The sequence below is a fragment of the Winogradskyella poriferorum genome, assembly GCF_036553625.1.
Lineage (GTDB): Bacteria > Bacteroidota > Bacteroidia > Flavobacteriales > Flavobacteriaceae > Winogradskyella > Winogradskyella poriferorum.
In genome coordinates, this window is record NZ_JAZHOU010000007.1 from 1 (window position 1) to 57,671 (window position 57,671).

Below are 57,671 nucleotides of genomic sequence, written 5' to 3' on the forward strand. Positions count from 1 at the left end.
ATGCCTAAACTGTTAATGAACGTCCCGATATCTCTGCCTGTTTGGCCGTTTCGGGGGTGCAAATATATAACGGTTTTCGTTATTACCAAATACTTTTTGAAATTTTATTGAAGAAATATTCTACAAACCTAAATTACAACAGATTACAGTATATTTAATTTTATTAAAAACTTCACTTTGTCCTTTATATATATAGGTATATCTTTGTGGGCTAAAATTATATAGACAATTAAATGATAAAAATTACTCTACCTGATGGTTCGGTTCGATCTTTTAATAAAGAAGTAACTCCTTATGAAGTGGCTGTAGATATTAGCGAAGGTTTTGCGCGTAATGTTATTTCAGCTAAATTCAATAATACCATTATTGAAACTACCACTCCATTAACAACTGATGGTAGCCTTACCTTATATACATGGAAAGATGATGAAGGAAAGAAAGCTTTTTGGCATTCTTCGGCTCATGTTTTAGCGCAAGCGTTAGAGGAACTCTATCCGAACGTAAAACTTTGGGTTGGTCCTGCAATTGAAAACGGTTTTTATTATGATGTTGATTTAGGTGAAGATTCTATTTCAGAAAAAGACTTCAAAACCATTGAAAACAAAATGATAGAAATAGCTCGTGGTAAACATGATTTTAAAATGCGAGATGTTTCTAAAGCAGATGCTATTTCATATTATAAAGGTAAGAATGAATATAAAGTAGATTTAATCGAAAACCTTGAGGATGGTACTATAAGTTTCTGTGATCATTCTTCATTTACAGATTTATGCCGTGGAGGCCATATACCAAATACTGGTATCATTAAAGCTGTAAAAATACTTAGTGTAGCTGGTGCCTATTATAAAGGTGATGAAAATGAAAAACAATTAACAAGAGTTTATGGAATTTCCTTCCCTAAACAAAAAGAATTAACCGAATATCTACACTTACTGGAAGAGGCTAAAAAAAGAGACCATAGAAAACTCGGTAAAGAATTAGAGCTATTTACTTTCTCACAAAAAGTAGGTCAAGGACTACCTCTATGGTTACCGAAAGGAGCTGCATTAAGAGAACGATTAGAAAATTTCCTAAAAGCTGCTCAGAAGAAAGCTGGTTATGAAATGGTTGTTACCCCACATATTGGCAATAAGGATTTATATGTAACTTCTGGTCACTTCGCTAAATATGGTGAAGATAGTTTTCAACCAATAAACACTCCTGCAGAAGGTGAAGAGTTTCTCTTAAAGCCAATGAACTGTCCACATCACTGTGAGATATATAATAACAGACCATACTCTTACAAGGAGCTACCAAAACGATTCGCTGAGTTTGGTACTGTCTATAGATATGAGCAAAGCGGAGAGTTACATGGTTTAACTCGTGTTAGAGGATTCACTCAAGATGATGCTCATATCTTTTGTACTCCAGATCAATTAGACACTGAATTTAAGGAAGTAATAGATTTGGTATTATATGTGTTCGGCTCTTTAGGATTTGAAAATTTTACAGCCCAAGTCTCTCTAAGAGATCCCCAAAATCCAGAAAAATATATTGGTAGTGATGAAAATTGGGAAAAAGCTGAACAAGCGATTTTAAATGCAGCAAAAGACAAAGGTCTAAATTATGTAGTGGAAACTGGTGAAGCTGCTTTTTACGGACCTAAACTAGATTTTATGGTTAAGGATGCTTTAGGGCGTCAATGGCAATTAGGAACTATCCAGGTGGATTACAACCTTCCAGAGCGTTTTGACTTAACATATAAAGGTAGTGATAATGAGCTTCACAGACCTGTAATGATACACAGAGCGCCATTTGGAAGTATGGAACGATTTGTTGCAATTTTGTTAGAACACACAGGTGGAAACTTCCCACTTTGGCTTATGCCAGAACAGGTTATGATATTATCTGTAAGTGAGAAATATGAAAAATACGCCGAAAAAGTTTTAAATTTGTTAGAAAATAACGAAATTCGCGCCCTCGTAGATAACAGAAACGAAACTGTAGGGAAAAAAATTAGAGAAGCAGAAATACAAAAATTTCCTTATATTATAGTTGTCGGCGAGCAAGAAGAAAATGACAACACAATAACCGTAAGAGAACACGGTGGTGGAGATCTTGGCACAATAAGTGTTGTAGAATTTTCTGAAATGATCAATAATAAAATAAAAGAAAGCCTAAAAAGCTTTTAATAAATAAAGTTTAATTAAAAAATATAAGCCATAGCAATACGTAGAAACAGAAGGAGTTACAACAGACGAGAAGCCCAAGAGGATAAGCATCGTATAAATTCCAAAATTAGAACTGAAGAAGTTAGAGTTGTTGGAGAAAATGTCGAAGTAGGCATTTACCCTATCAAAAAAGCATTATCCATGGCTGACGAACAAGGATTAGATCTTGTTGAGATTTCGCCTAATGCGAAGCCTCCTGTTTGTAAGATTATGGATTATAAAAAGTTTCTTTACGAACAAAAGAAACGTGAAAAAGCTTTAAAAGCAAAAGCTTCTAAAGTTGTTGTAAAAGAAATTCGTTTTGGTCCTCAAACAGATGATCATGATTATGAATTTAAAAAGAAACACGCTGAGAAGTTTTTAAAAGATGGAGCAAAACTTAAAGCTTTTGTATTCTTTAAAGGCCGATCAATAGTGTTTAAAGAACAGGGACAAATCTTATTATTAAGATTGGCGCAAGATCTTGAAGAGTATGGTAAAGTTGAACAAATGCCAAAACTTGAAGGTAAACGTATGATTATGTTTATTGCTCCCAAAAAAGTAAAATAAAAAATATTCTGTTGCTTTTTCAATAGAATATAAAAGATAAGCGAAACGTAAATTAAAACTAGGACAAAATGCCTAAAATGAAAACAAAATCGAGTGCTAAGAAACGTTTCAAACTAACTGGCACTGGTAAAATTAAAAGAAAGCACGCTTTTAAGAGTCACATCTTAACAAAGAAGTCTAAAAAGCGTAAGCTTGCGTTAACCCATGATACATTAGTACATAAGGCTGACGAAGATAATATTAAAACAATGTTACGTTTAAAGTAACAACGTTTTAATATCGGTTAAAACAATTTATAAACCCTGGAGTTAGGCAAAATTATTTAGCAAGTACCATATTTTTGGTCGCCTACTACAAAAAACAATTAAAAGAAATGCCAAGATCAGTAAATTCAGTTGCTAAAAGAGCTAGAAGAAAAAAGGTTCTTAAGCAAGCAAAAGGTTACTTCGGAAGACGTAAAAACGTTTGGACAGTAGCAAAAAATGCGGTTGACAAAGCGATGCAATACTCGTACAGAGACCGCAGAAACAAAAAAAGAACATTCCGCGCGTTATGGATTATGCGTATTAATGCAGGTGCTAGACAACACGGAATGAGCTATTCTAAGTTTATGGGTAAATTAAAAGCTAACAATATCGAATTGAACCGTAAAGTTCTTGCAGATTTAGCAATGAATCACCCAGAAGCTTTTGAAGCAATAGTAAACAAAGTAAAGTAAGGCTTTTAGCCAAATTAATAACAACATTTCGCTTAAAAAAATCCGATTCTTACGAGTCGGATTTTTTATTTACTAAAATTCTAATTTCCAAAAGCGGTTATAATCAACTGTCTTCCTGAAGCATAATCTCTGTGCTCACAAAGGTAAATACCTTGCCAAATGCCCATATTTAGTTTACCATTGGTAATTGGTATTTGTACTGAAGCTCCCATTAAAGATGCTTTTATGTGTGCTGGCATATCGTCTGGCCCTTCAAAGGTGTGTTTATAATACGGCTGATTTTCGGGTACCATTTTATTAATATGGCTTTCAAAATCTAATCTTACTGTTTGGTCTGCATTTTCATTAATGGTTAAACTTGCAGAAGTATGCTTAATAAAAACTTGTAATTGACCTATTCTTATCTCTTCTATTTCAGGAATTACATTTATTACTTTCGAAGTAATGAGATGAAAACCTCTTGGGTAAGCCTCTAGTTTGATTTCTTTTTGAAAGAATTTCATTCGATTTTATTTTGAACCATCAGAAATTTCATCAATAGCAAACTTAAATTCTTTCCAATCTATCAATTCATCGCCATCCTTATCATAACCCTCAATGAGCATTGATGACACAATCCCTCTTAGAAAACCACTGATCTCTGCTTGTTTCAACAATTTTTTAATTTCATTTTTTGACAATTTTCTATCTCCGTCTTCATCAAAAAAAGCAAATGCTTCTTCTGGCGTTTTAAAGTGATTTGTAATTAGAATTTGAATCTTATTAAGTATTTGTTCTTTTGTAGACATTTTAAATCTTTTTGAAAGTCAATTATAGTTAAACTGCACTAGTAAATAATTAGAATCACGTCTTCTGCTTCTTCTTCTTAGCAGCTGGAAAAAGAACATTATTTAATATTAACCTATAACCAGGCGATGTTGGGTGTAAATCGAGTTCCGTTTTAGGATCTCCTACTCTATGTGTATAATCTTCTGGGTCGTGGCCACCATAGAATGTAAAAAAACCTTTACCCTTAATTCCGTGAATGTATTTTGCCTCGCCATTAGTTCTATTTTCTCCCATCACTAATACATTAGATTTAATTTCATCTCTTGTAAATGATGTGGTTTGTCCCATAAATCCTTTAACCAAAGATGTATGATTTTGTGTTAGCATGGTAGGAATTGGATCCCATTTTGCTGAATATTCCATCAACGAGAAATAATCTGTTTTAAATGGAATTTGACGTTTAGATGTCATATCTATTGAAGAAAATTCATAAACATTAGGATTACGCTCTAAAATAAAATCCTTAAACGCAAAAGTTTTAGAATAATCTATTTTATTTTGATATCCTGGATCACTTCCATCACCATCAAACATAGGCTCGCAAATATCAACATCTTCTGCTGATAAAGCAATATCAAAACTATCGGTTGCAGAACACATTGCAAACATAAATCCTCCTCCTACTACGTAATCTCTAATTTTTAAGGCTACGGCTAATTTTGCATCCGAAACTTTATCATAGCCTAGCTTATTTGCTAGTTCTTCTGCCTCTTTCTTTTCTTCTATATACCAAGCTGCAGAACGATATGTTCTGTAAAATTTTCCATACTGACCTGTAAAATCTTCGTGATGCAGATGTAACCAATCGTAAAGTAACAATTCGTCATTTAGCACTTCTTCATCATAAATAGTTTCATACGGAATTTCAGCATAGGTCAAAACCATAGTTACTGCATCGTCCCAAGGTTGTTTTCCATAAGGTGTATAAACAGCAATCTTAGGTGCTTTTTCTAATACAACAGCTTCTTGATTTACTGCAGGACTAGCAATTTCATCTAATATTTTCTTTGCTTTACTGTCCGAAATCACTTCAAAAGATACACCTCTTATCTGGCATTCACGCTGAATGATTTCTGCATCAGGCAACAAAAACGAACCGCCTCTATAATTTAATAGCCAATTTACTTTCAGTTCTCGTTCTAGAGTCCAGTAGGTGACTCCATAGGCTTTTAAATGATTTTCTTGTGACTCTGCGTCCATAGGAATTAGAATGTAGGATGCATAGGCATTAACACCAAAAAATAATGCAAATAATATGAAGGTTAATTTTTTCAAGTTCATAGATTTAGAACGAAATATAACCAAATTTTATTCTGAGAAGAAAAAAATTATAATAGTTTTATGAAGTAATGCTCTTATTTTAAAGTGGTTTCCTTACCTGAAAGCAAACTCGCAATGACTTTAGTGCTTGGAAATTGTTCTAAAATAATCTTGATAAAAACAGTTATAGGAATAGCCATTATTAGTCCTGGAATTCCCCAAAGAAATCCCCAAAACATCAACATAACCAATACTGCAATGATATTTATTGAAAAGGATTTTCCCATAAAAATTGGCTCTAAGATTGCACCAAAAACAACTTGAACCATAGAAATTGAAACTATAAAGAAAAGTAATGTACTTGTTGGATCTAACTCTACAAAGGCAAAAATTGAAAGCAAAATCACCGAAATAAAAGAACCTACCATTTGCACAAAGTTAATGGCGAAGGCAAATAGTCCCCAAAATATTGGAAAACTCACCTCAAACATTACACACATTAAACCTGTAAATAACCCTGTTAACGCACTTACCAAAAACTTTACTTTAATGAATTTGATCAGATCTTTTTCAATCTTCATAAAAGCCTTTATAGAAGTATGCTTTTGTTTTAATATGGTATTGTTAAGTAAATTATGGACATTTATAGACTCGCCTAACCATAATACAACAAAAAAGGCTGTCATTAAAAGTGTTGTAAAAAACGTTCTTAAAAAACCAAATGTAGTACCCAAGTTTTCCTTTTCAAAAAACTGAGCTAAAAAACCTTTATCTTGTTCAAAATCAATACCAAAACTGTTGGATAAATATACTTTTAAGTCTGCCATTTTTTCCTCTGCCTTTGGAATAAATTCTGATTTGGTAGCCAAGATTTCTCTACTAGATAACTGAATTAATTCAACACCTAGATACACTACAACAGTTACTAAAAGCAATACGACTATTATACTCAGAAATTTAGGTACTTTTCTCCTCCCAAGTTGTCGCATTATAGGCAAAAACAACAATGCAATAAACATTGAAAAAATCAGAGGTATAAATATAAAAGACAGTACTTTAAGTAAATAAAACACTAATGGAATAACTATGATTAACAACAAGATATTGGTTGTACGTCTTTGATCTAACATGAGGCAATTTTCTTCTTAAATAGCGAAGCGTAAATATAGGTTAAAAAAGAGGCTTAATACTTATAAAATGATGTTAAAAAGGTACACCATCATCATCAGGACCACCAAAAGCATCACTTGCTGAAGGAAAACTATCTGGCGTAAAAGTATCGTCGTTAGCACCTGTGTTCATTTTTGAATGAAATTCACCAAAAGGGGTATCAAAATCATCCAAATTATCAAACTTACCTAAGTGACCAATAAACTTCAATCTAATATTCTCTAAACCACCATTTCTGTGTTTTGCTACGATAAATTCACCTTGACCTTCAGTTGGCGAACGCTCTTCGTCATCCCACTCATCAATTTTATAATATTCTGGTCTGTAGATAAATGATACAATATCGGCATCTTGCTCAATCGCACCAGATTCACGTAAATCTGAAAGTAATGGTCTTTTACTACCACCACGTGTCTCCACAGCACGCGATAACTGAGATAATGCAATAACAGGTACATTTAATTCTTTTGCCAAAGCTTTAAGGTTACGTGAAATCATAGAAATTTCCTGCTCACGATTACCACCTTTTTGACTTCCACCTGCTGTCATTAACTGCAAATAGTCAATCATAATCATCTTAATACCATATTGCGATGCCAAACGACGCGCCTTCGCTCTCAAATCGAAAATGGATAATGATGGTGTATCATCAATATATAACGGTGCCTTTTCTAAGGTTTTAACTTTAACATTAAGCTGTTCCCATTCGTGTTTTTCAAGTTTTCCTGTTCTTAACTTTTCTGAGGACAAACCTGTTTCACTCGAAATTAAACGTGTAATTAGCTGCACAGATGACATCTCTAAAGAAAAGAATGCCACAGGATGATTAAAATCTACAGCTATATTACGAGCCATGGTAAGCGTTAAAGCTGTTTTACCCATACCAGGACGCGCTGCAACAATAATTAAATCTGATGGTTGCCAACCAGACGTTAACTTATCTAACTTATCAAAACCAGTTGGTATACCACTTAGACCTTCTTTATTTGAAATCTCTTCAATCTTCTTTTTTGCTTGTATTACCAAACTTTGTGCTGTCTCAGTAGACTTCTTAACATTTCCCTGAGTTACTTCATAAAGTTTAGCTTCTGCATTATCTAAAAGGTCAAAAACATCTTTAGTTTCGTCATAAGCTTCTTCAATAATTTCGTTTGAAATTTTTATTAAACTTCGCTGAATATACTTTTGAAGAATTATACGTGCATGAAACTCAATATGTGCTGAAGAAGATACACGCTGAGTTAACGAAATAAGGTAAAAATCACCACCAACCAATTCTAATTTTTCATCCTTCTTTAATTGAGATGAAACAGTTAATAAGTCAATAGGTTCACTATTTTCAAATAATTTGAAAATAGCTTCAAAGATGTACTTATGGGCATCTTTATAAAAAGCTTCTGGGCTTAAAATATCAATAACCTCATCAACACCTTTTTTATCTATCATCATTGCACCAAGCACAACTTCCTCTAAATCAATAGCTTGAGGAGGTATTTTTCCTTTCTCTAAACTAATAATAGTGCTTTTATCGACTTTATAACCTGGTATTGGATTGGGTTGTTTCATAAATAACAAAAGTAGTTAAATAGTATCGATGAGATGTGTTTTATTTTGTTTGCAATCTCAACAGGTCTTCAACAATCTAACTGTTAATAACTTAAATATATTGTTAATAGTGCCAAAAAAAACTGAAGACTCAACTTCAGTTTTTTTTAGTTGCTTATGTCTAGTGGATTTAGTCTTTATAGACTCCCATTTCATCGTATTTACTCATACGATTTTTCACTAATTCTTTTGGTGATAAGTTTTTTAACTCTTCATAAGTCTTTACTATAGCATCTCTGACCGCTAAAAATGTTTTTTCTCTGTCTGTATGCGCACCACCAAGTGGTTCTTTTATGATTTGGTCTACAAGCTTCATACGTTTCATGTCCTTTGCAGTAAGTTTTAACGCTTCGGCTGCCTGCTCTTTATATTCCCAACTTCTCCATAAAATAGACGAGCAAGACTCTGGTGAAATTACAGAATACCAAGTGTTTTCTAACATCATAACCTTGTCTCCCACTCCAATTCCTAAAGCTCCTCCAGAAGCTCCTTCACCAATAATAATCGTTATAATTGGCACTTTTAAACGAGACATTTCTAAAATATTCCTTGCAATAGCTTCGCCTTGTCCTCTTTCTTCTGCTTCTAATCCTGGATAAGCACCAGGAGTATCTATCAAAGTTACAACAGGTATTCCGAATTTTTCAGCAGACTTCATAAGACGTAATGCCTTACGATAACCTTCTGGGTTAGACATTCCGAAGTTTCTATATTGTCTTGTTTTGGTATTGTATCCTTTTTGTTGACCAATAAACATGTATGTTTGGTCACCGATTTTACCCAAACCGCCAATCATAGCCTTATCATCCTTAACATTTCTGTCTCCATGTAATTCTAAGAAAGAATCTCCACAAAGTGCTTTGATATGATCTAGTGTATATGGTCTGTTAGGGTGACGAGACAACTGAACACGTTGCCAAGCCGTAAGATTTTTGTATATCTCTTTTTTAGTTTCAGCTAGCTTTTTCTCGATCTGTTTACAGGTTTCTGTAACATCTACATCACTCTCTTTTCCAATAATTTGGCATTTATCAAGCTGCTCTTCTAATTCTTTTATGGGTAATTCAAACTCTAAATATTCCATACAATTTGAAGTTAGTTTTTAGTTAATTAAGTCTACAAATATACAAACTTCAATTGTTAACAGGCATCTTTTTTCGTTTTCGAGCTTTATTGTTTTTCAACAAAGCATCAAACAGGACTATTACTATTATTAAAGTTGCTCCAAAATAAAACTGAGAAGACATCTGCTCGGTTTCAGGAAAAAGAAATAACGCTAATATTATACCATAAATTGGCTCTAAGTTGTAGGTTAAAATCACCGTAAAAGGACTTATGTATCGCATTACCTCAACTGCACCAATAAAAGCATAAGCTGTACATACCGAAGCTAAAATAAAAATGTAAACCCAATCTATTTGCGTAAGTGTGAAGAAACTTTCATTAAAATGTATTCCGGAAAAATGTATGAATAAACTTAAAAATAAAACTCCACTTATAAACTCATAAAATGAAATGACTGTTGAATTATACTTTTCGATAAATCGTCCATTTATAACAGCAAATAAGGTTGAAAAAAGCGCAGATAGTAATCCCAATATGATACCATTGATATATTTTAACTCACTACTTGTAATTAGAAATACTCCAAGTATTACTATTAATCCAAAACCTATTTCATAAACCAAAACACGTCTTTTAAAAAATATTGGCTCTATAAATGACGCAAAAAAAGCTCCTGAAGAAAACATAGCTAACGCAATAGAAACGTTAGATTGTTTTATAGATTCAAAAAAGGTAATCCAATGTAAAGCAATTATAACGCCAGCAACAGAGAACTTTATAACTGCCTCTTTACTCACCTTAATATTGAGCTTTATAATTTTTATATAGATAAACATTAAAACAGCTGCTATTGCCATTCTATACCATACAATTGCTGTAGCACCTGCTGAAATTTCCTTACCTAGAATTGCTGTAAAACCAGCTATAAAAACCAGAAAATGTAAATGAAGATAATCCTTTAATCTAGCGTTTGGCATTTTGTAGGAGGTATACAGCTAAAATACCAAATATTATATTAGGAAACCATACTGCTATAACAGGCGAAAAATTGGACTGCTCTGCCATAACCCCAAATATTTTATCAAAAAAGACATAAATCATAGCTATAGCAATACCAAACGCTAAGTTAACTCCCATGCCACCTCTACGTTTAACTGACGACACTGCGACGGCAATAATAGTTAATATAAATATTGAAACTGGTAAACTCCATTTTTTAAGTTTTACCACTTCATATCTTCCTATATTTTTTGATCCTTTCTTTTTTTCTGACTCAATAAACCTTAAAAGTTCACTATAAGATTTGGTCTCTGCTGCATATTCAACTGGTGTTAAATCTTCTAATTCAAAAGGAAATATGGTGTCCTTTCTACGAAGTTTTTCCACAGTTTCTACTCCGTTTTCAAATGAACGTTTTACATATGAGATAAGTCTATAACTACTATCTCTTTCAACATATCTAATATTGTCAGCAAAAATTTTATACTTTAGTTCGTTGCCTTCGAAATGCTCATAAGTGAAGTTTTGACCTATCTTACTTGCTGGTACAAAACTGCTCACATATATATAATCATTATCATTTATTTGCTGGTAAACGTGCCTTGTTTCTTGTATTTTTTTGTGCTTCTTAAGGTATTTGTATTTAAACTCATTAAACCCTTGACTAGCTATAGGCGCCAAATACATTCCCAAAACCAAAGCAATGGCAGCTACAATTGTTGCCCCTATTAAATAGGGTCTTAAAAATCTAGTAAAAGATACTCCTGAGCTTAAAAAAGCTACTATCTCTGTATTGTTGGCTAGCTTAGATGTAAACCAGATTACAGATAAAAATAAGAACAAAGGAAATAACAGATTGGCAAAGTAGACCGTAAAGTCTATGTAATAGGCTGTAACCTCACTAAAAGGTGCTTCATTTTCTATTATTTTCCCTACTTTTTCGGCTAAATCTACTGTAATTCCTATAGGAATAAACAGCAATAACATCATTAAAAATGTTAACAAATAGCGCTTAAGTATGTACCAATCTAAGATTTTCACTTACTACAATCTTTTATCCATTTGTTTAACCATCTTTTCTTTCCAAATTTTAAAATCACCTTCAATAATGTGTTTTCTAGCTTCTCTTACCAGCCATAAATAAAATCCTAAATTATGAATTGTAGCTATTTGCTTTCCTAACAACTCATTTACTGAGAATAGATGCTTTAAATATGCTTTACTGTACTCTGTATCTACAAAGGTAATTCCCATTTCATCTATAGGCGAAAAATCATCAGCCCATTTTTTATTTTTAATATTTATGGTGCCATGTGCTGTAAACAGCATACCATTTCTGGCATTTCTGGTAGGCATAACACAATCAAACATATCTACACCTAACGCAATATTCTCTAAAATATTGATAGGCGTGCCAACTCCCATTAAATAACGAGGCTTTTCCTCTGGTAAAATATCACAAACCACTTCTGTCATAGCATACATCTCTTCTGCTGGTTCTCCAACTGACAAGCCTCCGATAGCATTTCCTTGCGCTCCGGCATTTGCTATATATTCAGCAGATTGTATTCTTAAATCCTTATAGGTACTACCTTGTACTATTGGAAAAAATGTTTGTTCGTAACCATACTTAAACGGTACTTTTTCTAAATGCGTCATACATCGCTCTAGCCAACGATGCGTCATATGCATTGATCGTTTTGCATAGTTATAATCGCATGGATAAGGCGTACATTCATCAAAAGCCATAATGATATCCGCACCAATTGACCGTTGAATTTCCATAACATTTTCTGGTGTAAACACATGATAACTACCATCTATGTGAGATTTAAATTTTACACCTTCCTCTTTTATTTTTCTATTTGCGGATAAAGAATAAACCTGATAACCACCAGAATCCGTCAAAATATTGCGGTCCCAATTCATAAACTTATGAAGTCCTCCTGCTTGTTCTAAAATAGGAGTCTGAGGTCTAAGGTATAAGTGGTATGTATTCCCTAGTATAATATCGGGATTAATGTCATTCTTTAGTTCGCGCTGATGCACACCTTTTACTGTTGCTACTGTACCAACAGGCATAAAAATTGGTGTTTCTATATGACCATGATCAGTGGATATAACACCTGCTCTTGCCTTCGTTTCCTTATCTTCTGCTACGCGATTAAATTTCATATATATAAGTCTGGTGGCAAATATAAATAACTCAAATACATTCGAGTCTTAATTAAATTCAAAAATTGTTAGCAATTCTTCAAAATCGTTAATAAGTGAGAGTTTAGGGTTTTTGAATAGGACTATTAAAAAGCTACTTTTGCAGCATTAATTTAAGCTAAAAAACATGTCTAATATTCAACAATTAGAAGATTTAACCACTCAAGTTCGTAGAGATATCCTACGCATGGTACACAAAGTAAATTCTGGTCATCCTGGAGGATCATTAGGTTGTGCAGAATTTTTCGTATGCCTTTACAATGAAATAATGGAAACCAAAGACGGTTTTGATATGGATGGTATAGACGAAGATTTATTTTTCTTATCTAACGGTCATATCTCACCTGTATTTTACAGTGTACTTGCACGAACTGGTTATTTTCCAGTTGAAGAGTTAAACACATTCAGATTAATAGATTCTAGACTACAAGGTCACCCAACAACGCACGAAGGCTTACCAGGTATAAGAATAGCGTCTGGTTCTTTAGGTCAGGGAATGTCTGTAGCTATTGGTGCTGCTGAGTCTAAAAAATTAAACAACGATAACCATCTTATATATAGTTTACATGGAGATGGTGAACTACAAGAAGGTCAAAACTGGGAGGCCATTATGTATGCTGCCGGAAATAAAATAGATAATCTTATTTCTACTATCGACCTGAACGGACAACAGATAGATGGGTCAACCGATACTGTTTTACCTATGGGCAACATAAAGGCAAAATTTGAGGCTTTCGGTTGGACTGTTGTAGAAATAGAAGATGGTAATAACATTGAAGCTATTTTAGAAGGTATGCAAAACGCAAAATCCTTAACAGGAAATGGCAAGCCTGTATGTGTATTACTAAAAACTGTAATGGGTAATGGTGTAGATTTTATGATGCACACACACGCATGGCATGGTAAAGCACCAAACGATGAGCAATTAGCAACAGGTTTAGTACAGAACGAAGAAACTCTTGGAGACTATTAAGATGAAAAAATTACTATTTATATTTCTTTTAGCAACTTTAGTTTCCTTTTCGCAAGAAACTGTAATCGATATAGATTATACTGTTGACTACGCTATTCCTAATGAGCGAAAAAAAACAATTGACACAATTTCTATAGGTTTTGACAAAGATGGAAAGTACCTATGGACTAATGATGATTTACTAACAAATGAGTTTGGAAAATCTGTTTTTCTAGGTGGTGCTAATAAAATAGAAGGATCACAATTTAATTTAATCTACAGTGCTGAAAATGATAAACTAATTATTTTTTTCAAATTCGCTGAAAGCATAATATATGCCAATTTAGATATTGAAAACATACTACCAGTAGATGAAAAGGATGCAATAAATGAAAATATTAATCTTATTACTGAAGATATAAAAGAAGAAGATAGTGTTGTAGATTTTAAAACTAGTACCTACAAACTATATCCAGACTTCGAACCTTCTGAAGCAATTACTATTTCAGTAGCAGATAATCTAAACTGTAAGAATAACGTGTTTTTTTCAAAGTTTGTAGGTTTAATGCTAAGAATGACCTCTAGCAAAGGGCAAATAACAGTTGATTTACCTGATGGTCTAATTTTAAAAGCATTAGACGAGAAAGGGTCTGTTTTAATCGAAGCCATCAACGTAGATAACACTAAAAAAACACTTACTATTAATCATAGTTTCAAAATCACAGAATGAAAACATATACAAACACAGGAAATAAGGATACACGCTCTGGTTTTGGAGCTGGTTTAACAGAGTTAGGACAAACAAATGAAAATGTTGTAGCGCTTTGTGCTGATTTAACTGGATCTCTTAAAATGGATGATTTTAAAGCCAATCATCCAGAACGATTCTTTCAAGTAGGTATTGCAGAAGCTAATATGATTGGTATGGCTGCAGGTATGACAATAGGAGGTAAAATTCCGTTTACAGGCACATTTGCTAACTTTTCTACTGGTAGAGTTTACGACCAAATTCGTCAAAGTGTTGCTTACTCTCATAAAAATGTAAAAATCTGTGCTTCGCATGCTGGTGTTACATTGGGTGAAGATGGTGCAACTCATCAAATCTTAGAAGATATAGGCTTAATGAAGATGCTACCAGGAATGACTGTAATTAACACTTGTGATTATAACCAAACTAAAGCTGCAACTTTAGCTATAGCAAAACACGATGGTCCTGTATATTTGAGATTCGGTCGTCCTAAAGTACCTAATTTCACACCAGAAAATGGCAAATTTGAAATTGGAAAAGCTGTAAAACTTACTGACGGAAACGATGTTACTATAGTAGCAACAGGCCATTTGGTTTGGGAAGCTTTAGAGGCTGCAAAAGTTTTAAATGATAATGGAATTAGTGCTGAAGTGATAAACATTCACACTATAAAACCATTAGATGATAAAGCAATTTTAGATTCAGTTTCTAAAACAGGATGTGTCGTAACCGCAGAAGAACACAATTATTTAGGTGGTCTTGGAGAAAGTGTTGCAAGAGTATTAGCGCAGCACAACCCAACACCTCAAGAATTTGTTGCTACAAAAGACACATTTGGAGAATCTGGCACACCTGCACAGCTTATGGACAAGTACGGTTTAAACAGCTCTGCCATACAAGAAGCTGCAAAAAAAGTACTGAAAAGAAAATAACTTCATTTTGGCAACGTTTTTGATATTAGATACCTAATCTTAAAAACGAACAATATGAAAAATTTGAAAAAAGCAGCTCTACTAGCTGTAGTTCTGGCATTTGTTGGATTAAGTGCGCATGCACAAAAAGGTAGTGCCTTTGGCTTTAAAGGTGGTTTAAATTACAGCGCTAATGGTGATTATTTTGAATCCATTGGTGATAACGCCAAAAATCCAGACCGAAACATTGGCTATCATGTAGGACTATTTGGCAAAATTGGAAACCAGTTTTACTTTAGGCCAGAGCTTGTTTATACAGCAACAAAAAGTGATTACGATGACAACGCATTTAATATTAAGAAATTAGATGCACCTCTTTTAGTTGGAATTAAAGTTTTAGGACCTGTAAGTGTATTTGGTGGTCCTTCACTACAATATATTCTAGACACAGAGTTTGAAGGTATTGATATTGACAATGTTGAAGACGATTTCTCTGTTGGGTTAAATTTTGGTATAGGTCTTAATTTTAATAAAGTAGGGATTGACCTGAGATACGAAAGAGGTTTTAATGATAACGAAGCTACGTTTATAAATAATAATTTAGGCACCAGTGTTTCTAGTAGAATTGATACAAGACCAGATCAGTTAATACTAAGTTTATCTATTGCTTTATAAATTAGCAAACCATATAAATAGAAAAAGCCGCTAAAAGCGGCTTTTTTTATTTCTTAATGAAGCATATTTCTATTCCTCCTCTTCATTATAATTTATAGCAATGTCTTCTTGTAAATAGTCTGGTGTACCATTATTATCAGAGTCTACAGCTGTAACAGTATTTATTGTAATAATACCGTTGGAAGTAGATCTATTTAATTCATACTCATTACTTGCTAACGTTGGCTCTGTTTCTCCCATATTTGTGTCAACAGTGTAAGTAGTAGGCACTAACTCATTAATAGTTAATACACCATCATTATCATCATCTTGATCTATATAATTAGGAGCTAAATCCTCATCTGTATCATCTTCAAATACATCTAAATTAGCATCTAAATCCTCCACATAAGAAGGGATACCATCTGCATCATGGTCTACTTCTTCGTATTGTAACAGTTCAAACTTAAATACAAGATTAGAATAAGATGCTATACTACCAGAGCCAGTTCCTGAAAAATATCCAATGCCAGAAGGTACAAACATTACACCTAAACCAAAATTGTTATAGTTTGTTATACCACCTGAGTTCATAAAACTGTCCGCACAATTAAACATTGGTACAACTAATTGCCAAGCTCTGATAAGACCTGGAGTAAATCCAGCTCCTGTTAAAAATAAATCTTCAGGTGTAGCAAGGGAATCAAAAACAGTTCCATCTACTAGTGTAAAACCTTCGTATCGCATTCTTACTTGATCTGTAAATCTTGGAGAGTCACCAGCACCTTGATTTAATCTTAAAACATAGTAATCATAATCTGTATCTTCATAAGTAGTACTATGGGTTTCTACGGCATCTAAAAGTAAAGTATGTCCTGCTGGCACATCTTCGCCTTCTGCGAGCTCAGTAATAACTATATCTGAATATTTATGATTCGTTCCTGTAAGAAAGAAATCTGAATTGTAATAGTGCGTAGAAAGATAAGCTACAAGCGAGTCGCTATCTGCTAATTGCTGCTCTCCTCTATCTCTTACCACTACATCAGGAACAGTAACATCATCATCTTTGCAAGAAATTACAAAAACTGTTACTAATAATAAACAAACTATAAATTTTATTGATTTCATATTCTAATTACTATTTTTTGATAGGATTAACCACAAATCATATCAAATATTCATTATTGCTTTAATTATGTGGCGCAAGATACATTAAATTAATATTTTTATGCCAAAAGGTTAACGTAGATTTTAGTTAAAAATATATGCGAATTGATAAATATTTATGGTGTATACGCTATTACAAAACTAGAAGTTTGGCAACGCAAGCCTGCAAAAAAGGACAAATTAAGATAAACGATAGTGTAGCAAAGCCGTCGAGGGAAGTCTACCCAACTGATAAAATTGAATTAAGAAAAGATCAAATCACTTATCAATTAACAGTTAATGACATACCTCCCAATCGGGTTGGCGCTAAGTTAGTAGATATCTACAGAATAGACACTACTCCTAAAGAAGCTTTTGCTGCCAAAGAACTTTTAAAGTACAGTAAAGACTACTACCGTAAAAAAGGAACCGGAAGACCAACTAAAAAAGATAGACGAGATATAAATAGTTTTTATAACGATGATGAAGAATAAATTTGACAAAGCTTATTGGGAACACAGATATGAAGAAAATAAAACTGGATGGAATATTGGATATGCATCACCACCAATAAAAAAATATATAGAACAATTAGATAATAAGTCTATTTCAATTTTAATTCCTGGCGCTGGTAATAGTTTTGAAGCCGAATTGTTATGGGGTAAAGGGTTTACAAATACTTTTGTCCTAGATATTGCCAAACAACCGCTAGAAAATTTAAGAAACAGGGTGAAAGATTTTCCTGACGAACAATTACTACATCATGATTTCTTTGAGCTTAATAGTAAATTTGATCTTATCATAGAACAAACTTTTTTCTGCGCATTAAACCCTGATTTAAGGAAGCAATACGTAGAAAAAATGTATCAACTATTAAAGCCTAACGGTAAGCTAGTTGGATTACTGTTCGATTTTCCATTAACAGAGTCTGGTCCACCTTTTGGAGGTAACAAAGACGAATACGAAGCAATCTTCAGTAAATATTTTAAAATTAAAATACTAGAACGCGCAACAAATTCTATAAAAGAAAGACAAGGTAAAGAACTGTTTTTTATCTTTGAACGACTGTAATTTTATTTACTTACTAAAAAACAACATACCTACCATGGCACTTACAAAGAATACTATTTTAAGCCATAAAGAAATTGAGCACAAAATAAGACGCATATCTTACCAGATATACGAGAGCAACGTAAATGAAACTGAAATTGTAATTGCAGGTATTGAAAGTAATGGTTACATCCTTGCTAAAAAAATAAAATCACAGCTCGATAAAATTTCTGATATCAATTCTACACTTTGTAAAGTTACTGTTGATAAAAACGAACCAATCAACCCAATTAAAACATCCATAAAAAGTGAAGACTACGCTAATAAGTCTATAGTTTTAATTGATGATGTTCTAAACTCAGGCAGCACATTAATTTATGGAATAAAGCACTTTTTAGATGTCCCTTTAAAACAATTTAAAACTGCTGTTTTAGTAAACCGTAATCACAAAAAATTTCCTGTAAAGGCAGATTTCAAAGGTATTTCTTTATCTACTTCTCTTTTTGAGCATGTACATGTCAACCTCTCTAAACAACCCTATGAGGCTTATTTAGATTAAAGTCTTAACAATTTCTTCTAAAAGCTCTTTTATAGATTTATTGTCTGATAAAATAATATTTGGCGATTGATTGTAATATTGTGTACGCTCAAATAGATGTTTACCTATAAATTCTGTAAGCTCTTCTTTAGTTTTAAGGTGACTTATTAAAGGTCTGCTATCTTTTTCTTTAAATAATCTTTCCGTAAGCTGTGGAATTGACATTTTTAAGTAAAATAACTTAACTTTTTCAGACTGTTTAAGCAACGTAATATTGTTACCATAGCAAGGAGTACCACCACCTAAGGCTAAGACTATATCATCCTTTGAAGTTAAAACATCATTTAAATAATAGGCTTCTTTTTTTCTAAAATATATTTCACCTTTATTCTTAAATAAGTCATTAATTGAACTGTTTTCTTGTCCAGAAATATAGTCATCTAAGTCTAAAAAATTGTAATTCAACACAGTAGCTAAATTCTTACCTATTGTAGATTTACCAGAACCCATATATCCCATTAAAGCAACTATCATAAGACTTAATTATTTAAAAATTAGGCACCAAACTTAATCAAAATAAAAAAACAAAAATTTAAATAAAAAAAGTGTTGTTTTATTAATTAAACATTATATATTTGCACCCGCATTAGAGAAGCACATTTAATGTTAGACCGGGTAGCTCAGTTGGTAGAGCATCTCCCTTTTAAGGAGAGGGTCCTGGGTTCGAGCCCCAGCCCGGTCACAAAAGTTAAGCATCATTGCTTAACTTTTTTTTTATATTTACTTTTCATTTTGCGCACGTGGCGGAATTGGTAGACGCGCTGGCTTGAGGGGCCAGTGACCGTTTAGGTCGTGGAAGTTCGAGTCTTCTCGTGCGCACAATTATTTTCTTATTTCTAAAAATTTATCATCTTCTACTCTAACTAAGATACCTTAACAACAAATTTTTCATTAATTTTTGTTAATTCTATTAATGCTATTATTTAAAATCTTATTTTTGTTTAACTTATTTTGAAAATAAATGAACAATATTAAGAGTCAATTTAGTATTAAAGATTTAGAAAATCTTACTGGAATTAAAGCACATACCATAAGAATATGGGAAAAGCGCTATAATTTACTACAACCTAAACGAACCGACACCAATATAAGATATTACGACTTAGCTAATTTTCAAAAACTACTTAATGTTAGCTATCTTAATAACAATGGATATAAAATATCTAAAATTGCCACAATAGACGAAGAACAAATACCAAACCTTGTTAAAGAGATTGCAAACGAAAACAATTTAGAAAGTCATGCCATTAATGCGTTTAAGCTATCAATGCTAAATTTTGATCAATCTTTATTTTACAAAACCTATGAATCTCTATTAAAAGATATAGATTTCGAAAGTATTTTCTACAATATTTTTATTCCGCTTTTAACTGAAATAGGATTGCTTTGGCAAACAGACACCATTACGCCAGCGCATGAGCATTTTATCTCAGGCTTAATAAGGCAGAAAATTTTAATTAACACAGAGCTAATACAAGTCAAACAAGAATATAAGTCAACAAAAACCTTTGTACTTTATTTACCTGAAAATGAAATACACGAACTTGGTTTAATGTTTGTCAATTACCTCTTGTCTAAAAAAGGGTGTCATTGCATTTATTTAGGTCAAAGTGTACCCATTACAAGCTTAAGCGATTTACAAAACTATTATGATGATATCATATTTATTTCATATTTAACAGTAAGTCCAAGCACAGAAGATGTACATAAATACCTTGAGAATTTTGAAGATACATTACTTAAAAATAATAACTCAAGTCTATGGCTTTTGGGTAAAATACTAGAAAGTTCTGATACAGAAAATTTACCAAAACAAATAAAAACGTTTAAGTCCATAAAATCCCTTACAAGCTCAATAGACTAATGAATAAGACCATATCAATAATCGGTTCAGGCTTTTCTTCGCTATCAGCGGCATGTTACCTTGCTAAGGAAGGGTATAATGTTTCCATATTCGAAAAAAATAAAACCGTAGGAGGAAGAGCGAGACAACTGATTAAAGATGGTTTTACATTTGATATAGGACCAAGCTGGTACTGGATGCCAGATATCTTTGAAAAATTCTTTAACGACTTTAACAAAAGTACCAGCGACTACTATGTATTAGATAAATTAAGCCCTGCCTATAAAATTTTCTTTTCGGATGATGTTATCACTATTGGCGACCACATGGATCAAATTTGTGAAGAATTTGAACGCATAGAATCTGGTAGTTCTAAACCATTGCGTAAATTTATTGCCCAAGCACAAGACCATTATAATATTGCTATAAACAAAGTAGTTTTAAAACCTGGTATATCACCATTAGAATTAGTTACAAAAGACACCATTACACGTGTGGATCGTTTTTTTAAAACAATAAGTACTGAGGTTAGAAAAAAGTTTAAAAATCCTAAATTAATATCTACACTAGAGTTTCCTGTTTTGTTCTTAGGAGCAAAACCTAGTCAAACTCCTTCATTTTATAGTTTTATGAATTTTGCTGACTTTGGCCTAGGTACATGGCATCCTAAAGGAGGTATGTACGAAATCATTAAGGCCATGAGAAGTTTAGCTGAAAGCTTAGGTGTAACTATACACACCAACAGTACTGTTGAAAAGATTAATGTTGAAAACGGAAAAACTACCGGAATTACTGTTAACGGTAAATTTGTAGCCTCAGATGTTGTTTTGAGCGGTGCTGACTATCATCATTCTGAAACTTTATTAGATAAAAACTACAGACAATATTCTGAAGCCTACTGGGACAAGAGGACCTTTGCCCCTTCTTCTCTGCTCTTTTATGTTGGTTTTAATAAGAAGCTGAATGATATTGAGCATCACAATTTATTTTTTGATACAGACTTTGAAAAACATGCTGAGGATATATATGATAATCCAAAATGGCCTGAAAATCCATTATTTTATGTTAACTTCCCTTCAGTAACAGATAAAAGTATGGCTCCAGAAGGATGTGAAACAGGTTTTTTTCTTATTCCTATAGCGCCAGGTTTAGAAGACACTGCCGAGTTAAGAACACAATATTTTGATATAATTATAAATCGATTTGAAAGCTTAACTAACCAAAAAGTAAAAGACAATATTCTATTTAAAGAATCCTTTTGTGTTAAGGATTTTATAAGTGAATACAATTCATATAAAGGAAATGCCTACGGTATGGCAAACACCTTGAGACAAACTGCTTTTTTAAGACCAAATTTAAAAAGCAAAAAAGTAGACGGACTCTACTTTACAGGACAACTAACAGTACCAGGACCTGGTGTTCCACCATCGTTAATATCTGGTAAATTAGTTTCTGAACTTATTCATAAAAAAAATGTTTAATCCCTAAGAAAAAGACCGCATTATGAAATCAATTTTTGACAACGTTTCCAAAGAATGTAGCAAGTTAGTAACCAATGCTTACAGTACATCTTTTTCTATGGCCACAAAGATGCTTTCAGACAGTATTAGACAAGATATATACAATATATATGGCTTTGTCCGTTTTGCAGATGAGATTGTAGACACATTTCATGATTATAACAAAGAAAAGTTATTCAATAATTTTGAAGCTGACTTAGAGGCTGCATTAGCTGATAAAATAAGTCTAAACCCTATTCTCAATTCTTTTCAGGATACCTATCATAAATACAATATAGACAAACATCTTGTTGAAGCTTTTATGAACAGTATGCGATTAGATTTGCATAAAAAAGACTATCTCACCGAAGAAGAATATAAAAATTACATTTACGGTTCTGCCGATGTTGTAGGGTTAATGTGCCTTAAAGTTTTTGTAAAAGGAGATAATGAAAAATACGAAGATCTTAAAGACTCTGCCATGAGTTTAGGCTCTGCTTTTCAAAAAGTAAATTTCTTAAGAGACCTAAAAGCTGATTTTGAAGATTTGAGTCGCACCTATTTCCCTAACACAGATTTAAATCAATTAGATGAAGCCTCAAAAAAAGCAATTATAGACGATATTGAAGCAGATTTTGCCAAAGGCTTACAAGGCATAAAACGTTTACCTCTCGAGGCTCGATTTGGTGTATTTATGGCTTATCGTTATTACAACAAATTGCTGCAAAAATTAAAGCAAACACCTGCTTTAGAAATAAAATCAGCTAGAATTAGAGTACCTAATTATAAAAAAATTGAGCTACTTACACGTAGTTACGTCAAATTTCATTTAAATTTATTATAACTCATAACCCAAGTATTATGCAGACTTTTTATTGGATATTAATCTTTTTAGGAACGTTTTTTATCATGGAATTTAACGCTTGGTTTACGCACAAATATATCATGCACGGATTTCTATGGAGCTTACACAAAGACCATCACCAAAAAGACCATGACAGTTGGTTTGAGCGCAATGATGCCTTTTTTATTTTCTATGCCGTAGTTAGTATGGCATGCTTTTACCTTTGGGGCTATGAAGACGTTTGGTACACGCTACCTATTGGCTTAGGCATTTTATTTTATGGTATTGCCTATTTTGTTGTACACGACATTTTTATTCATCAGCGTTTTAAATGGCTAAGAAATATTGATAACAAATATGCAAGAGGCGTTAGACGTGCTCATAAAATTCACCATAAACATCTAGGAAAAGAACATGGTGAAAACTTTGGTATGCTCATTGTACCTTTTAAATATTTTAAATAATTATTCAGCTAGCAATTGATCTAATTGGGCACGAATATTATCACTGTTCCAATCTACAGCACCTGATTTGTCTATAATGATATCTCCTTGTTTATTAACAATTAGGGTACGAGGTATAGACCTTGTAATTAATTCTTTTGGATAATCAGACCTTCTGATATAAACCGGAAACGTGTAGTTATTTTTAGTTTTGAATGCTTGTACTGTCTCAAAACTGTCGGTAGTAATAAATAAAAATTCCACCTTATCACCGTAATCATTATACAAATCCTGAAGACTTGGCATTTCAGCAATGCAAGGAGGACACCAAGTTGCCCAAAAGTTTATTAATACTACCTTTCCTTCAGCTTGCTTCAAATTATAAGTAGCTTTGTTTTCATTTACCAACTGCCAATCATAACTTTCTAGTCTAACTCTTTTATCTGGCGAAACCTCATTTACGGGATTAATTAAGGCGATTCCCTTATGAAGCCATATTTGAATAGATTGTCTCGTTTGCGGAATTATGAGCAATAAGATTAAAATTATAAATATAATATTGCTCTTTTTAAAGTTATTCTTCATTAACAACAAAATTAAACCGAAGTACTGAAAATTCTAATTTGCCTACGATTAAAATCTATAACATCTGCCTCTTTAAGTTCATTCATTAAGATATTTAATGTGGGACGAGAAATTCCTATTAGAGATGCTATATCCTTTTGTGTGTAAGGATGATTAATAATGTGGTCTCCCGTTTTCTCACAATCATAGCCATAATCTGAACAGAGTTCTTGCAAAAATTCCATTAATCGAGTTTTAGAATCTTTAAAGAGTAATAATTGAAGTCTTCGTTCTAACTTTTTAAACTTAAAACCAATAAACTTATATATTCTAAGACCAAAAGTCTTATTGTCCCTCATTAAATCGTGCATTGTATCTACTCCTACAGGACAAATTGATGTTTGATTATCTAAGGACTGAGCAAATTCATCGCGCTTTTCTTCACCTAGAATTGCTTTTTCTCCAAATAATTCCCCTTTTCTTAATATGGCTTTCACCACTTCTGTGCCATCTTCATTATAATAGCCAATTTTCACTTTTCCTTTTTCTATAAGATATACCTTATTGGCGGCATCTTCTTCAAAATATATATAATCACTTTTTTTATAGGCATCAAATGTATGACACGCTTTATACTGCTTAAACTTATGAGGACAGAGTAAATTAAACAAATTCACATCTTCGAGTATCCAGATAGAATTCATGACTAAAGAAAGATTTAATTGAGTTATTAATAAAGTCGCCCCTTTTCTACAATCCTTTCAACTTAAAACAAAAAAAAAACTCTCAGCCAATAACTGAGAGTTTTCAATTTATCTATTAAGCTTAAACTAGTTAAGCATTTTGCTTCTTAATTAAATTAAGTGCAGAACCTTCTTTATACCATTGAATTTGTGCATCATTATAAGTATGATTTAAAGCGATTACATCTTTAGAACCATCTGCATGTACAACTTCTACGTGTAGTTGCTTATCTGGTGCAAACTCATTTAAATCTAAGAAGTTAAATGTATCATCTTCTTGAATTAAATCGTAATCTGCTTCGTTAGCAAAAGTAAGACCTAACATTCCTTGCTTTTTTAGGTTGGTTTCGTGGATACGTGCAAAAGATTTCACTATAACAGCAGCAACACCTAAGTGTCTAGGTTGCATAGCTGCATGCTCTCTAGAGGAACCTTCACCATAATTATGATCACCAACTACAACAGACCAAATACCATTTTTCTTATATACTCTTTGGGTATCTGGCACACCACCATACTCACCAGTTAATTGATTTTTAACGAAGTTTGTTTTCTTATTAAAAGCATTTACAGCACCAATTAAAGTGTTATTTGCAATATTATCTAAATGCCCTCTAAAACGTAACCAAGGACCAGCCATTGAAATATGGTCAGTTGTACATTTTCCAAATGCCTTAATTAATAATTTAGCACCTGTAACAGAATCGCCAATAGGCTCAAAAGGTGTAAGTAATTGTAACCTTTCTGAATCTGACTTTACAGTTACTTCTACATCACTACCATCTGCAACCGGCTCTAGGTATCCATTTTCTTTTACTTCAAAACCTTTTGGTGGTAATTCCCATCCTGTTGGCTCATCTAACATTACTTCTTCCCCATTCTCGTTAATTAACTTATCAGTCATAGGGTTAAAGTCTAATCGACCTGCAATAGCAACTGCTGCAACCATTTCTGGTGATGCTACAAAGGCATGAGTGTTAGGGTTTCCATCAGCACGTTTAGCAAAGTTTCTGTTAAACGAGTGAACTATACTGTTTTTTGGTGCATTTTTAGGATCGCTATATCTAGCCCATTGCCCAATACAAGGCCCACAAGCATTAGTGAATATTTTAGCGTCTAATTTTTCAAAAACTTCTAATATTCCATCTCTATCTGCTGTATAACGCACTTGCTCAGAACCTGGGTTAATACCAAATTCTGCCTTGGTTTTTAATCCTTTGTCTAAAGCTTGCTGAGCAATAGAAGATGCCCTTGATAAATCTTCATAAGACGAGTTTGTACAAGAACCTATAAGTCCCCATTCTACCTCTAAAGGCCAATCATTTGCAGTAGCCTTTTCTGTCATCTCTTTACCTGCAGGTGTTGATAAATCTGGAGTAAAAGGACCATTTAATAATGGGCTTAACTCTGAAAGATTGATATCAATTACCTGATCAAAATACTGCTCAGGATTTGCATATACCTCTGCATCTGCAGTAAGATATTCTCTAATTTTATTAGCCTCGTCAGCAACATCTGCTCTATCTGTAGCTCGTAAATAACGCTCCATTGAATCATCATAACCGAATGTAGAAGTTGTAGCTCCTATCTCAGCTCCCATGTTACAAATTGTACCTTTACCAGTACAAGACATAGATGTAGCACCTGGTCCAAAATATTCAACAATTGCTCCTGTACCACCTTTTACAGTTAATATTTCGGCTACTTTTAAGATAACGTCTTTTGGTGCCGTCCAACCAGATAATTTTCCTGTTAATCTTACACCTATTAGTTTAGGAAACTTAAGTTCCCAAGCCATGCCAGCCATTACATCTACAGCATCTGCACCACCAACACCGATGGCAACCATACCTAGTCCACCAGCATTAACCGTATGCGAGTCTGTCCCAATCATCATTCCACCTGGAAATGCATAATTTTCTAAAACTACTTGGTGAATAATACCAGCACCTGGTTTCCAGAAACCAATACCATATTTATTAGATACAGATTCTAAAAAGTTAAAAACTTCACTACTTGTGTTATTTGCATGTTTTAAATCTGTAGCTGCACCCTCTTTTGCCTGAATTAAGTGATCACAATGTACAGTGGTAGGAACAGCAACTTTTGGCTTACCTGCTTGCATAAACTGAAGCAACGCCATTTGCGCTGTCGCATCTTGACATGCTACTCTATCTGGTGCAAAATCTACGTAATCCTTACCTCTGGTAAATGGTTTTGTAGGTTTACCATCCCAAAGATGAGCATATAATATTTTTTCTGAAAGTGTTAATGGTTTTCCAACAATATCTCTGGCTGCATCTACGCGCTCAGTCATGTTAGAATAAACCTCTTTTATCATATCAATGTCAAAAGCCATAAAGTATATTTAAAGGTTGATAATTATTTTAAATTTAAGTGTCACAAAATTACAAAATAGTAAGGGCTTTTGAAAATATGTAAAGAAATTACCAAAATGTTGAAAATAAATCACAAAAAGTTATTTTTCACATACATTACATTAACTATTAACATCTTAATTGCCATTTAAATAAAAATTTAACAATTCAGCTTATTTAGAATGAATATATATTTCTTATTAAACTTCTATATATAAGCATAGCTAATTAAAATGAGTATTGTTAACGATTTCATTCTAATACTTGATTCGTAACAAAGTATATTTTTTTCTAGTCAATATTAACAGACTATTTACTAACATATTTATCTCTAAGAGACAGTATCGGCCGCTCAAAAAACAGATAGATTATTTGCGCTATAATAATAGTTAATGACAAGAATAAAACTAAAAACAAAACCTTGGCAAAAAAAGATATTTGATCTACTTCATAATATCTCTGAACAGTTAATAAAATCAAAGAATAGTTCACCAAATAGATTGCATACGATCTAGTACTTATAAAATAAAACACATTTTTTAAAATCCCATTTTGTTTTAAATCGATAAAATAAGGAAAAAGCAGTGCACAACTTAACAACACTAAAGGTATATACAAAAAAACATATAACCCTAAATGTGTTTGAGGATACAAACTAAAGTAGTAAATCAGAAGATGAGTTGAACCAAAAACAAATAATGCTATGGCACTAAACAACTTTTTCTTTTGCATGAAGAATGTATTATATTTTTTAATAAAATACACTAAAAGAAACCCAAAATAGATAGCATCTATTCGGTATAAAACTACTTTTCTAAACCCTGAACTCCACTCTTTATAACTAGTAACATTAGCATTAAAATAATAACTTATTTTAAAAGCAAAAAGCGCAATTATCATAGCAAGCGTCAACTTTAAAAACAATTGCTTAAAGTGCCTTTTAAACATAAAAAAAGACAAGTACAGTAATAAAGGGAGCATTAAATACGCATACTCTTCAATAGATAAACTCCATGCTTCTGTAAAAAAATTAGGGTGTGGACTTATAAAGTTTTGTAAAAACGGAATGTAAAGCCATAGGTTTTTTGGTAAAGCATCATCAAGAATTAGCAGTAAAATGACATTAAGCACTAATACCAAAAAATAATTAGGCAATGTTCTAAGCCAACGTCGTTTCCAGAAGATTAGCAAATGTGATAAAGACGTTTTACCTGATTCTATATTCTTTAGTAACAATCCTCCTATTAAATAACCACTTAGCACAAAGAACAAATCTACACCAACAGCTCCTAGTGTTCTAATAAAGGATAAAATGATAGTATTATTATTAGGATAAAGCAGATATGTACAATGTGAAATTAAAACCAAACTAATGGCTATAGACCTAATAACATCTATACCATAAACTCTTTTGGAACGAATTAAAGTCACTTTTTCTTTTTAAAAAGAAGCAAATTACCGAATAATTAAATTCTATTGGACTTAGAAAAGACTTTTTATAATTTTTTCATCCGAAACACCTTCTGCCTCAGCCTTGTAGTTTTTAATAATTCTATGCCTTAAAATACCTATCGCAACAGCTTGAATATCTTCTATATCTGGAGAAAATTTTCCTTTCGTAGCAGCATGAGTTTTGGCTGCTAATATTAAATTTTGTGAAGCCCTTGGACCTGCTCCCCAATCCACAAATTCCTTAACTATATTTGCAGCAGTTTCTTCGTTTGGCCTTGTTTTAGCCACTAAAGACACTGCATATTCTATAACATTATCCGCAACAGGAATACGACGTATTACATTCTGAAAATCTATAATTTCTTGTGCAGAAAATAATGCCTTAACAGAAGTCTGTATGTCTGTAGTTGTAGCTTTTACAACTTCTACTTCTTCCTTAAAAGAAGGGTATTCTAATCTAATAGCAAACATAAAACGATCTAGCTGCGCTTCTGGCAAAGGATAAGTCCCTTCTTGTTCTATAGGGTTCTGTGTTGCTAAAACAAAATACGGTAAGCTTAATTTGTATTGATGACCTGCTACGGTTACAGCCCGCTCTTGCATAGCCTCTAAAAGTGCCGCCTGGGTTTTTGGTGGAGTTCTGTTTATCTCATCCGCTAAAATGATATTAGCAAATATGGGTCCTTTAATAAATTTAAAATTTCGATTTTCATCTAAAATCTCACTACCTAGAATATCACTAGGCATTAAATCTGGTGTAAATTGAATGCGTTTAAAATCTAAACCAAGTGCTTGCGCAATGGTATTTACCATTAAAGTTTTTGCCAAACCTGGCACACCAATTAAAAGCGAATGTCCACCAGAAAATATTGATATCAAAATTTGGTCAACAACATCTTCCTGACCTATAATAACTTTAGCAATTTCCTGTTTAAGAGTTTTGTATTTGTTTACGAAGTTTTCTATTACAGCAACATCAGACATATACTATTCGTTTTTTAACCAATTATTAGCGTATTCGCAATCTCTGTACTCTCCATTAATCTTTACATAAGTCTCAGAAATCACCTGTTTTTGCCATTTTTCTATTGCTCTTACCTGCTTGTCTTGTAGTGCTAGTTCTTTAATCTTTAAATAGTCTCTTGCATAATCAGCTTCATGATCATCAATACGATCTGTTACCGTCATTATTTTAAACTTAATGTTGTTAATTCTGTCCTCATCTTGTATAACCTGACTAACCTCACCATCCTTAAGACCTTGTATTTGGGTGTACATTTCTGTATCCATTTTAGTCAACTCAAAATTAAAATCTTGAGTAGTTGGATTTGTTAAACGACCGCCTTCATATTTAGTTTCTTCTTCGTCACTAAACTCTCTTGCTGCTTCTGCAAAAGTAGTTTTACCGCTTACAATTAATTCTCTAACTTTCTCAATCTTTTCTTGTGCTTTTTGAATAGTTTCAGGAGATAATTCTGGGCGCAATAAAATGTGTCTTACTTCATATTCCTGACCTCTAATTTTTTCTAAATAGATGATATGAAAACCAAAATCCGTTTCAAAAGGTTCTGAAATTTCCCCTTCTTGGAGATTAAAAGCGACATCTCTAAATTCCTTTACCATTCTTGGCTTTTTTCTATTCATGGTTGGTAATAAACCACCATTGTTTTTAGATCCTGAGTCTTCGGAATAGAACAATGCTTTTGTTGCAAATTTGGCACCATTTTCTTCTATATCTTTTTTAAATCCCTTTAATTTATCAATTACCGCTTGTTTAGCTTCTTCTGTAACCTCAGGTATTACAACTATTTGTGCAACTTTTAGCTCTGTTCCAAATGTTGGCCTCTCATCTTTTGGTATTTCATTAAAAAATGTTCTTACCTCTTCTGGTGTTATCTCAACTTCATCAATAACTTTCTTACGCATTTCTTGTTCGAGGTAACCATTTTTGTTTATCTCGTACATCTCATCTCTTAAGGCTTGTTCTGAATCTTTTTTGTAGAAGTTTAATATACCTTCCATATCACCTCCAGTTTGCGCCAAAATACCTTGTAATTGCTGGTCTACCATAGATTTGATATAAAGCTCATTTACTACAATACTGTCTTGGATAGCTTGGTGGGCATATAATTTTTTCTCTAATAGAAGACCAAAAAGCTCGCAACGTGTTACTCCTCTTAAGTCGGCTCCTTGTGCTTCGAGCTGAGCTATCTCACGATCTAAGTCGGACTCTAATACAATAAAATCACCAACAACAGCAGCTACACCGTCAGCTTTTACTCTGGTTGTATTAACTACAGAGTCTTTTACTTTTTCCTTTACAACCTCATCTTGTATAATTTCTTGAGCACCTATTGTGCTTACATACAGAAAACAACAAAGGCTTAAAGCCTTAGTTATAGATTTGAAATTTATTGTTCTTAATTGCATCTTTTGAAATATCTTTTTCTAGTTGTTTAATAAGCTCTAGTTTACGCTTATTAATTACAATTTGTTTTATGGTTTTACTAACATACTCTAATGGCGCATAATCGTTCTGCAGACGTATGTCATTAACATGCATCAAATATAGGTTTATTGAATCTTTGAGCTGTAAGAAATTAGATTTTTTTAACAGTTGCTCTTTACTTTCTTGTGTTACCACAGGAACTTTATCTACAACCTGACTGTATTTTACCCAAATAGAATCATTTAATGAGTACGATTTAAACTGCATAGATATTGAATCTAAATAGCATTTGTCCTTAGCTTCATAACGTTTAAATCTCTTTTTTATGGTGTCTAAATCTATTGGGTTTAACGGAAGACTAATGTACCGCAACTGCAACAAATCATCATTTAATTTAAAGGACTCTTTATTAGATTCATAAAACACTTTGGCTTCCTCTGGATTAACTAAAGTGTCTATATTTTTTTTCACTAGGCCTTCTAAATACGCTTTGGTATATAAATCACTCTTATATTGAGCTACCAGTTTTGAGAATTCTTCTTGCTTTTCTTCAGAAAGATTTAACAACGCACCATCCATAAGCAACAATTGGCGCGCCCAGCGATTAATGTAGCCATTAACAATAACTAAACTATCCTCTCTACTTGTTCCTTCAGGCACCAAGCCTTCTACATCTTCTTTATATAAATATGTTTCATTAACCCTTGCAATGGGCTCTCTATCATCTGTCTTTTTAAAAAAATCACAGCTGAAATGGCCTAAACATATAACTAATATACAGAACGTCTTCTTCAAGAAAATTTATTGATTATTTATTTTTGCCTTTACCCTTTCTAAGGCCTTTTCGTTCACTTCTACCTTAAAGCGTTTATAAAGACTATCAATCCAATTCGCTTCAATCTCATTTTGATAATCATTTATCACGTTACCTTTTGCTTCTTCTAAAGTTTTATGTCCTGCTGGTAGTACAGCTTTAATATTTATAACATGAAACGCGTCGTTGTGGGAATAGATTTCAGAAACACCCTCTTCTATTTTAAGGGTTTCAGGAAGTTTAGGGTCATTTGTATTAAAAATACCTTTTGTAAAAATGATGTTTTTCTTGCCTTGGGTATCCAAAGCTTTTCTTATATCTTCTTCAGACTTATCTTTCTTCATCATTTTAGAGGCTTTCTTAGCAAAATTCTCATCAGCTGAAGTTGCTATCACCACATCTATACGGTCACTCCATTGGTACTTATCTTTATGCTTTTGATAATATTCTTGCAAGCCAACACTATCTTTAGAGGCTTTATTCCAGATTTCCTTTTCCATTAAATCAAACAATAGTAAACCATCTCTATATTCCTTTAGGATATTTGCAAAGTCTTCATTCTCTGACTCTAGGTTATCTTCTCTGTACTGTAGAATTGATTTTTCGAAAAACTTTTCAAACTCTTTGTCTACAACTACAGAAAAGTCTCCCTTTTTGTTTGCATAGTTACGCTGTGCCGACATAAGATGACGGCCAAATTCTGAATAAGAAAATGATTGGTTACCAATAGTAAAGACTGTTTTATCGTTTTCAAAATCTTCTGGCAACCTCCAAGAACGTGTAAAGTAATTACCATCTAATAGCGAAGTAAAATATTCTTTAGCCTCTGGATTGTATGAAATTTGATAACGCTTCTTTAAGGCATCAACCATAGCTTCATTTATAAGCTGAGACCTAGAGTCTCTTTTTACTTTAGACTCTATTGAAGGCTTTAATTCTTCAAAAGATTGAATTGGCTGTAGCTCTATACGTTTAACAATATGCCAGCCATATTCAGATTTAAAAGGTTGACTTATATCTCCATCATTTTTTAAAGCAAAAGCTTGATCCTCGAAAATTGTTGAACTTAACTGACCACTTTTAAAAGCAGATAACTTTCCACCATTTCTAGCAGAACTTTTATCGTCTGAAAATTGTTTTGCTAAAGACTCAAACTTTTCACCTTGTCGTAGTTTTTTATAAATATCATTAATGCGCTCTTCAGGATCTAAAAGTGTATCTTTTTGCTGTAAGGCTATCATGATATGAGCTGCAGTAATGGTTCCTCTAGATTTGCGCTTATCGTTAACCTTAACAACATGGTAGCCAAACTGTGTCCTAAAAGGCATCGAAATTTCACCTTTTGGTGTATTAAACGCTGCTGTTTCAAAATCATAAACCATTTTAAAGGCTGAGAAATACCCCAAATCTTCTAAGAAAATGGTTTTTCCGTTATGCACATCTGCTTTTACAGCATCAAACCCTTCTTGTAATACACGTTCTCTTAATTTTAAAACCTGATTGTATGCATCTATTGTATCCTTTGCATTACCATCTAAACGTACTAAAACATGTGAGGCATTTATATCATAACTATTGCGCTCATAAGCTTCCTTTACCAAAGCATCTGTTACTTTGTTTTCTGAAAGATAATTTTTTGTTAACTGCTTCTTATACCTCAAAAACTCTCGTTGGTATTTTGCATCTTGGTCTAACTTAAGTCGTTTTGCTTCTTTAAGCTTTAATTGATATTCTGTAAACAACTTTAGATAACCATCAACATCTTTTTGACTTTCGTCCTTTACTAAATCTAAATTCTTATTGTAAACCCTTAAAAATTCTGAAGTCATTACAGGTTCTCCATCTACTTTTAGTAACACCTCATCTTTTTGTTGAGCAAAAGATACATTGAGCGTTATTAAAACTAAGAGCAAGCATTTAAATCCAAGTTTCATGTTTATAAATTTTCTGCGTTAAATCTTCCTATTTATCAAATAAAGTCCTCTAATTAGAGGTTGAGCAAAAATAACATAAATCGCTTATTTCGCAAGTTATAGCACTATCTTAATTTGTTAATACAAAACTACATCAAAACAGTTATTACAACTTATAAATAGGTTGAAACGTCGATAAATTAAACTTAGTATAGAGCTTTTATCTATCTTTAATCTTATAGCTAAATTCTAAATGAAATATACAACCGAAATCATTATTGAGAAGCCTCTACAAGAGGTAGCCAAGAAAATGAACTCTGCAGAAAACATGAAACATTGGCAAGAAGGTTTAATAAGCGCAGAGCATATTTCTGGCACTCCTGGAGAGTTTGGTGCTAAAATGAAACTGAAATACCAACTCGGAAAACGTAAAATGGAACTTATTGAGACCATTACAAAACAAGATTTTCCAAATGAATTTCATGCTACGTATACAACGAAAGGAGTTAGGAATATTCAGCAAAATTATTTTGAAACTACACCTGAAGGACACACCAAATGGATTAGTAAAAATGAATTTCAACCAACAACATTTATGATGAACGCTATGTTGTTTTTAATGCCTAGAGCCTTTAAAAAACAGACTAAAAAATACATGGATAACTTTAAAAATTTTGCCGAAAAGGGTATTTCTGTTTCTGATGCGTAAAATAAAATTGATCTGGGACTTTAGAGGTCCTGCCAGCCAAAAAACAGCAGAACATCATTTAATTCATCTTAAAGAATATATTGCTATAAACAAATTAGATATTACCATTGCAGACCTTGAAAGCTTTGGAGATATGCATAATACTGCTTATATGGTTGTTGACGAATCTGAAATGCAACCATTAAGAGATGCTCTAAAACCACATAGAGGACAAGTTTATTTAGATGCTTAGATAAGCTTAGACTCTTAGATTGGTTAGATTACTAAAGTTCTGTAGATTTAAAATAGCCGTTTTAAAAAGGCTTGAATAAATCGTTTTGGTGGCACAGACAAGATAATCTTTAAATCTTCTAACCTTGTAGATTCTTCATCTAAAAACTTAAAGATAGTTTTTACATCTGCTTTTTTAAACATAGATGCAAACAAAGCTGCACCCTCTTCATTATTATTTGCCAGCACGTCGAGGAATATCAAATCATAAAACCAAAATTTTGATTTAATATTAAATGCAAAAAGATAACTTTCTTGCTTTAAAAACATTATAAGTTCTTTAGTTTTTTTTGACGTATTTCTAAAGGTATATCCAGTACTTGCTTTAGTCCAACCACCAGCTGTGCCTATATTAAGTACATGTTTTGAATTTAGTTGAGAAAACTTAAAAGCTGTCATTGGTATGCTACCTTTTTCTTTTTCTTTTATTTCAAAATCATTAATCCCTCTTTCTTTTAGATAGTTTATTATAGCTTCTTCGTATTCTTCAAGTTGAAGCAACTCTTTAGAAAATAAAGTGTATTCAAATAGTGCAGTGTATTTGTCTATTGGTAACACATACATAAAACGTGTATTTCCGTTTTGTGGCACAGTAAAATCCATAAAAGTTGCTGTTGAATCATCAAAGACAGCATCTTCAGTTTTTACAAACCAACCTACAAAGTGTTGCTGAAGTACAGGATACTTTTTTTGATTAACATACAGATTTGCATCATGTATGCTATTAAAAAGTTTAGAGGCCACATAACTTCCTTTACTGGTAATGACTTGTACACAATCGTTAAGCTCAGTAAAATTACGGACCTCATCATTATGAAATGTGATGTTGGTTTTCTTTTCAATTTTTTGCCAAAGTGAATTATAAAAATCTTCACTTCGTATCATTTTATATTTATATGGTAATATGTCTATGTCGCCTTTATAATTATCACTTCCAAAATAGATTTTAGACCAGGTTTTAGTCAATATATCATCCCACTCACCTTCACCGTTTTCCCAAAAGCACCAAGTTCTATCATTGCCTTTTTGCTTTTCTTTATCAATAATTAAAATCGATTTATCATCAAAAAAAGTATCTGAAGCCATACGATAAGCCAACATAAGACCTGAAGCACCTGCACCCAAAATGATGTAATCGTAATTTGTCATTCTAAAAAATTGAAATGCTAAGTTAATAAACATAAAAAAGTCCCACTATTTAAGCGAGACTTTTAATTATTTAAAATCTGAAATACGTCTTATTTTGTATCCATTAATTCTACATCAAAAACCAATGTAGCGTTTGGTGGAATTACACCTCCTGCACCTGCAGCACCATAACCTAAGTCGCTAGGAATTACCAAACGTGCCTTATCACCAACACTCAATAAGCAGATACCTTCATCCCAACCAGGAATAACCTGACCAACACCAACTTGAAAATCTAAAGGAGAATTTCTCTTGTATGAAGAATCGAACACAGTACCATCTGCCAACTGACCTTTGTAGTGTACAGATACCATATTGCCTTTTTCAGCTTTTTTACCATTACCTTTTTGAATGATCTTGTAACGCAATCCTGAAGCCGTTTCTTCAAAACCTGCAGCTAATTTATCTAACTCAGCTCTTGCCGCTTCACGCTCTGCAGCAATACGTTTTTCGCGTGCACCTTCAAAAGTTCTAAACGCTTCAACAGCATTAAATTTTTCAGCAGCATCACCTACTCTTACAATCTCTAAGCTTTCAATTTTATCACCTTGCGCTACAGCATCAACAACATCTTGCCCTTCTACTACGTTACCAAAAACGGTATGCTTACCATCTAACCAAGGAGTTTCAACATGCGTAATGAAGAACTGGCTACCGTTAGTACCTGGACCTGCATTTGCCATAGATAGTTTACCTGGCGCATCGTGTTTTAAATCTGGATGAATTTCGTCATCAAATTTATAACCAGGATTTCCTGTTCCTGTACCTTGAGGACAGCCACCTTGTATCATAAAATCTGGTATAACTCTATGAAAGTTTAAACCATCGTAATATGGTGTACCTTGAGGTTTTGCAGAGTTCTCTAAGTTACCTTCTGCTAAAGCCACAAAGTTACCTACGGTACCTGGTGTTTTTTCGAATTCTAAATTGACTAAGATTTCACCTTTTGAGGTGTTGAATTTTGCGTATAATCCGTCTTGCATTGTTTTTTCTTTTGTTTAAGGCTGCAAAGATACGAAGTAAAGTTGGAAGTGTGAAGTGTGAAGTGTGAAGTGTGAAGTGTGAAGTGTGAAGCGTGAAGTGGGATTTGGGATTTGGGATTTAAATAATTAAACCTAGTTTTGCCAAAATTTAATTTTATGGGTTTATCACTTTCTAAACTATTTAATAAAACTGAAACTTCTGAGGATACTATTGACGCTATTATAGCTTCTATAGAGCATGATGCTTATGGTGTTTCTGATAGCAATGTGCTTTTTTCTGGCCTTAATGAGTTGGGTGGCTATTTCTTTTTTCAGACTATTGTTGTGGGCTCATTAAAGGTGAAGTGTAAAAACGGTGCTCGCTTAACATTTAAAGGAAAGAATTTTGAATTGACCTTAAACTCTGACTCGCTTGAGTTTGAATCTCACCATACTGAAGTAAAAGGACGATTTGTGACTAATATTGATTTTCAAATTGAAGAAAAGGATATTAAATCTTTGCAAAATGCTACCTTATCTGAAATTGTATTGCATGTGAAGAAAAAGGAGTTGTTGTTTACAAAGTACAACTCTGAGAAATAGCCTTATCTACTGTAGTTTTTATTAGACATCGTTATTGACTTCAATCCAATAGCCGTCTGGATCTTGAAAGTAAACTTGTTTTATTCCATCATCTCTGATGTAGTCTTTGTTTGGTGTATCTTTCCAATCGGAATACTCAATATTTAAGGTTTCTAAATGGTTTACAAATGCGTTGAAATCTGTTGTTGCTAATGCAAAATGCACGGCTTTATTGGTCTTTATTTCTGCATTCGGTCTTGGTATTAAATGCAGTTGGGTGCTCTCTGTGAGTTGAAGCCATCTGGTTTTAGAATTTGAGGCTGTATTTTGTATCTCTTTTAATTGAAATACTTTTTGATAAAAAGCAACAGATTGATTGACATCTTTTACTGACAGCGCGATATGATTGAAAGTGAATGTTTGCATCTATACAAGGGATTTAAAACCTCCATATACCATTCTGCTGGCATCAAAGACTAATTTCTCTGGGTTGATTAAAGGTTCTACCAATGCTGCCATTCTTGGATCTTGAGGTACTTTTTGGTTTGCCAGATCTCTTACTTCTTTTGAAGGAAAGACTACCCAACCAAATATAATGTCCTCGTCTTCTCTGGTATTGATGACGTCTGTAAAGGATTTAGTGCCTTCTAGGTGCATATCGTCGCCAACGAACTCTTGGTAGGCTATAGCTCCGTGTTCTTTCCAGATTTCTGCAACTTGCTGTGCTACTTTTTGATATTGATCTAAATGAATATGTTGTATGGGAAATACAAAGCCGTCGATGTAGTTTTTCATTGGTTTTGTTTTTATTTTAGATGGTATGTTTTATTCTTTAACAATTCGATATTTTGGCTTTAGGATGTGCTTCGTATCCTGATTTCTTCCCTGACTATTTATTTTGTTCCCTTTGTTATCATACTGGGCAGGAGTATTTTCAAGTCCTTTCTGAATTGTTACAATTCCACTGACCTCAATTATTTTTTTATCTAGTTTTTTCAAGTCTTTGCATGGTATATTTACTATAAAACCTTTCAAACAAATTCCATCTTTAGTCGCGTCTTTGAGCTCAATATTAGCTTTAAAACTAACCGAATCAATTTTGGTTTCGGAATTTTTAGATTGAGAGCTTCCAAATAAAAAACTAACTAATAATAGCGTCAATAATACTATTCTCATAAAAAAACAATGGCTTATATAACTATCCGTGACTGTTTTAGAGATACTGCTTTTAATATAACACTGCTGTTAGCAATAATGTAAATTATTGTTTGATAGGCTGGTGTATTTTTTCAAATGCGTTATAAACAGCATTGTGCAATGCATCTCCATGTGTTTTGTCTTCTAAAAAATCGTAAAAGAGTTTTGTGTTTTGTGTTTTGCTCTTTTTGAGCTTATTAAACAATTCTTTAGCGGTTCTTTCCATAACTTCTCCTTCTTTTCCTCCAGCTATATAAATGGCTTTTGGGGAAGTGTACGGAACAGGTTCTAGATCTAGAAGTTTTTCATCATCCCACCACAAGCTTGGACTTACAATGATATAATTATCGAAAAGTTGTGGATTTTTGAATAAAATCTCAGTTACTAACAATCCACCTAATGACTGCCCAATGATTGTTTTGTTTGTAGTTGTGTTGTATGTGGCGTCTATAAAAGGCTGAAGTTCTTTTTCTATAAAATCTATGAAAGTTTGTGATTTTCCTGAAGTAGGAAACTCTTTTAGATCTAACTCATTTTGAGATGGATATGTAAAATCTCTTTTTCGATCTACATTACCAATTCCTACAACTATAGACTCTGGCAACATATTGATCCACGAGAAAGAACCAAACTGAACAATCCCTGAGATGTGGATAAAGTCTTCGTCTTTAGAGCCATCTAATAAATAGATTACAGGGTAAGTTTTTAAACTATCTGCGGCATAACCTAAAGGTAAGTATATGTTTAAATCTCTGGTTTCGTTTAAAATCTTTGACTCTATTTTGATTGATTTTCCTATTGTAAAATCTGATTCGCTAATTTTTTCTGGCAAATCTTGCGCAAATGCTACAATAGTTATGAATTGAAATATTAAACCTAAAATACTGTACTTCATGTCTATGTTTATTATTGTTTTTAAATTGTTGGTTATGAGATTACATCCCTTTATATTTTATTACTTTTTACTATGGATTAAAATTAATGCTTTTAATTAGAAATTAGTATTGTACTTATTGAATTTTAAGCTTAAAACCTAACCTTTAGCTTATTAGATGTATATTAGAGCTTATCTTAATTTTTGAAAACGCATGCTAGGTGTCCTTGTTGTTTTTGCTATCTCATGGTTGCTCCTTTGGCTTATTGAAAGGGAGCATATAACCGTTTTAGGTATACTGTCTAACAGCAAACGCATGAAAGCGTTTTCTATTGGCATGATTGTAATGGCTGTGTTTTGCTTGATTAATTTGTTGGGACAGGCTTATTTTAAGGAATTTAATTACGTTCGAAATATAGATTATGGCATCAAGGAGAGCCTCAATGGTATCTGGTGGACGTTTAAGGCTGCTTTTTTTGAAGAACTTATTTTTAGAGGTGCATTACTCTATCTACTTATTAAACGTTTAGATATTAACTGGGCTTGTATTATTAGCGCTATTGCTTTTGGGATTTACCATTGGTTTAGTTATCAAATGTTTGGACGTGGCTTTATACCTATGGCATATGTATTTATATTGACTGGTGCTTCTGGATGGATGTTTGCTTATGCCTTTGCAAAAACCAAGTCTATATTAGTGCCTTTAGGCTTGCATTTTGGATGGATTGTGATTAGCATCGTTGTTCTTTCAGCTGGTCCGTTGGGAGACTCATTATATGTTGCTGATAGTAAAGGCGTTGATTTAAATGGCTGGGAACAGCTATTGTTTTTTCTGTTTCAGGCTTTAGTAGTTCCTGGAATTATTACATGGTATATCTTTAAGAATTATAAGAGAAGAGAGGTTTGAGTTAAAAAGACTTGGTTTTTGGCTAATATGATTTATTTAACTCTCCATTTTTGTTTTCAAATCGATAATCGATTTCCATAAAACTTATTTTTCCTTTTTCAAGCTTAGTTATCAGCTTTGGTGCTGATACAATTCCTTGAATTATTATAAAGCCGTTAAAATCTATTATTTTGTATTCGGATTCCCACTCTGAGTCTCTTTCCAGAGGTTTTACTTTTACTAGTCCATTTTTTTGATATGTAAACTGATATTCTTTAATGCCTTCAACAGACTCAATTAAAGGTTCTTCTTGTAGTGTTGACTTAAGTTTTTCTAAATCAATTTTATTGGATTGCAGGTCTAATTTGACGTAAGGCAACGTGTAGCCATTATATTGTATTGTTAAAGAATCTCTAGAATGTAAGGTAAGTGTTTCTTTATCGCTTAATTGATAAGTATTGCTATCGGAAGATTTTAGATTTAAAGTATCTCTGTAAACGAAAACTTTAGTTTCTCCTGTTTCCATGTTTAGCCTGTCTTGTGTTCTTAATCTGAAAAACTGGTCAGATTTTGAACTAAAGAGAAAGCTTTGAATTTTTGCTCGTTCAATAAAATTACCTAAAGAGTCATAAACCCCTTTGGTTCTCCATAACTTTTCTTCTTCGATTTTTTGCCCAAAGCTTAGAGTTGAAACCAATACGATTAATAATGTAAGTGTGTTTTTCATGCGTTAGCTTATGGTTTCTGTATGACTAAGCGTGTTAAAATCCTCGCTGACTTCAAATGTAGGTAATAATTTCTTTACTACTAATCCACTCGTTACAAACGACCGCTAGCGAATGGAGATTATTTATAAGGTTGTTGCAATAGTTTTTCTTTCAATATTTTGCATCAAAAGGATTTGTCAAAACCTTTTTCATTGTACTATAATCATCTTCTTTTCCGCCTTCAACTTTTATGAATAAAGTATCTTTAGTTTCGTTTAATTTGTATTTGTAATTTATCATTTTTTTCAAAATGGTATCTTTCAAACGCACATTTTTAAAGTAGATTTTTTCTTCGTCTATATTCCATTTTGAATTTGTGTGCATTTCTCCTCCCAGATATTCTGTTATTACCGAATCTTTGTAAAAAATCAAGACCACTTTGGAATGATGAGTTTCATATGATTCCCAAATTCCAATTAAATTCTCTTTACGCTCGTTTGTTTCACAAGCAATCAGCATTATGAATCCAATTATGAATATGAAGATTTTCGTGTGCTTCATTAAATTATTGCTAACGGTTTTGGCTATGGTTTCGTTGTTGAAAAATCCTCTCTGGCTTTCAGATTAGTTGATAATTTCCTTACTATTGTGTGCACGCGTTGCAAACGAGCGCTAGCTAGGGAATTCCACCGCAATGAGCTTATACACGTTATTACCAAACGTTTTTATTCTTTCTTATTAGGTAAATATGTCAAGATTTCAAAGAATGATTCTTGTTCAAAATCTTCAATCAAATCCAGCAGTTTTTTTGTGCTCACAGCGTACAAAAATCTTTTCGAAGAGTCATCCATGAAATAGTCAAACATAAAAGCAACTATTTCATATCCTGATTTGTACAACTCTTTAAGCCATAAACCATTTTTTTGTATAATCAATCTCGCTTGTTTAAAAGAATTAGTTTTACTTAATTCATCATAGTCTGAGAAAGTTAAATCAAAGTAATTGCCTTCAGGTTTATCAATTTCCACTAATGTATGAACACCGATATAGTTTTCCTCAAAGGAACATTTCACAACCATATTCTCGTCGCCATAGGATAGAGCTTTAATTAGTACTTGCTTTGCAACTAACACAGAGCTGTCTAATTTTTCTTCTTTTTGCGTGTATTCTTTGGGATAAATCTTTAAAGTCTCATTTTCAAATTCCACTTTTCCTAACTTGTTAAGTGCAGATAAACCAAGAAGAAGAGGTGCGTTTTGATTATAGACTATAGTCGCTTTAACATCATTTATTATAAAATCAGAAATTTGTATCTCCTTTAAATTTATTTCAGTGCCTTCTTCAACCTCTCCATTGGCAATTTGATATTCAACACTTTTCCCGATATCTTCTTTATCTAATAAACCTTGTTTTAAAAGAAATTTAGCTTCAGTTATAGAAATTGTTACATTGGTCGCACCAGTATCAAAAATAAATTCCATTGGAACTCCATTTACCTTACAAGGAATTTTATAAACTCCATTTTCCTTGTCAATTTTTATAATTGTTTGAGAAAATAAGTTTATTGAAAAAAGGATTAAAAATAAAGTGATATTTTTCATTTTGTTCAAATGTTTGGTAACGGTTTTGGCTATGGTTTCGTTACGGAATGGTACGAGGGTATCATTCCGCCGTAGCCATAAATTTAGCAAAAAGGCTTGAAATTCCGATTAGGAATTTCAGCCGTAATGAACTATAGCCGTTGTTGTGTGTAGTTATTTTTTTAAAATCCATTAATATTTCCAAATTTGTCTTTCAGAATGTTATTTTCGATCACGAATGTTTTTATGTCAATTGTGTCCTCAACTATCATTCCTTTTTCTTGAATAAAGACTTTTCTATTATTTGTTTCAAAATAATTTTTATCAAATTGATAAACGTATTTCTTGTCACTTGAAATTCCGTGACTGCCCTTGTAAACTCTTATGTTTTTGTAATCATTCGATGGGACTCTATAATTGTTATAAAAATAATGACATCCATCCTTACTCCATCTTCCTAAAACATTATCCTCATTTGGGAATACAAAACTAAAATTGTCGACAGAACAGACGTTCAGTGATTTAGTTTTGTAGAACACGTTTTGATGATTTTTTGAAAAATCATAATCTATGACTTTAAATTCTTTTGGGTTCGAATTTTCTATTGAATCCTTGTAGTAGTAGGCTCGTTTGGCATCAATTGCGAATCCTTTTTTTAGTATTTTAAATGTTTTCGGGTCAGCTCCTGGGATAATTTTATTTTCATAATAGACATTGAATTCATCCTTTCCATAAGTGTTTTCATCAGACTTAATTTCAGAAAAAGATTCTAAGTCGACATTTTCTAAAACTTTCTCATTCCAACCTCCTTGACCAAAACTCCAAAATCGATAATAAACTTTGTCCTCTCGTTTTTCATATTCTGAGCTACAAGAAAAAAAAATCAATATTATTAATATGGTGAACAGTTTTTTCATTATTACACACAACTGGTTATATGTGGATAAAAATTCCTCTTACCTCATAACAAATAAGAGATAAGAGGAATTATATTCTTTTACAAAATGATATGTTTAATTCGCTACTTCGCTAATAAACTTAATGCGGTAAAGACGTAATTCTTCATCGTCATAGTCGCCATCAAATTCTTCTATAGCATCAGAGATTTTATCGCTTTGAGAGTCCATAAAGTAGTCGTGGATTTCTTCTTGCTGGTCTTCATCTAATAAATCATCTAAATAGTAGCTAATATTTAGTTTAGTACCAGAATATACTATAGATTCCATTTCCTTAATAAATTCTGGCATTTCCATTCCTTTTGCAGAAGCAATATCGTCTAATGGTAGCTTTCTATCCACGTTTTGTATTATGTACAGCTTTAGCGCAGAGTTGGTTCCTGTAGATTTTACAACCATATCGTCTGGTCTCATAATATCATTTTCCTCTACATAATCTGCTATAAGGTTTACAAAGTCTTTACCATACTTTTTGGCTTTGCTTTCTCCTACTCCATGTACATTAGATAACTCTTCAATATTTACAGGATATTTTAATGCCATATCTTCCAGAGAAGGATCTTGGAAAATAACAAATGGTGGTACACCTAGCTTTTTAGCATTGCGTTTGCGTAAATCCTTAAGCATGGTCATAAGCTGCTCGTCTGCTACTGCTCCACCTCCTTTAGTATTGGTAATAATATTATCGCTAGACTCATCATCGTATACATGGTCTTCTGCCATCATAAACGATTGTGGATTTTTTATGAAGTCTTTCCCAGTGTCGCTTAATCTCAGCACACCATATGTTTCTATATCTTTCTTTAAAAGCCCGGCAACAATAACCTGACGTATCAAAGCCATCCAAAAACGGCTTTCCTTGCCTTTTCCAACACCAAAAAATGGTTGCGAATCTGTTTTGTGCGATGCTATTAAGGCATTAGACTTTCCAACAATAACCTGTACCAAATCTTTGGCCTTATATTTTTCGTTGGTTTTATCTACGGTATCTAAAAGTATCTTTACATCGTCTTGAGCTTCTACCTGCTTTTTAGGGTTACGAACATTATCGTCCATATCTCCTCCTTCTCCTGTTTCATTATCAAACTCTTCACCAAAATAATGCAGTATAAATTTACGTCTAGACATTGATGTTTCTGCAAAGGCTACAACCTCTTGCAACAAGGCATGGCCAATTTCTTGCTCTGCCACAGGTTTGCCAGACATAAACTTTTCTAATTTTTCTATGTCTTTGTATGCATAGTAAGCTAAACAATGTCCTTCGCCTCCATCTCTACCTGCTCTACCAGTTTCTTGATAATAGCTTTCTATACTCTTTGGAATATCATGATGAATTACAAAGCGCACATCTGGTTTGTCTATACCCATACCAAAAGCTATGGTTGCCACAACCACATCTGTATCTTCCATTAAGAACATATCCTGATGTTTTACTCTGGTTTTGGCATCTAAACCTGCGTGATAAGGCACAGCTTTAATTCCGTTAACCTGAAGCACCTGCGCTAACTCTTCTACACGTTTTCTACTCAAACAGTAAACGATACCTGATTTACCTTCGTTTTGCTTTATAAAGCGTATGATATCGGCATCTACATTTTTTGTTTTTGGGCGAACTTCGTAAAACAGATTTGGTCTGTTGAACGACGCTTTAAAAGTTACAGCATCTGTCATCCCTAAACTTTTCAGGATATCTTCTTGTACTTTTGGTGTTGCTGTTGCTGTAAGTCCAACAATAGGAATATCATCACCAATCCGTTTTATAATATGCCTTAAATTTCGGTATTCTGGTCTAAAATCGTGTCCCCATTCACTAATACAGTGTGCTTCGTCCACAGCCATAAATGAGATTTTCTGAGTCTTCAAAAAATCTACATACTCTTCTTTAGTTAACGATTCTGGTGCTACATATAATAGTTTGGTAACACCGTTAATTATGTCATCTTTTACACGCTTTACTTCTGTTTTATTCAATGACGAATTTAAAACGTGTGCTACACCTTCATTCTCTGACACTGCTCTTATGGCATCTACCTGGTTTTTCATTAATGCAATAAGTGGAGATACCACAATTGCTGTTCCGTCTTTAATTAAAGCTGGTAGTTGATAACAGAGTGATTTTCCGCCACCTGTTGGCATAATAACAAACGTGTTATTACCTTCTACTACATTTTTAATAACTTCTTCTTGTAGACCCTTAAACCCAGAAAAACCAAAGTATTTTTTTAGTGAGGAGTGTAAGTCAATTTCTGCAATACTCATTAATCCCTTTTCGTATTTATTTCTTCTTTTATAATGCTAAAGTAATCTACAAATATAATATGTAGAACTTAGCCTTGCATCTATAATTACTCTGTTTAGTACTTGTAATTTTTTCATAGCGATTTGGGAATATTTGAATGAAAAAATTCACGTACTTTTGCATAACCTTAAAGATAAGAAAATCTTTAAATCTAAAAAACACAATAAAAAATTAGTTTTGAACACTGTTTCATCGATATTAAACACCGCGAAAAGTACCATAGAATTAGAAAGCAATGCCATTAGAAATCTGTCTGATTTGCTTACAGATGATTTTGCTAATGCTGTAGAACTCATCTATAATTCTAAAGGAAGGGTTATTATTACAGGTGTTGGTAAAAGTGCCATTATTGCCAACAAGATTGTTGCTACTTTAAACTCTACTGGTACACCAGCTGTATTTATGCATGCTGCAGATGCTATACATGGCGATTTGGGCTTAATTTTAGAAGATGATGTTGTAATTTGTATTTCTAAAAGTGGAAACACACCAGAAATTAAAGTTTTGGTGCCACTTATAAAAAATGCAAAAAACAAAATGATTGCAATTACTGGCAACAAAGATTCGTTTTTAGGACAGCAATCAGATTTTGTTTTAAATGCTTACGTAGAGCAAGAGGCTTGCCCAAATAATTTAGCACCAACCACAAGTACTACAGCTCAACTTGTAATGGGAGATGCATTAGCAATTTGCTTGTTAGAATTAAGAGGATTTTCTAGCAAGGATTTTGCAAAATATCATCCAGGTGGAGCTTTAGGTAAACGCTTATATTTAAGAGTAAATGATTTATCGTCTCAAAATCAAAAGCCAGAAGTAACTTTGGATGCCAGCTTAAAGGAAGTGATTGTAGAAATTACTGAAAAAATGCTAGGTGTAACTGCGGTTATAGAAAATGACAAGATTGTTGGCATCATTACAGATGGTGATTTGCGTAGAATGCTAAGTAAGAGTGATGATATTGCCAATCTTACAGCAAAAGACATAATGAGTACTAGCCCAAGATGCATTAATGAAGATGCTATGGCTGTAGATGCTAAAGAACTTATGGAACAATTTGGCATTTCACAATTATTAGTTGAGCATAATGGTAAATACGCAGGAGTTGTTCATTTACATGATTTAATAAAAGAAGGCATTATATAATGACGAAGAAGAGTGTAGACGAAATGTCTTTTTTAGACCATCTTGAAGATTTAAGATGGCATTTAATCAGAGCAACATTAGCTGTTGTAATAGCTGCTGCCCTTGCCTTTGTTTTCAAAACATTTATTTTTGATGTCGTTATTTTTGGGCCAACTCTAATGAGTTTCCCTACTTATGAAGGTCTATGTAAAATGTCTCAATTTTTAGGTATTGAGGACACTACTTTTTGTGCTGATAAATTTCCATTTATTATTCAAAACAGAACTGTTGCTGGGCAGTTTTCTGCTCATATATGGACATCAATTTATGCTGGTTTTATAGTAGCTTTCCCATACGTACTATACCAGTTATGGAGTTTTATTAGTCCTGGATTAAATCCTAATGAGCGTAAAAATTCCAGAGGATTTATCATAATTGCATCATTATTATTTTTCCTTGGTGTATTATTCGGGTATTATATTATAACACCTTTATCCATCAACTTTTTGGCTAACTATCAAATTAGCGAACAAATTTCTAATGAGTTTGATATAAGTTCTGTCATTGCCATTGTTAGATCTTCGTCCCTAGCATCTGGCTTTGTGTTTGAGCTGCCAATAATTATCTACTTTTTAACAAAAGTTGGTTTAGTAACACCTCAATTTTTAAAAAAATACAGAAAGTACGCTTTAGTAATCGTACTTATATTATCTGCTATAATAACACCACCAGACGTTGCTAGTCAGGTTATTGTAGCTATACCAATTTTAATACTATATCAAGTTAGTATTTACATTTCTTATATAGTAGTAAAAAATCAAAATAGAAAAAGAAAACATGTCTGATATCGTAAAAGAATTTAATGAGTATCGTTCTAAGATGAACGATAAAATCCTTTCGGATAATAATAAAATTGTAAAGCGTATTTTTAATCTAGACACCAATGCTTTTGCTGAAGGTGCTTTAGATAAAAAGACAAAAGAATTGCTTGGCTTAGTAGCTTCAACAGTACTTCGTTGTGATGATTGCGTGAAATATCATTTAGAGTCTTCTTATAAAGAAGGCTTAACAAAAGCTGAAGTTAGTGAAGCGCTAGGCATTGCTACACTTATTGGTGGAACTATTGTGATTCCGCATTTAAGAAGAGCTCACGAATACTGGGAAGCTCTTGAAAATCAAGGTTAAACTTTTTATAAATATTAGCTACTAATAAGCGGTTCTATATGAATTTATTATTTTTAGCGTTCTTAGTTATAGTATGAAGTTACGTGCAGAAAATTTAATGAAGTCCTACAGCGGACGAAAAGTTGTAAAAGACGTTTCTCTTGAAGTCAATCAAGGAGAAATTGTAGGTTTACTTGGCCCTAATGGTGCTGGTAAAACAACTTCATTCTATATGATTGTTGGAATTATAAAACCTAATGGTGGAAATATTTATTTAGATAATACCGACATTACAAAATTCCCAATGTATAAACGTGCACAAAATGGTATTGGGTATTTAGCACAAGAAGCTTCAGTTTTTAGAAAGTTAAGTATTGAGGATAATATTTTGAGTGTATTACAATACACAAAATTGAGTAAAAAAGAACAGCACGATAAAATGGAATCGCTTATAGAAGAGTTTGGTTTGGGACATATTAGAACCAATCGTGGCGACTTACTTTCTGGTGGCGAGCGTCGTCGTACAGAAATTGCTCGTGCACTTGCTACAGACCCTAACTTTATACTATTAGATGAGCCTTTTGCAGGTGTAGATCCTGTTGCTGTAGAAGATATTCAGCGAATTGTTGCCAAGCTCACCAAAAAGAACATTGGTATACTTATTACAGACCATAACGTACAAGAAACTCTTGCAATTACAGATAGAACTTACCTGATGTTTGAAGGTGGCATTCTTAAAGCTGGTAAACCTGAAGAACTAGCCAGTGATGAAATGGTGCGTAAAGTTTATCTAGGACAGAATTTTGAGCTACGTAAAAAGAAGCTAGAATTTTAATCTAAGCCAGTTTCTTTATCTTTCTTCTTACCCTTTTTATGCCTAAAATCAATAAATAGATTACTGCCGATTGTATAAATAAATTTACTAACCAATACACTGCTCTTACATACAGGCTTTCGTTAACATAAAAGGGTAAACTCCTATGAATACCACTTATAGGCAAACTAAAAATTGCAATTATTGGATTGGTAACTGCAGTTAAATCACTTTTACTTTTTGTTAATTGTACATCTAAAAAGACAATTAAAAATTGAATCACCATTAGTGCGAAAAAAATGATGAGAAACGGTCTAAGCTTTAGTTTTTTCATTTTTTTGTGATTTCTTGATTTATTAATTTTTTCTGATAACGTCCTTGTACAATATCTACCACTACCAATACAGCTATAACAAAATAGAATGTTGTTTTGCTCATTGGTACTATCTCATTTCCAAATATTTTAAGATGCGCTAAATGCCCTCCTTCTGTAACTAACATAATACCAACGATAAATAAAATAAATAATCCTAATACCTCATACATTCTGTTTTTAGATAAAAACGAAGAGATCTTGTTAGCAAAAACTAACATTAACAGACCACTTAATACAATAGCTATAGCCATAACAATAAAAGCTGTTGTTGAATTTTCAATTTCGCGTGTTAAACCAATAGCTGCTAATATGGAATCAAAAGAGAAAACCAAATTCATAATAACTATACTCACTACGACAGCATTGGCTGATTTAGAACCCTTACCTGACACCATTTGATCTACTGTAAGATCTTGCGTAGAAATCATATGCCAAATCTCTTTAATTGCCGTGTAAATAATAAAGCCCCCACCAACTAAAACTATTAGACTATGGCCATTAAACGCAAAATCTATAACGTCTTCTACATGACCTGTTAAAAATGAAAATGGCTCCTGAAAATATTTTATTAAAGACACCAATGCAAACAACAGCACAATTCTTAATACAATAGCTATCAATATACCAACTTTTCGTACTCGTTTTTGCTCGCTAACAGGTGCTTTTTTAGACTCTAATGAAATATACAATAGATTATCAAATCCTAGTACTGCCTGAAGCATTACTAGCATTAAAAGGGTAAAAATAACTTGGGCCATTTTTTATTATGTTGTGTTTATTAGTTTATGTTCTTTTTATCAATTAAGGACAAAATAATATAGAGAATAATTATGACAGGTATTGCTGCAAAGTGCAGTACCACTAGCATCACCAAACTTATAATTAAAAAGATATATCGCATTGCGTTGTTCTTAAAACTCCAGTCTTTAAACTTTAACGCAAATAATTTTATATTAGAATTTAAAAGGTAGCAACTTATTAGTGTCAATACTATTAAAAACCATTTATTAATAATAATGGAATTGATAATATCATTATTCTGATACTCTAAAATAAGTGGTAATGATAAAATAAGTAAGGTATTTGCTGGCACTGGCAAACCTTTAAAATAAGTTTGCTGATCTTCGTCTAAATTAAACTTTGCTAACCTATAAGCTGATGCCAATGGAATTAAAAGTCCTATTAAAGGCAGCACAGACATTTTAAAACCTTGCCAATGAAAAACAGAGTTCCAGCTATCAGAATATGATGCATAATCAGGACTATCGATAGTAAGAGATATTAGCTTAAACATAATAACACCAGGTACTACTCCACTTGTTACCAAATCGGCTAATGAATCTAACTGAATACCCAAAGGACTTTGTACATTGAGCTTTCTTGCCAAAAGACCATCAAAGAAATCAAAAAAGATACCTAGAAACACAAAAAAAGCAGCCACAATAAAATTACCGTGTACTGCAAATATTAAAGCAATACATCCTGAAAATAAATTTAGAAGTGTAACTATATTAGGAATGTGTCGCTTAAAACTCATGAATATAATTTTTGTAAAAATATAAAAGTATTTGAGCTTAGCTTATTATTTTTTTCAAATTGTAAGTAATACAAAACAATAAGAAGGTCTTTTTAAAGTTAAATACATAGAAAAATTGTGCATATTTGTAAAAAATTTTGCTGTTGAAAAATTACATCGTAATTCTCTTAACACTTATAACCGCTATAGCTTCAGCACAATCTACCAGAAAATATTCTAATGAATTTATGAATATTGGTGTAGATGCTGCTGCCCTAGGAATGAGTAATGCAGTGGTCTCGCAAACTGCAGATGTTAATTCTGGATACTGGAATCCGGCTGGATTAGTGCATCTTGAAGACAACCAACTCGCATTAATGCACTCTAGTTATTTTGCCAATATTGCTAACTACAACTATATTGGTTATGCTATGCCATTAGATAATCGGAGTGCTGTTGGTGTTTCTCTTATAAGGTTTGGTGTAGATGATATTTTGGACACCACACAATTAATTGATGATGAAGGTAACATCAACTACGATAGAATTAGCACCTTTTCTACAGCAGATTACGGGTTAACATTTTCTTATGCCAGAAAGTTACCTTTAGATGGATTGAATTTTGGAGTAAATGCTAAAGTAATTCGTAGAATTATTGGCGACTTTGCCTCGTCTTGGGGATTTGGTTTAGATGCTGGCATTCAGTTTGAAAATAATTCTGGTTGGAAGTTTGGAATCATGGCAAGAGACATAACAACTACCTACAACGCTTGGTCTATTGACGAAGAAAAGTTTGAACAAATTAGTGGTGCTGTTGATGGACAAAACCAAGAATTACCAGAAACTACTGAGATTACCATTCCTAAGTTAGAGATTGGTATGTCTAAAAAATGGATTTTCAACTATGATTATTCTTTATTAGCAGCTGCAAATCTTAACGTTCGTTTTGAAGAAAACAATGATATCTTTTCTACGTCTTTTGCAAGTATAAATCCTGCTTTAGGGTTTGAGTTTGGATATACCGATTTAGTGTTTCTACGTGGTGGTGCTGGTAATTTTCAGAATGAAAGACAAATTGACGATTCTGAGAACTTAACGTTTCAACCAAATTTTGGAGTTGGTTTTAAATATAAAGGTATTCAAATTGACTATGCTTTTACAGATATTGGAGACCAAAGTGCCGCACTATATTCTAATGTATTCTCTTTAAAAATAGATTTTAGTATTTTTAGATAGTTAACCCTATACAATGAAAATAAAACTATCGCTTTTAGCATTCCTTTTTGTTAGTGTTTCGTTTGCATTTCAATTTCAATTATCTCAAAATGCAGAAGCTTCTGTTTTAACCTTTGGGCCTGGCAATTCTCTTAATGACGCTTTCGGTCACAATGCTTTTAGAATAAAAGATGAAACCAAGGGTATTGACATTGTGTATGGTTACGGTCAGTATGATTTTGATGCACCTTTTTTTGTACTAAAATTTGCAAGAGGAAAACTAAACTACCTTATAAGCAGGCATTTTTATTCTGATATTTTCAATTATTATTCTCGAGAAAACAGAACAATAAAAGAACAGGTTTTAAATCTATCTACAGCGCAAAAACAACAGCTCTTTAACTATTTAGAAAACAACTATAAACCTGAAAACAGAAAATATCTCTACGACTTTTTCTACGACAATTGTGCTACAAAAATTAGAGATGTGCTTTCTACTGTAACTAACAACTCTATAACTTTTGAAAAACCAGAAAGTTTTGAGCCAAAAACCTTTAGAACACTTATTTACGAACATGTTAACAAAAATTCTTGGGGAAGCTTTGGGATAGATATTGCACTTGGCTCTGTAGTAGATAGACAAGCTTCTGCTAAAGATTTTATGTTTTTACCAAAGTATATACATGCCTTTTTTGAAGTTTCTAGAATTAATGGAAATGAAGATTTAGTAAAGTCTTCAAAGGTATTATATGAGAGAAAGACTGATAATTCTTCTTCAGGCTTTATTTTTAGTCCTTTGGTAATTTTAGGATTGCTTTCTGTTGTTATTCTATTTATTACTTACAAAGACTTTAAAGCGCAAAAGCGATCTAAGTGGTTAGATGTTACCTTATTTTCTTTAACTGGTATTATTGGTGTTCTTTTATTGCTCTTATGGTTTGGCACTGATCATACAGCCACTTGGCAAAACTACAATTTGCTATGGGCTTGTCCGCTCAATATTTTAGCAATAAGACAATTACTAAAAAATGATGTTAAAAACTGGGTAAAAAGCTATCTGAAATTTTTAATTATAATGCTCTGCCTTATGACTTTGCACTGGCTTATTGGTGTACAAGTTTTTGCAATTGCTTTAATACCTCTACTTATAGCACTGGTAATACGATATATTTACTTAGTAAAATCTTTTAATAGCTAAAAACAGCTACTGACCTCTGTAGTATAAAATTGTACTAAGCGTTTTTATGGCAATATTGAAGTCTAAGAACACGCTTCTATGTTTTATGTAATACAAATCGTATTGCAGCTTTATAAGACTGTCGTCTATAGAAGAACCATACCTTGTTTTAACCTGAGCCCAACCAGTTAGACCTGGTTTAATAATATGCCTGGTTTCATAAAACGGAATAATCCTTGCCAATTCATTAACAAAGAATGGTCGTTCTGGTCTTGGACCAATAACACTCATATCTCCTTTAAGGACATTATAAAATTGAGGCACTTCATCTAATCGCGATCTTCTTAAAAACATACCGAATTTTGTAATTCGTTTGTCGTTCTTTTTTGCCCACTTTACTCCATCTTCCTCAGCATTTACAATCATTGTTCTTAGTTTTATAATCTGAAAGGGTTTTCCATTTCTACCAATACGCTCTTGTGTGTAGAACAATGGACCTTTGTTTCCAAACATATTTCCTAATATGATAAATGGTAGAATTAAAGCACCAACGGCTAAACCTATAACAGCAAAAAACACATCAAAAGTTCTTTGAAAAAAGATATAAAGCTTATTCTCATTGCTTCTACTAAAAGGAAAATATTTGTAGAAATCTTTACCTACAAATTGAATTGGCACTCTATGAAGCAACTCTTCATAAACTTGCGTGTACTCTCTTATTTTAAACCCTCGCTCTAATAACATCATAAGATTATGATACACCTCTGCTATTATAGCTTCAGAGTTAAAACTAGCTACCAAAACCTCTGATATTCGTTCTTTTTCAATGACATTTAAAAAATCGGTAGATTGAAATTCTTTTAAACCCTTAAATTTTACAGAATCTGTACCAGTTGCTTCACTATTTATAAAACCAACAATTTTATAGTTAGGATCAGATGTGTTAAGCGCTCTTACTAACCCATCTATATTTGATATTTCGCCAACTAACAGAACACGCTTGTAAAATCTTGGAGATTCAATGAGATTTATATAAAACAACCTCCATAATAAAATAGATACAATTATCGCAAAGTAAACATAAACTATCTGAATACGTTCTTCTGGCAAATATGGTGATAAAAAAGGGGTTAACAGATAGAAAAGTACTACTGTAGATGTTGTAATTACAATGTTCCTAAAAGTTGAGTCTAACTTACTGGCTTTCTGTAAATCATAAAGCTCAAAAATAGTTCCGAAAATTATAATATATACAGCTAATAAGGCAAGAGCTATACCATTTGACATTTCGAATTGGATATAGTCAAATTTTGGATATAAATTTAAAAAGTAAATTGCCAAAAAAACCATGACTATGTCCATGATTCTTAGAAGAATCTTTCTTTCTGAAACTTCAAAGTGGATACCTTTTTTCTTTGTCATTGTTGGTTTAGCTAGCGTAAATATAGTAACATCAATTAATTTTTATATTTTTATTAAGATAAAAGCGCTTTCCATCGATGTTTTACATTTTGCCAATCGAACTGCTTTACTTTTTTCTGCATACTTTTTATAATCCTTTCTCTTAATTCATAATTGTCTAAAATCTCTGTAACTGCATCAGACATTTCATCAACATTATTAGGTTTTACCAGTAATCCATCAAGACGATCTTTTATTAAATATGGCATACCTCCTACATTAGTAGACACAACTGGCAAACCCAAGGCCATTGCCTCAATAACGCTTAAGGGTGTGTTATCAAAATTGGTTGTATTTATAAATATATTATATTCTTTAGCAAGTTTTAACCACTCTTCCTTAGGGAGTTTCCCAGTAAATTTTACATTTAAATTTAACTCTTTTACCAATTGTGTTACTTCTGTTAAGGTACCATCACTATCTGGTCCTATCATACACAATTCGGCCTTATATCCTTTCTTTATTAAGTTATCTAATAACAATACTGCTAATCTAGGATTGTAAATTTTAGAAAATGATCTCACCCAAAGCAATTTTGGTCTTTGAAATTTTTTTAACGAAAACTCATAATTTTTAGTTTCAATGGAGTTAGGGATGTATTCAATATTATGATAACCGTAAGCATTAAAAGTATCTTTTAAAAAGTCTGAAGGTGTTACTAATTTATATGCATTATCAAATAGCATTTTACTCATTTTAGGACTTTTAGCCAGTCTGCTTTCAAGATTACCACCATGCAAAATGGTTATATATTTAATGTTAAGCAACCTAGAAAGTTGCCCGATTAAAAATGCGTAGTAAAAATTAAGAGTACTGTAGGTGTCGATTATAATATAGTCTGTACTTCTACTGTTTTTTATAACAGTCAAAACCATATCTAGTAATCGTAAAACTTGATTCTGCTTTTTAGAAGCAATTTTTACAGCGCAAAACTCTCTTAAGCGCTCACCCAGCACTTCTATAGAGGTTACGTTTTTACCCTTTTGAGATAATGCGTTTCCTATGTATAGGACGTTTTTCATACTTAATGTTTAAAAGTGCTAAAGCATAAATAAATCCTGGTGCAGCAATACGCATGGCCGAATGATTTATTGTGGCAAACCAAAAAATTAAAAAAGCATAGAAAAAATAATTCTTCTTGTTGTTAACTCTATAAATAAGTGGAATTACTATTAGTATTATAAGCATTATGATACCAAGTAAACCATGCTCAGAAACAACTCTACTAATTTCATTGTGAGTAGCAACAGTAACACCTGTTTCTCTAAGTCTTCTTTCTTTCATAACACCTGCTCCAACACCAAGTAAAGGATTATCAACAAAACCTTCGAGCTCACCAAGGAAGATATCTACTCGACCTGTGGATATATCTTCTTTTTCTCTACCTCTAGCATCTTGATTAGAGTAACGCTTATCTATTAATCCACCTGTTTGATTAGAACTTATCACCCAAGTTACTGAAGAAGCAATAATAAGGATAACTAATGAAATACTTATAACACGCCTACTTCTATTACTTGATTTAAAATAAAAGACAGCTAAAAAAGCAAATATCATTAATATAGCCGTAATAATACCGCCACGACTAAAAGTAATAATACCTCTATAGCTTATGACAGCAAAAATCAATACACTTACAATTCTTTCAATGAAAAATTTTGATTTGAGAAAAAAATTGATGCAAAACACAAACATTCCAATCCCTAAAACAGTCGCTACTTGATTAGGTCCAAATCCACCTGAAGCTGCAAAATTAGATTCTGTTCCTCTAAAAATATCCTCTAAACGAACTGTGTATAAAAAGAGGTAAGTCGTTAAACTTATAATGGGTAAACCCAAATAAAAAACTACATTATTAAGTTGATTGACTTTTATTGATTTGTCATAACAAAATAGGGCTGAAACCCCTAAACAAACGGGACCGCTCAACACAAAAGCTATATTCTTTCTTAAATCAGTATCTAAACCAACGTTCGTCGAAGCAATAACAACAGATGGTATAAATAAAAAAAGATAAATTAAATAAGGAAAAGATCTATTAGACAGACCTTTAAACACCATTCCGATGAGCATAAATAGTATAACTAAATACTTTGAGGATTCATAAAATAAACCGGCTTTTGTCATTCTAAACAAAACCTCAATACCAACAATATAGGCACAAGCAGTAAGAATCGTAAATGTCTTTTCTCTTGGTGAAGTATTAAAAATTTGAAACAAAAAATAACCTATAACACCAAAAAAGTAGATCCTAGGAAAAAACCCAACATAATAAAATAGAAGCCCAATAACAATGTGTAATGCTATTGCGGTAAGGTAATTAAATCTCAAAGCTTAAATTTTATATTATTGATTTATAGATACTGATTATATCTGACAAAACGTGTTTCTCAGAGTATTCTCTAGTTACTTTTTGATTAAGATTATCTGCGCAAAATAATCTATAGTCCTTGTCTAAAATAAGCTGTTTTATAGATTCTGCAAATTGCTTGTAGTCATTTTTATCAACTAATTGGCCAAAAGACTTATCATTCACCAACAAACTACAATCACCAACATCAGTAACAACTACAGGAAGTCCTGACATTCCATACTCTAACAAGGCTAAAGGTAACCCTTCTGATTTAGACGACAACAAGCCGATCTCACATTGGCTCATTATATTTAAAATATCTGTCTTACTATCATAAAAATGAACACTTTTGTTCAACTTTAGCGATTTAATTTTAGAAAAAAATTGCCTAGAACACTTATCATCAAAGTCTTTACCCACACAATGCAAGGACCAATCAGAAAATTCGTTATTCACTATTTTGAAGGCATCTAAAAGCATTGAATGATTTTTTTGATCTCTAAGGTTTGCCAAACACAGTAACCGCTTCCCTTCCACTCCTTTTAAAAGCGTCAAGTCTTTTTGACTTTTTTTTAATACAGGAAAATTCTTGATATATTTTATCCTCTTGACAAACAAATGCTCTTTATTCCAAGTTTTTAATTT

The 57,671-nt window shown here is 32.7% G+C and carries 62 protein-coding genes and 2 tRNA genes (1 of these 64 running past the window's edge); 27 read left to right on the forward strand and 37 right to left on the reverse strand.

Going from position 1 to position 57,671, the window contains the following annotated elements:
* Positions 1-233 precede the first annotated feature (233 nt).
* The 4 genes from thrS to rplT all read left to right on the forward strand — a co-directional run bounded on the left by thrS (position 234) and on the right by rplT (position 3,477).
* Positions 234-2,171, forward strand: coding sequence for a threonine--tRNA ligase (gene thrS, locus V1468_RS14845; protein WP_331810994.1), 1,938 nt, complete (start codon positions 234-236; stop codon positions 2,169-2,171).
* Positions 2,172-2,207: 36 nt separating this feature from the next.
* Positions 2,208-2,759 carry a translation initiation factor IF-3 gene (gene infC / locus V1468_RS14850; protein ID WP_331811148.1) on the forward strand — a complete coding sequence of 184 codons (552 nt, stop codon included), beginning with the start codon at positions 2,208-2,210 and terminating at the stop codon, positions 2,757-2,759.
* Positions 2,760-2,827: 68 nt separating this feature from the next.
* Positions 2,828-3,025, forward strand: a complete 198-nt coding sequence (gene rpmI / locus V1468_RS14855; RefSeq protein WP_019388182.1) for a 50S ribosomal protein L35 — start codon at positions 2,828-2,830, stop codon at positions 3,023-3,025.
* Positions 3,026-3,132: 107 nt separating this feature from the next.
* On the forward strand, positions 3,133-3,477 hold the full coding sequence (gene rplT / locus V1468_RS14860; RefSeq protein ID WP_208155216.1) for a 50S ribosomal protein L20: 345 nt from the start codon (positions 3,133-3,135) through the stop codon (positions 3,475-3,477).
* Positions 3,478-3,557: 80 nt separating this feature from the next.
* On the opposite strand, the gene V1468_RS14865 is transcribed toward rplT, so the two are convergent.
* From V1468_RS14865 to tgt, 9 genes are all read right to left on the reverse strand, one after another.
* A complete protein-coding gene (locus V1468_RS14865; protein ID WP_331810995.1) occupies positions 3,558-3,980 on the reverse strand; it encodes a secondary thiamine-phosphate synthase enzyme YjbQ in 423 nt (140 codons plus the stop codon).
* A 6-nt stretch (positions 3,981-3,986) separates the two neighbouring features.
* Positions 3,987-4,265: an EF-hand domain-containing protein gene (locus tag V1468_RS14870; RefSeq protein WP_331810996.1), complete on the reverse strand. Its 279-nt coding sequence runs from the start codon at positions 4,263-4,265 to the stop codon at positions 3,987-3,989.
* Positions 4,266-4,320: 55 nt separating this feature from the next.
* Positions 4,321-5,505 (reverse strand): asparagine synthetase B, encoded by a 1,185-nt coding sequence (locus V1468_RS14875; protein ID WP_331811149.1) that lies wholly within the window; start codon positions 5,503-5,505, stop codon positions 4,321-4,323.
* Positions 5,506-5,660: 155 nt separating this feature from the next.
* Positions 5,661-6,695 carry an AI-2E family transporter gene (locus tag V1468_RS14880; protein WP_331810997.1) on the reverse strand — a complete coding sequence of 345 codons (1,035 nt, stop codon included), beginning with the start codon at positions 6,693-6,695 and terminating at the stop codon, positions 5,661-5,663.
* A gap of 73 nt (positions 6,696-6,768) precedes the next feature.
* Positions 6,769-8,301 carry a replicative DNA helicase gene (gene dnaB, locus V1468_RS14885; RefSeq protein ID WP_331810998.1) on the reverse strand — a complete coding sequence of 511 codons (1,533 nt, stop codon included), beginning with the start codon at positions 8,299-8,301 and terminating at the stop codon, positions 6,769-6,771.
* A 169-nt stretch (positions 8,302-8,470) separates the two neighbouring features.
* A complete protein-coding gene (locus V1468_RS14890) occupies positions 8,471-9,424 on the reverse strand; it encodes an acetyl-CoA carboxylase carboxyltransferase subunit alpha (RefSeq protein WP_331810999.1) in 954 nt (317 codons plus the stop codon).
* A 49-nt stretch (positions 9,425-9,473) separates the two neighbouring features.
* Positions 9,474-10,382, reverse strand: a complete 909-nt coding sequence (locus tag V1468_RS14895; RefSeq protein ID WP_331811000.1) for a DMT family transporter — start codon at positions 10,380-10,382, stop codon at positions 9,474-9,476.
* A complete protein-coding gene (locus tag V1468_RS14900; protein ID WP_331811001.1) occupies positions 10,369-11,445 on the reverse strand; it encodes an LptF/LptG family permease in 1,077 nt (358 codons plus the stop codon). The genes V1468_RS14895 and V1468_RS14900 overlap by 14 nt, the downstream gene beginning before the upstream one ends.
* 3 nt (positions 11,446-11,448) lie before the next feature.
* Positions 11,449-12,579, reverse strand: a complete 1,131-nt coding sequence (gene tgt / locus V1468_RS14905; protein ID WP_331811002.1) for a tRNA guanosine(34) transglycosylase Tgt — start codon at positions 12,577-12,579, stop codon at positions 11,449-11,451.
* 166 nt (positions 12,580-12,745) lie between these two features.
* On the opposite strand from tgt, the gene V1468_RS14910 reads away from it, so the two are divergent.
* Genes V1468_RS14910 through V1468_RS14925 form a run of 4 tightly spaced genes read left to right on the forward strand, consistent with a single transcriptional unit; the run spans position 12,746 to position 15,904 of the window.
* Positions 12,746-13,591, forward strand: coding sequence for a transketolase (locus V1468_RS14910; protein WP_331811003.1), 846 nt, complete (start codon positions 12,746-12,748; stop codon positions 13,589-13,591).
* Position 13,592: 1 nt separating this feature from the next.
* Positions 13,593-14,300, forward strand: a complete 708-nt coding sequence (locus V1468_RS14915; RefSeq protein WP_331811004.1) for a hypothetical protein — start codon at positions 13,593-13,595, stop codon at positions 14,298-14,300.
* Positions 14,297-15,250: a transketolase family protein gene (locus V1468_RS14920; RefSeq protein ID WP_331811005.1), complete on the forward strand. Its 954-nt coding sequence runs from the start codon at positions 14,297-14,299 to the stop codon at positions 15,248-15,250. The genes V1468_RS14915 and V1468_RS14920 overlap by 4 nt, the downstream gene beginning before the upstream one ends.
* A 54-nt stretch (positions 15,251-15,304) precedes the next feature.
* Positions 15,305-15,904 carry a porin family protein gene (locus V1468_RS14925; RefSeq protein ID WP_331811006.1) on the forward strand — a complete coding sequence of 200 codons (600 nt, stop codon included), beginning with the start codon at positions 15,305-15,307 and terminating at the stop codon, positions 15,902-15,904.
* A 69-nt stretch (positions 15,905-15,973) separates the two neighbouring features.
* Here the strand turns inward: V1468_RS14925 and V1468_RS14930 are convergent, their stop codons facing one another.
* The gene (locus V1468_RS14930; protein WP_331811007.1) at positions 15,974-17,011 is read right to left on the reverse strand and encodes an FKBP-type peptidyl-prolyl cis-trans isomerase; all 1,038 of its coding nucleotides are present in this window, start codon (positions 17,009-17,011) and stop codon (positions 15,974-15,976) included.
* 137 nt (positions 17,012-17,148) lie between these two features.
* On the opposite strand from V1468_RS14930, the gene V1468_RS14935 reads away from it, so the two are divergent.
* Genes V1468_RS14935 through V1468_RS14945 form a run of 3 tightly spaced genes read left to right on the forward strand, consistent with a single transcriptional unit; the run spans position 17,149 to position 18,638 of the window.
* On the forward strand, positions 17,149-17,523 hold the full coding sequence (locus tag V1468_RS14935; protein ID WP_331811008.1) for an RNA-binding S4 domain-containing protein: 375 nt from the start codon (positions 17,149-17,151) through the stop codon (positions 17,521-17,523).
* Positions 17,510-18,100 carry a methyltransferase gene (locus V1468_RS14940; RefSeq protein WP_331811009.1) on the forward strand — a complete coding sequence of 197 codons (591 nt, stop codon included), beginning with the start codon at positions 17,510-17,512 and terminating at the stop codon, positions 18,098-18,100. The genes V1468_RS14935 and V1468_RS14940 overlap by 14 nt, the downstream gene beginning before the upstream one ends.
* A 34-nt stretch (positions 18,101-18,134) precedes the next feature.
* Positions 18,135-18,638: a phosphoribosyltransferase family protein gene (locus V1468_RS14945; protein WP_331811010.1), complete on the forward strand. Its 504-nt coding sequence runs from the start codon at positions 18,135-18,137 to the stop codon at positions 18,636-18,638.
* Here the strand turns inward: V1468_RS14945 and V1468_RS14950 are convergent.
* A complete protein-coding gene (locus V1468_RS14950) occupies positions 18,630-19,151 on the reverse strand; it encodes a shikimate kinase (protein ID WP_331811011.1) in 522 nt (173 codons plus the stop codon). The genes V1468_RS14945 and V1468_RS14950 overlap by 9 nt on opposite strands.
* A 135-nt stretch (positions 19,152-19,286) precedes the next feature.
* On the opposite strand from V1468_RS14950, the gene V1468_RS14955 reads away from it, so the two are divergent.
* The 6 genes from V1468_RS14955 to V1468_RS14980 all read left to right on the forward strand — a co-directional run bounded on the left by V1468_RS14955 (position 19,287) and on the right by V1468_RS14980 (position 23,327).
* A tRNA-Lys gene (locus tag V1468_RS14955) sits at positions 19,287-19,359 on the forward strand.
* Positions 19,360-19,411: 52 nt separating this feature from the next.
* A tRNA-Leu gene (locus V1468_RS14960) sits at positions 19,412-19,496 on the forward strand.
* 142 nt (positions 19,497-19,638) lie between these two features.
* Positions 19,639-20,541, forward strand: a complete 903-nt coding sequence (locus V1468_RS14965; protein ID WP_331811012.1) for a MerR family transcriptional regulator — start codon at positions 19,639-19,641, stop codon at positions 20,539-20,541.
* Entirely contained in the window at positions 20,541-22,001 is a 1,461-nt protein-coding gene (locus tag V1468_RS14970; RefSeq protein WP_331811013.1) for a phytoene desaturase family protein, read from the forward strand. The genes V1468_RS14965 and V1468_RS14970 overlap by 1 nt, the downstream gene beginning before the upstream one ends.
* 22 nt (positions 22,002-22,023) lie before the next feature.
* Positions 22,024-22,863: a phytoene/squalene synthase family protein gene (locus V1468_RS14975; protein ID WP_331811014.1), complete on the forward strand. Its 840-nt coding sequence runs from the start codon at positions 22,024-22,026 to the stop codon at positions 22,861-22,863.
* Between the two features lie 17 nt (positions 22,864-22,880).
* Positions 22,881-23,327 carry a sterol desaturase family protein gene (locus V1468_RS14980; RefSeq protein ID WP_331811015.1) on the forward strand — a complete coding sequence of 149 codons (447 nt, stop codon included), beginning with the start codon at positions 22,881-22,883 and terminating at the stop codon, positions 23,325-23,327.
* On the opposite strand, the gene V1468_RS14985 is transcribed toward V1468_RS14980, so the two are convergent.
* The 8 genes from V1468_RS14985 to V1468_RS15020 form a co-directional block, all read right to left on the reverse strand.
* Positions 23,328-23,891: a TlpA family protein disulfide reductase gene (locus V1468_RS14985; protein WP_331811016.1), complete on the reverse strand. Its 564-nt coding sequence runs from the start codon at positions 23,889-23,891 to the stop codon at positions 23,328-23,330.
* An 11-nt stretch (positions 23,892-23,902) separates the two neighbouring features.
* A complete protein-coding gene (locus tag V1468_RS14990) occupies positions 23,903-24,574 on the reverse strand; it encodes a Crp/Fnr family transcriptional regulator (protein ID WP_331811017.1) in 672 nt (223 codons plus the stop codon).
* 130 nt (positions 24,575-24,704) lie between these two features.
* On the reverse strand, positions 24,705-26,972 hold the full coding sequence (locus tag V1468_RS14995) for an aconitate hydratase (RefSeq protein WP_331811018.1): 2,268 nt from the start codon (positions 26,970-26,972) through the stop codon (positions 24,705-24,707).
* Positions 26,973-27,300: 328 nt separating this feature from the next.
* Positions 27,301-28,422, reverse strand: coding sequence for an acyltransferase family protein (locus V1468_RS15000; RefSeq protein WP_331811019.1), 1,122 nt, complete (start codon positions 28,420-28,422; stop codon positions 27,301-27,303).
* A gap of 51 nt (positions 28,423-28,473) precedes the next feature.
* Positions 28,474-29,427, reverse strand: a complete 954-nt coding sequence (locus V1468_RS15005) for an AAA family ATPase (protein WP_331811020.1) — start codon at positions 29,425-29,427, stop codon at positions 28,474-28,476.
* Positions 29,428-29,430: 3 nt separating this feature from the next.
* Positions 29,431-30,873, reverse strand: coding sequence for a peptidylprolyl isomerase (locus V1468_RS15010; RefSeq protein WP_331811021.1), 1,443 nt, complete (start codon positions 30,871-30,873; stop codon positions 29,431-29,433).
* Positions 30,836-31,687, reverse strand: coding sequence for a peptidyl-prolyl cis-trans isomerase (locus V1468_RS15015; protein ID WP_331811022.1), 852 nt, complete (start codon positions 31,685-31,687; stop codon positions 30,836-30,838). The genes V1468_RS15010 and V1468_RS15015 overlap by 38 nt, the downstream gene beginning before the upstream one ends.
* A gap of 6 nt (positions 31,688-31,693) precedes the next feature.
* Positions 31,694-33,640 (reverse strand): peptidylprolyl isomerase, encoded by a 1,947-nt coding sequence (locus tag V1468_RS15020; protein WP_331811023.1) that lies wholly within the window; start codon positions 33,638-33,640, stop codon positions 31,694-31,696.
* Between the two features lie 232 nt (positions 33,641-33,872).
* On the opposite strand from V1468_RS15020, the gene V1468_RS15025 reads away from it, so the two are divergent.
* Positions 33,873-34,328 (forward strand): SRPBCC family protein, encoded by a 456-nt coding sequence (locus V1468_RS15025; protein ID WP_331811024.1) that lies wholly within the window; start codon positions 33,873-33,875, stop codon positions 34,326-34,328.
* Entirely contained in the window at positions 34,318-34,560 is a 243-nt protein-coding gene (locus V1468_RS15030; RefSeq protein WP_331811150.1) for a hypothetical protein, read from the forward strand. The genes V1468_RS15025 and V1468_RS15030 overlap by 11 nt, the downstream gene beginning before the upstream one ends.
* A 47-nt stretch (positions 34,561-34,607) precedes the next feature.
* On the opposite strand, the gene V1468_RS15035 is transcribed toward V1468_RS15030, so the two are convergent.
* Together V1468_RS15035 and V1468_RS15040 are read right to left on the reverse strand one after the other, a co-directional pair.
* Positions 34,608-35,747 carry a lycopene cyclase family protein gene (locus tag V1468_RS15035; RefSeq protein ID WP_331811025.1) on the reverse strand — a complete coding sequence of 380 codons (1,140 nt, stop codon included), beginning with the start codon at positions 35,745-35,747 and terminating at the stop codon, positions 34,608-34,610.
* A gap of 89 nt (positions 35,748-35,836) precedes the next feature.
* Positions 35,837-36,769 (reverse strand): peptidylprolyl isomerase, encoded by a 933-nt coding sequence (locus V1468_RS15040; protein ID WP_331811026.1) that lies wholly within the window; start codon positions 36,767-36,769, stop codon positions 35,837-35,839.
* 156 nt (positions 36,770-36,925) lie between these two features.
* Between V1468_RS15040 and V1468_RS15045 the strand changes: the two genes are divergently transcribed.
* Positions 36,926-37,351 (forward strand): hypothetical protein, encoded by a 426-nt coding sequence (locus V1468_RS15045; RefSeq protein ID WP_331811027.1) that lies wholly within the window; start codon positions 36,926-36,928, stop codon positions 37,349-37,351.
* A gap of 21 nt (positions 37,352-37,372) precedes the next feature.
* Here V1468_RS15045 and V1468_RS15050 read toward each other — a convergent pair whose 3' ends face one another.
* The 4 genes from V1468_RS15050 to V1468_RS15065 form a co-directional block, all read right to left on the reverse strand.
* Positions 37,373-37,756, reverse strand: coding sequence for a VOC family protein (locus V1468_RS15050; RefSeq protein ID WP_331811028.1), 384 nt, complete (start codon positions 37,754-37,756; stop codon positions 37,373-37,375).
* The gene (locus V1468_RS15055) at positions 37,757-38,125 is read right to left on the reverse strand and encodes a DUF1428 domain-containing protein (RefSeq protein ID WP_331811029.1); all 369 of its coding nucleotides are present in this window, start codon (positions 38,123-38,125) and stop codon (positions 37,757-37,759) included.
* A gap of 30 nt (positions 38,126-38,155) precedes the next feature.
* Positions 38,156-38,506, reverse strand: a complete 351-nt coding sequence (locus V1468_RS15060; RefSeq protein ID WP_331811030.1) for a hypothetical protein — start codon at positions 38,504-38,506, stop codon at positions 38,156-38,158.
* Between the two features lie 85 nt (positions 38,507-38,591).
* Complete coding sequence (locus V1468_RS15065; protein ID WP_331811031.1) at positions 38,592-39,422, reverse strand: alpha/beta hydrolase; 831 nt, start codon at positions 39,420-39,422, stop codon at positions 38,592-38,594.
* A gap of 193 nt (positions 39,423-39,615) precedes the next feature.
* Between V1468_RS15065 and V1468_RS15070 the strand changes: the two genes are divergently transcribed.
* Complete coding sequence (locus tag V1468_RS15070) at positions 39,616-40,308, forward strand: CPBP family intramembrane glutamic endopeptidase (RefSeq protein WP_331811032.1); 693 nt, start codon at positions 39,616-39,618, stop codon at positions 40,306-40,308.
* A gap of 22 nt (positions 40,309-40,330) precedes the next feature.
* Here V1468_RS15070 and V1468_RS15075 read toward each other — a convergent pair whose 3' ends face one another.
* The 5 genes from V1468_RS15075 to recQ form a co-directional block, all read right to left on the reverse strand.
* Positions 40,331-41,014: a hypothetical protein gene (locus tag V1468_RS15075; protein ID WP_331811033.1), complete on the reverse strand. Its 684-nt coding sequence runs from the start codon at positions 41,012-41,014 to the stop codon at positions 40,331-40,333.
* 151 nt (positions 41,015-41,165) lie between these two features.
* Positions 41,166-41,555 (reverse strand): hypothetical protein, encoded by a 390-nt coding sequence (locus V1468_RS15080; protein WP_331811035.1) that lies wholly within the window; start codon positions 41,553-41,555, stop codon positions 41,166-41,168.
* 164 nt (positions 41,556-41,719) lie between these two features.
* A complete protein-coding gene (locus V1468_RS15085) occupies positions 41,720-42,595 on the reverse strand; it encodes a retropepsin-like aspartic protease family protein (protein WP_331811036.1) in 876 nt (291 codons plus the stop codon).
* Between the two features lie 161 nt (positions 42,596-42,756).
* A complete protein-coding gene (locus V1468_RS15090) occupies positions 42,757-43,491 on the reverse strand; it encodes a DKNYY domain-containing protein (RefSeq protein WP_331811037.1) in 735 nt (244 codons plus the stop codon).
* Between the two features lie 96 nt (positions 43,492-43,587).
* Complete coding sequence (gene recQ, locus V1468_RS15095) at positions 43,588-45,789, reverse strand: DNA helicase RecQ (RefSeq protein WP_331811038.1); 2,202 nt, start codon at positions 45,787-45,789, stop codon at positions 43,588-43,590.
* A 217-nt stretch (positions 45,790-46,006) separates the two neighbouring features.
* Here recQ and V1468_RS15100 point away from each other — a divergent pair, with 217 nt between their 5' ends.
* From V1468_RS15100 to lptB, 4 genes are all read left to right on the forward strand, one after another.
* Positions 46,007-46,972 carry a KpsF/GutQ family sugar-phosphate isomerase gene (locus V1468_RS15100; RefSeq protein WP_331811039.1) on the forward strand — a complete coding sequence of 322 codons (966 nt, stop codon included), beginning with the start codon at positions 46,007-46,009 and terminating at the stop codon, positions 46,970-46,972.
* A complete protein-coding gene (gene tatC, locus V1468_RS15105) occupies positions 46,972-47,796 on the forward strand; it encodes a twin-arginine translocase subunit TatC (RefSeq protein ID WP_331811040.1) in 825 nt (274 codons plus the stop codon). Before V1468_RS15100 ends, tatC begins: the two co-directional genes overlap by 1 nt.
* Complete coding sequence (locus V1468_RS15110) at positions 47,789-48,136, forward strand: carboxymuconolactone decarboxylase family protein (protein ID WP_331811041.1); 348 nt, start codon at positions 47,789-47,791, stop codon at positions 48,134-48,136. The genes tatC and V1468_RS15110 overlap by 8 nt, the downstream gene beginning before the upstream one ends.
* Before the next feature lie 73 nt (positions 48,137-48,209).
* Positions 48,210-48,950: an LPS export ABC transporter ATP-binding protein gene (gene lptB, locus V1468_RS15115; RefSeq protein ID WP_331811042.1), complete on the forward strand. Its 741-nt coding sequence runs from the start codon at positions 48,210-48,212 to the stop codon at positions 48,948-48,950.
* 1 nt (position 48,951) lies between these two features.
* Here lptB and V1468_RS15120 read toward each other — a convergent pair whose 3' ends face one another.
* From V1468_RS15120 to V1468_RS15130, 3 genes are read right to left on the reverse strand one after another with little or no spacing between them, the layout of a single operon-like run.
* Positions 48,952-49,263: a hypothetical protein gene (locus tag V1468_RS15120; protein ID WP_331811043.1), complete on the reverse strand. Its 312-nt coding sequence runs from the start codon at positions 49,261-49,263 to the stop codon at positions 48,952-48,954.
* The gene (locus tag V1468_RS15125; RefSeq protein WP_331811044.1) at positions 49,260-50,063 is read right to left on the reverse strand and encodes a TerC family protein; all 804 of its coding nucleotides are present in this window, start codon (positions 50,061-50,063) and stop codon (positions 49,260-49,262) included. The genes V1468_RS15120 and V1468_RS15125 overlap by 4 nt, the downstream gene beginning before the upstream one ends.
* Before the next feature lie 20 nt (positions 50,064-50,083).
* Positions 50,084-50,842, reverse strand: a complete 759-nt coding sequence (locus tag V1468_RS15130) for a CDP-alcohol phosphatidyltransferase family protein (RefSeq protein ID WP_331811045.1) — start codon at positions 50,840-50,842, stop codon at positions 50,084-50,086.
* A 143-nt stretch (positions 50,843-50,985) separates the two neighbouring features.
* On the opposite strand from V1468_RS15130, the gene V1468_RS15135 reads away from it, so the two are divergent.
* Together V1468_RS15135 and V1468_RS15140 are read left to right on the forward strand one after the other, a co-directional pair.
* The gene (locus tag V1468_RS15135; RefSeq protein WP_331811046.1) at positions 50,986-52,056 is read left to right on the forward strand and encodes a putative type IX sorting system protein PorV2; all 1,071 of its coding nucleotides are present in this window, start codon (positions 50,986-50,988) and stop codon (positions 52,054-52,056) included.
* Positions 52,057-52,069: 13 nt separating this feature from the next.
* A complete protein-coding gene (locus tag V1468_RS15140; RefSeq protein ID WP_331811047.1) occupies positions 52,070-53,233 on the forward strand; it encodes an Lnb N-terminal periplasmic domain-containing protein in 1,164 nt (387 codons plus the stop codon).
* Between the two features lie 6 nt (positions 53,234-53,239).
* On the opposite strand, the gene V1468_RS15145 is transcribed toward V1468_RS15140, so the two are convergent.
* From V1468_RS15145 to V1468_RS15160, 4 genes are all read right to left on the reverse strand, one after another.
* A complete protein-coding gene (locus V1468_RS15145) occupies positions 53,240-54,634 on the reverse strand; it encodes a sugar transferase (RefSeq protein ID WP_331811048.1) in 1,395 nt (464 codons plus the stop codon).
* Between the two features lie 53 nt (positions 54,635-54,687).
* The gene (locus V1468_RS15150; protein WP_331811049.1) at positions 54,688-55,695 is read right to left on the reverse strand and encodes a glycosyltransferase family 4 protein; all 1,008 of its coding nucleotides are present in this window, start codon (positions 55,693-55,695) and stop codon (positions 54,688-54,690) included.
* Complete coding sequence (locus V1468_RS15155) at positions 55,649-56,893, reverse strand: O-antigen ligase family protein (protein WP_331811050.1); 1,245 nt, start codon at positions 56,891-56,893, stop codon at positions 55,649-55,651. Before V1468_RS15155 ends, V1468_RS15150 begins: the two co-directional genes overlap by 47 nt.
* A 121-nt stretch (positions 56,894-57,014) precedes the next feature.
* Positions 57,015-57,671, reverse strand: the 3' portion of a protein-coding gene (locus V1468_RS15160; protein WP_331811051.1) for a glycosyltransferase. It continues 420 nt past the right edge of the window; the window shows 657 of its 1,077 coding nt (coding positions 421-1,077); its start codon lies beyond the right edge, outside the window; its stop codon occupies positions 57,015-57,017.

Excerpts from the sequence above, each read along its gene's own strand:
- thrS (WP_331810994.1), top strand. The coding sequence starts at position 234 with ATGATAAAAATTACTCTACCTGATGGTTCGGTTCGATCTTTTAATAAA.
- rpmI (WP_019388182.1), top strand. The coding sequence starts at position 2,828 with ATGCCTAAAATGAAAACAAAATCGAGTGCTAAGAAACGTTTCAAACTA.
- rplT (WP_208155216.1), top strand. The coding sequence starts at position 3,133 with ATGCCAAGATCAGTAAATTCAGTTGCTAAAAGAGCTAGAAGAAAAAAG.
- V1468_RS14865 (WP_331810995.1), bottom strand. The coding sequence starts at position 3,980 with ATGAAATTCTTTCAAAAAGAAATCAAACTAGAGGCTTACCCAAGAGGT.
- V1468_RS14870 (WP_331810996.1), bottom strand. The coding sequence starts at position 4,265 with ATGTCTACAAAAGAACAAATACTTAATAAGATTCAAATTCTAATTACA.
- V1468_RS14875 (WP_331811149.1), bottom strand. The coding sequence starts at position 5,505 with ATGGACGCAGAGTCACAAGAAAATCATTTAAAAGCCTATGGAGTCACC.
- V1468_RS14880 (WP_331810997.1), bottom strand. The coding sequence starts at position 6,695 with ATGTTAGATCAAAGACGTACAACCAATATCTTGTTGTTAATCATAGTT.
- dnaB (WP_331810998.1), bottom strand. The coding sequence starts at position 8,301 with ATGAAACAACCCAATCCAATACCAGGTTATAAAGTCGATAAAAGCACT.
- V1468_RS14890 (WP_331810999.1), bottom strand. The coding sequence starts at position 9,424 with ATGGAATATTTAGAGTTTGAATTACCCATAAAAGAATTAGAAGAGCAG.
- V1468_RS14895 (WP_331811000.1), bottom strand. The coding sequence starts at position 10,382 with ATGCCAAACGCTAGATTAAAGGATTATCTTCATTTACATTTTCTGGTT.
- tgt (WP_331811002.1), bottom strand. The coding sequence starts at position 12,579 with ATGAAATTTAATCGCGTAGCAGAAGATAAGGAAACGAAGGCAAGAGCA.
- V1468_RS14910 (WP_331811003.1), top strand. The coding sequence starts at position 12,746 with ATGTCTAATATTCAACAATTAGAAGATTTAACCACTCAAGTTCGTAGA.
- V1468_RS14915 (WP_331811004.1), top strand. The coding sequence starts at position 13,593 with ATGAAAAAATTACTATTTATATTTCTTTTAGCAACTTTAGTTTCCTTT.
- V1468_RS14920 (WP_331811005.1), top strand. The coding sequence starts at position 14,297 with ATGAAAACATATACAAACACAGGAAATAAGGATACACGCTCTGGTTTT.
- V1468_RS14925 (WP_331811006.1), top strand. The coding sequence starts at position 15,305 with ATGAAAAATTTGAAAAAAGCAGCTCTACTAGCTGTAGTTCTGGCATTT.
- V1468_RS14930 (WP_331811007.1), bottom strand. The coding sequence starts at position 17,011 with ATGAAATCAATAAAATTTATAGTTTGTTTATTATTAGTAACAGTTTTT.
- V1468_RS14935 (WP_331811008.1), top strand. The coding sequence starts at position 17,149 with ATGCGAATTGATAAATATTTATGGTGTATACGCTATTACAAAACTAGA.
- V1468_RS14940 (WP_331811009.1), top strand. The coding sequence starts at position 17,510 with ATGATGAAGAATAAATTTGACAAAGCTTATTGGGAACACAGATATGAA.
- V1468_RS14945 (WP_331811010.1), top strand. The coding sequence starts at position 18,135 with ATGGCACTTACAAAGAATACTATTTTAAGCCATAAAGAAATTGAGCAC.
- V1468_RS14950 (WP_331811011.1), bottom strand. The coding sequence starts at position 19,151 with ATGATAGTTGCTTTAATGGGATATATGGGTTCTGGTAAATCTACAATA.
- V1468_RS14965 (WP_331811012.1), top strand. The coding sequence starts at position 19,639 with ATGAACAATATTAAGAGTCAATTTAGTATTAAAGATTTAGAAAATCTT.
- V1468_RS14970 (WP_331811013.1), top strand. The coding sequence starts at position 20,541 with ATGAATAAGACCATATCAATAATCGGTTCAGGCTTTTCTTCGCTATCA.
- V1468_RS14975 (WP_331811014.1), top strand. The coding sequence starts at position 22,024 with ATGAAATCAATTTTTGACAACGTTTCCAAAGAATGTAGCAAGTTAGTA.
- V1468_RS14980 (WP_331811015.1), top strand. The coding sequence starts at position 22,881 with ATGCAGACTTTTTATTGGATATTAATCTTTTTAGGAACGTTTTTTATC.
- V1468_RS14985 (WP_331811016.1), bottom strand. The coding sequence starts at position 23,891 with ATGAAGAATAACTTTAAAAAGAGCAATATTATATTTATAATTTTAATC.
- V1468_RS14990 (WP_331811017.1), bottom strand. The coding sequence starts at position 24,574 with ATGAATTCTATCTGGATACTCGAAGATGTGAATTTGTTTAATTTACTC.
- V1468_RS14995 (WP_331811018.1), bottom strand. The coding sequence starts at position 26,972 with ATGGCTTTTGACATTGATATGATAAAAGAGGTTTATTCTAACATGACT.
- V1468_RS15005 (WP_331811020.1), bottom strand. The coding sequence starts at position 29,427 with ATGTCTGATGTTGCTGTAATAGAAAACTTCGTAAACAAATACAAAACT.
- V1468_RS15010 (WP_331811021.1), bottom strand. The coding sequence starts at position 30,873 with ATGCAATTAAGAACAATAAATTTCAAATCTATAACTAAGGCTTTAAGC.
- V1468_RS15020 (WP_331811023.1), bottom strand. The coding sequence starts at position 33,640 with ATGAAACTTGGATTTAAATGCTTGCTCTTAGTTTTAATAACGCTCAAT.
- V1468_RS15025 (WP_331811024.1), top strand. The coding sequence starts at position 33,873 with ATGAAATATACAACCGAAATCATTATTGAGAAGCCTCTACAAGAGGTA.
- V1468_RS15035 (WP_331811025.1), bottom strand. The coding sequence starts at position 35,747 with ATGACAAATTACGATTACATCATTTTGGGTGCAGGTGCTTCAGGTCTT.
- V1468_RS15040 (WP_331811026.1), bottom strand. The coding sequence starts at position 36,769 with ATGCAAGACGGATTATACGCAAAATTCAACACCTCAAAAGGTGAAATC.
- V1468_RS15045 (WP_331811027.1), top strand. The coding sequence starts at position 36,926 with ATGGGTTTATCACTTTCTAAACTATTTAATAAAACTGAAACTTCTGAG.
- V1468_RS15050 (WP_331811028.1), bottom strand. The coding sequence starts at position 37,756 with ATGCAAACATTCACTTTCAATCATATCGCGCTGTCAGTAAAAGATGTC.
- V1468_RS15055 (WP_331811029.1), bottom strand. The coding sequence starts at position 38,125 with ATGAAAAACTACATCGACGGCTTTGTATTTCCCATACAACATATTCAT.
- V1468_RS15060 (WP_331811030.1), bottom strand. The coding sequence starts at position 38,506 with ATGAGAATAGTATTATTGACGCTATTATTAGTTAGTTTTTTATTTGGA.
- V1468_RS15065 (WP_331811031.1), bottom strand. The coding sequence starts at position 39,422 with ATGAAGTACAGTATTTTAGGTTTAATATTTCAATTCATAACTATTGTA.
- V1468_RS15070 (WP_331811032.1), top strand. The coding sequence starts at position 39,616 with ATGCTAGGTGTCCTTGTTGTTTTTGCTATCTCATGGTTGCTCCTTTGG.
- V1468_RS15075 (WP_331811033.1), bottom strand. The coding sequence starts at position 41,014 with ATGAAAAACACACTTACATTATTAATCGTATTGGTTTCAACTCTAAGC.
- V1468_RS15080 (WP_331811035.1), bottom strand. The coding sequence starts at position 41,555 with ATGAAGCACACGAAAATCTTCATATTCATAATTGGATTCATAATGCTG.
- V1468_RS15085 (WP_331811036.1), bottom strand. The coding sequence starts at position 42,595 with ATGAAAAATATCACTTTATTTTTAATCCTTTTTTCAATAAACTTATTT.
- V1468_RS15090 (WP_331811037.1), bottom strand. The coding sequence starts at position 43,491 with ATGAAAAAACTGTTCACCATATTAATAATATTGATTTTTTTTTCTTGT.
- recQ (WP_331811038.1), bottom strand. The coding sequence starts at position 45,789 with ATGAGTATTGCAGAAATTGACTTACACTCCTCACTAAAAAAATACTTT.
- tatC (WP_331811040.1), top strand. The coding sequence starts at position 46,972 with ATGACGAAGAAGAGTGTAGACGAAATGTCTTTTTTAGACCATCTTGAA.
- V1468_RS15110 (WP_331811041.1), top strand. The coding sequence starts at position 47,789 with ATGTCTGATATCGTAAAAGAATTTAATGAGTATCGTTCTAAGATGAAC.
- lptB (WP_331811042.1), top strand. The coding sequence starts at position 48,210 with ATGAAGTTACGTGCAGAAAATTTAATGAAGTCCTACAGCGGACGAAAA.
- V1468_RS15120 (WP_331811043.1), bottom strand. The coding sequence starts at position 49,263 with ATGAAAAAACTAAAGCTTAGACCGTTTCTCATCATTTTTTTCGCACTA.
- V1468_RS15125 (WP_331811044.1), bottom strand. The coding sequence starts at position 50,063 with ATGGCCCAAGTTATTTTTACCCTTTTAATGCTAGTAATGCTTCAGGCA.
- V1468_RS15130 (WP_331811045.1), bottom strand. The coding sequence starts at position 50,842 with ATGAGTTTTAAGCGACACATTCCTAATATAGTTACACTTCTAAATTTA.
- V1468_RS15140 (WP_331811047.1), top strand. The coding sequence starts at position 52,070 with ATGAAAATAAAACTATCGCTTTTAGCATTCCTTTTTGTTAGTGTTTCG.
- V1468_RS15145 (WP_331811048.1), bottom strand. The coding sequence starts at position 54,634 with ATGACAAAGAAAAAAGGTATCCACTTTGAAGTTTCAGAAAGAAAGATT.
- V1468_RS15150 (WP_331811049.1), bottom strand. The coding sequence starts at position 55,695 with ATGAAAAACGTCCTATACATAGGAAACGCATTATCTCAAAAGGGTAAA.